Below are 57671 nucleotides of genomic sequence, written 5' to 3' on the forward strand. Positions count from 1 at the left end.
TGGATGTATTCCTTTACTTTTTCTACTTTTAGGTTGATAAAATACTTTTCAAGTGTTATCCCTTCTGATTTACTAAACGTTTTACTCAATGTAGAATAACTTTTGCCTATTTCATTCTCAAGTTTACCAAGAATTTCATCTGTATCATTTTTTTCAATGTGTTGAATAAGATTAATTTTTATTTTTTCAACCAATGCCTTTGTAGAATCCTTAATTACTTCAAATCCTAAAGCATTCAACTGTGTTTCTAGCCGAGCATAATCATTACTAGACTGTTCTTTAACAACAATTTTACCCAATTGTATAGATTCCAATTCATAGCCTTCATCATCCAACAGATTTATAATCGTCATTTTACAGCGATTACAGACCATATTTTTTATATGAAGAATCTGATTCATCTCTTTTTAATTCAATTTTTTAAATGAAGTATGTGAATGAATAATCTTCCAATCTCCATCTATTTTTTTTAAAATTGAAGTTGCTACGCCTTTACTTTCAATGGTTCGTTCTTTTGTTCCTTTAGCTTCATCTGCCTTTAAAACTATTGTATACAAATAATTTTCAGTTGTATATGCATAGGGCAAACTTATATTTACATCAATCTCATAATCTGAAAATGTAAAACTTTTAAAATGCCCAAGTTCTGGACCTAAATGACCATCTATATAATCTTTATAAGTTCCTTCTACTTTACCTTGCTCAAAAACTGTGGCATCTTGCGTAAAGAGTTGAAAAGTGCCTTCGGTTGTTAAGTTTTGAATGGCATCTTTATAAGACTTCATAATTTTCAACACTTCCTCTTTTTCATTTGTGTTGTCAACAACGACCTCTTTTTGAGTTTCGATAGTTGTATCTTGTTGTTTACTTTCTTTACAACTCACAATTAAAATCGTGAGTAATAAGACAAATATGGGTGGTTTCATAATCGAATATTTTGATGTTTGACTTTTAATTATTTAAATTTTCTTTTAAATCTGACATATACTTTATGAGTAATTTCTTTTCGCTTTCAGACAATTTTGCGTTTCCGTGAATTAATGTATAGGAATCCAAAGGCATTTCGCCATTTTCAATTTGATTAATGATGGATTTTAGTTTACTGTTTTTCCTTCTATTTGAATAATCATCCCATTCATTAAAATTTAATTCTGCCTTACCTTCTTTGATATGGTCTTCAAGAAACCAGGCTACCGGTTGCACCTTATTGTACCAAGGATATATTGTATTGTTACTGTGGCAATCATAGCAAGAGACTCGCAATTTGTTCTTGATATCATTTGGGACATCATTTATCAACATAAAGTCGGTTTTTGGAACAACTTCACTTTGATTGCGTGTTGTGGGTATAAATTGAATACCCACAAACGCCACCAACAATACTATTGCTATGATTTTTACAATTCTCATTTAGTTAATTTCTCTTTGCACTTTACCACATTTCAACATTTGGTCACCGAAATAAGGGTTTCTAATTTCTTCGTTCATACTTAACCAAGCACCACCTTTATTGTTATCATACATTGGGCAGAATTGCTCATAAAGCTTCATCCCTGTTCCCGTAATGGCAACCATATCTATAACATCTTTACTCAATACTTTGAAATGCTCACGCTGATGCTTGATGTCACTTTCTGAAATATGCTCTGCGTGTTCCGTAGCATCTTCGATAATGTCATTCAATTCTGATTTTTCACTTTCAGAATATTTTGATGCATCAAAAGATTTAAGAGATTTAACCAATGTGCCTCCCAATTCCTTTGCCTTATCATTATCATCGCCTACGAGGGCATCTTTTAAGTTGAAATAATCTTTTAAAATTGCTTCTGCTCTTGTGTCTTGATTGTCTATCATTGCCATATCGTCCTTGTCATCTACAGATTCTTGATTTACCTGATTATTATCATTTGTAACAGATTCATTTTTATTTCCATCTTTACAGGAAATTGTTAGCATCATTGTGGCAGCAAGTGCCATTGTACCTATTATTCTTTGTACTGTTTTCATAAATTTCGGTTTTAAAGATTATTATGTATTAATTATTATTTAAAATCTGGCTAAAAGTCCACCACCCCAACCATATCGGTTGTTATAATTACCTTGAATTGAAAAATTTCGAGATAAGATGTACGACGCTCCAACTAACCATTGAGTTTCACCTTCATAAGATTTGTTGTTTTCTAACTCATTAACCCATCCAAAATCTGCTCTGTACTCGTATTCTCCTTCGAGAAAAATTCTAGGAAAAATCAATAGTTCTCTGTCCAAACGTATTCTTGGGCGCAGTTGATTATCCATACTCACATCCACATTAAATCTGTAAGGCGTGAAATATTTAACTCCAACCAATCCCACAGTATTGAATGTATCATAAGAATCTGGTGTTGAAGTTTCAGTATTTACGCCTGCATACACGCGTACCCAATCATTGAGATATCTGTTATAATTTACTTCTATCTCGGCATTTTGGTTATAATCAAACTCGGCACGTAGTCCAAATTCGTTACGAATGTTGCTCGACATCAATAAAAGTTCATTAAAGTTTGAACCTACACGTGCAGCTCCCCAAGAGTAATAATGGTCAGTTTCATCAATTAGTTTTTGAACTGGATAAGGTTTCATCCTTTCATCTCGTGGTGTATCATAGCTAAATACTCTTGCCATACCACCCATCATATGATATAGTACGTGACAATGAAAGAACCAATCACCATATTCTTCGTTATAAAATTCGATGACCACTTTTTGCATCGGTGGTACGTTAACCGTGTGCTTTAATGGTGAACGCTCTCCATTTTCATTAATCACCCTAAAATAATGACCGTGCAAGTGCATTGGGTGGTGCATCATTGTCAGATTATTTAGGGTAATCCTTGTAACCTCTCCACCTTTGATTTTAATCTTATCTGTTTCAGAAAGTGGTACGCCATTCAAACTCCAAACATAACGTTGCATATTACCTGTTAGGTTAAGTAAAAGGTCGGATACAGGTATGTCTGCCTTATAAGTCGTGTTTTCTTTTGCCTTTAAAAAATCATAGTTGAAATAGGTTTTACGTGTATCATAATTAAATGAAGCGGTGTCCTTTTGCATCGTAGACATCTTATGATTCATTGGCGTCGCATCCTTTTTCATTTCCATATTCATTTCATTCTCCATCTTCATCTGTCCGTCTTTCATATCCATATTCATCTTCATTCCATATTTCTGCATTAGGGCTTTGGGGGTATTTCTATTTTTATTTCCCACTAAAGCAGGTGCACCCATCTTCATATCCATTTTTGCCATTTGCTTCATCATAGCCACTTTATCTGGTCTGTCTATTACAGTTGCTGGATACAATTTTCCGCTACCCAAGTGAATGGACGTATTACCAGAACCATCTTGGGCTGTTGCGGTAATTTCTAATGTACCTTCTGGAATGGTTACAATCACATCATAGGTTTCGGCAATTGCAAAAAGAAATCGGTTTTTATATTCTGGTATTACATCCACACCATCACTCGCAACTATCATCGGGTTACCACCACCAAAATCCACCCAATAATAAGATGAAGCAGATGCGTTGATAAAACGTAGTCGTACTTTTTCACCTGTTTTAAACTTTGGATATTCTGCAAGTTTTTTACCATTGGCTAAAAACGCAGGATAGTAGATGTCTGCAATATCAGCGCCTTCCATTCTATCGCGCCAAAATTTGAATTGTGCGCCTAATGCACCTTCTTTTATAACTCTGCTTAATGGTACTGCTGTCCCTTTTTTAACCTGATACCATTCGTTTCCTCGTTTAAGGTTTCGCAGTACATTCATTGGTTTTTCATTTGTCCAATCAGAAAGAACTATAACTAAATCCTTATCATATTCTAACGTCTTTTCTTTAGGATGAATAACTATTGAGCCATAAACTCCTTTTTGCTCTTGCAACATCGTATGGGAATGATACCAATATGTACCAGATTGGTTGATAGGTATTCTATATTGAAATGTAGTATTTGGTTTTATAGGTGGTGTTGTCAAATAAGGAACACCATCATAAAAATTAGGAAGTATTAAACCGTGCCAATGTACAGAGGTTTCTTCATCCATTTTATTGGTTACATTAATAATAGCAAGGTCGCCTTCATTAAATTCTAGCGTAGGACCTGGAATTCCACCATTAATGGTCATTCCGTTTGCGGTTACACCTGCAAGGGTTATTTCATTTTCTTCTATAGTAAGGTTATACTCTTTTATGTTTCGACCTTCTTCTTTTCTATCTTCACCATTTGTCCCAACTTGGGCAAATGCCATTGAAGTTAGGAACAAGAGAAATATTGTGTTAAATGTTTTCATTGTTTATTGAATTAAATAATTAATAATTGTACTTTGCACATAGTAGGTCTTCACAGATTCTATTTGGTTCATTTGAAACTTTAGTTGTAGTTCTTGAATATCCAAAACATCATTAAAATCAATCGTTCCTGTTTCATAGCTTTTGATTAAAATGTCTTCTGCATCTTTGGCTTGCTGTAGGTTTTTGGTTTGGGTAGCATAACTTATTCTTGCAGAAATGCGTTCGTTATTCGCTTTGTCTAAAAGCGTTTCCAATGCATTTAAACGTTCCTGTTTTTGAGCAGTAATTTCCTGCTGTTGCAAATCATTTTGTTTGGTTTGGGATTTATATTTCTTATTGAAAATTGGGATAGATACCGAAACCATTGGCATTACAATATCCTTTCCGTTATCGCTGAAATCCATATTTGGTCTTTCAGCAACATTGATATAATCTAATCCAAAACCAATCATTGGACTGCTTTCTTTTTGATTCAATAATTCTGATTGCTCTATGGATTGATAGAGTTTATCAAATTTTAGTAATTCAGGATGTAATACTAATTTTTCAAAAGTAATATCAAAGTCTTCTGAAGGTATCATTAAACTATCTACCACATTCACGGTAACATCATTATCTCTATTCAATAGATTATTGAAGTTAGTTTGTTCTGCTAAAAACTGTTGTTGCAATACATCTTTTAATTGTTGCATTTCGTTCTGACGCATTTGCAATCGCAACACATCTACTGCGGATGCTTTACCAACCTCTACAGAAGTTAATGCCAACGTTTCATAAGTTTCTAATAGTTTGATGTTTTCAGTTAAAACCTCTTGCTTTGCTTTGTTAGCGTATAGATTATAATAGGATTGTGATACCGAAGCCATTAGTTTTCTCTTTGCGATGACAATGTCTTCGTATTTAGCATCTGCCAATGAACTCACGTAATTTTCTCTCGAAGTAATAGTCCCAAACCACGGTAACATTTGTTTAGCAGATACTTTAAAGCGTTGTGCACCTGTTCGTGTTTCTGGCTCACTCACAAAATAACCAACACCAAATTCGGTATTAGGAATGGTGTTGACCTCGTTTACCTTTTCGGAAGCTCTTTTGTATTGTAACTCAAACTTTTGAATTTCTGGATTGTTTGTTAAGGCTTCATCGATAAGTATTTCTAATTGTTGAGCGTTCGCAAAAAGACTCAAGAAACAAGAGCCAAGAGCCAAGACGATTTTTATTTGTATTGATTTATATTTCATTTTGATGTTCTTTTAAGTTGAACTTCTGCTTTCCAGCTATACAATACTGGTACAACAAACAAAGTGATTAAGGCTATAAGCATTCCACCAAAACTTGGTATTGCCATAGGTATCATTATATCGCTTCCTCGACCTGTAGAGGTTAATACTGGTAATAATGCCAAAATTGTAGTAGCTGTAGTCATTAAACAGGGTCTGATTCGTTTTTCACCTGCTTCAACAACTGATGCTCTAATTTCCTTTTTATTCTCTGGTGTGTTTCTATCGAATGTTTGGGTTAAATAAGTTGCCATTACTACACCATCATCGGTTGCAATTCCGAAGAGTGCAATAAACCCAACCCAAACTGCAACACTTAAATTAATTGGATGCATTTGGAATAAGTCTCGTAGATTTTCACCAAAGAAATTGAAGTTTAAAAACCATCCTTGACCATAAAGCCATATCATTACAAAACCACCTGCAAATGCTACTGCAATTCCTGTAAATACCATTAAGGAAGTACCAACCGAACGGAACTGGAAATACAAAATCAAGAAAATAATCGCCAATGCTAAAGGCACAACAACCGATAAGGTTTTTTCTGCTCGCAACTGATTTTCGTAAGTTCCTGTAAATTGGTAGTTAATACCTTTTGGTACTACTAATTCTCCACTATCTATCTTTTCTTGAATTAAGGCTTGTGCATTTTCAACTACATTGACTTCTGCATAACCATCTATTTTATCGAACAATACATAGCCAACTAAAAAGGTATCTTCACTTTTAATGACTTGTGGCCCTTGTTCGTATCGAATGGATGCCAATTCGCTTAAAGGCACAGGACTCCCTTTTTCAACTGGTACGTAAATTTGTTTTAAATCGGTTGGGTTTGCTCGTAACTCTCTCGGATAGCGTACACGCACACCATAACGTTCACGACCTTCAACGGTTTGGGTTAATACCATTCCACCAACTGCAACTTTTAATACATTTTGTACATCATCAATGGATATTCCATAACGTGCAATTTTTTCTCTATCAATATCAATGAGCAGGTAAGGCTTACCAACAATACGGTCTGCAAAAACAGCTTCATCTTTTACACCTTCAGCTTGTTTTAAAATGTCTTCCAATTGGACACCAAATGCTTCAATCTGCTTTAAATCTTGACCTTTTACTTTGATTCCCATTGGCGCACGCATTCCTGTTTGCAGCATTACCAATCGGGTTTCAATAGGTTGTAGTTTTGGTGCAGAAGTGACACCAGGTAGTTTGGTAACTTTTACAATTTCATTCCAAATATCGTCTGGTGATTCTATTCCTGGTCGCCAGTTACGGTAGAACTCACCATTGTTATCTTTTATCAATTCAGACCTTTTCACCCTGCTTAAAGTGACATTTTCGGAATTATTTGGGTTTGCAATAAATCGACCATCTTTTAACTCAAATAAACCATCATCATTCACTTTATAGCGTTGGCGTTCTCTGTTTTCATTCAACATATATTCTGGTTTGTACTGAATGATATTTTCGTACATTGATAAAGGTGCTGGGTCTAAAGCTGATTCTGTTCTACCTGCTTTACCAACTACGGTTTCAATCTCTGGAATACTGGCTACTGCCATATCCAATTGTTGTAAAACCCTTTTATTTTCTTCTACACCAGAATGAGGCATTGAGGTTGGCATTAGTAAAAATGAGCCTTCATTTAATGATGGCATAAACTCTTTCCCTGTATTTTTCATAATGAAAAAACCTGCAATAACAATTGCAGTTGGGACTGACAAAAAGAGCAACTTATTATCTAAACACCACTTTAAAATACGTGTATAGTATTTTATGAATAAAGAGAAAACACCTAATAAACCAAAGCAAATAACACTAACGAAAATGAGATTCCAGAAAATACTTTTATCAACGCCTAATGGTCTCCAATATTCGGCTAACAAGAATACTATTGCTGATGCTGAAATAATAATATTAATAAGGTTAGCTTGTTTGTCTGTTATCTTATTTTGAAGATTGAGAAGTGCTGTAATTCCAAAAGCTATTAATATCAACCCTAACCAATACCCATAGATAATTGCAGCGATACCTAACGCTATTAAAACACCATTTAAAACATATTTCAAAGTGTTTTTAATGCTTTTCTTTCGGAATAAGAATGCAGCAAACGGTGGAATCAAAAATAACGCTACAATAATGGATGCTGTTAATGCAAAAGTTTTTGTGAATGCTAATGGTCTAAACAGCTTTCCTTCCGATCCAATCATCGTGAATACTGGAATGAAACTAATAATAGTGGTCATTACTGCGGTAACGATTGCACCAGATACTTCAGCGGTTGCGTTGTAAACTACGGTATTAATGGATTGTGTTCCATCATCTTCTTCTAAATGCCGAATGATATTTTCTGAAAGTATGACACCAACATCGACCATCGTTCCAATAGCAATAGCAATACCTGATAAAGCGACTATATTGGCATCGACACCAAAGAGCTTCATCGCTATAAATACCATTAAAACTGCTACTGGCAGTAGTCCAGAAATTAATACTGAAGCTCGAAGATTAAACACCATAATGATTATGACCAGAATGGTTATAAGTATTTCTAAAGTCAATGCCTCATTGAGTGTACCTAAAGTTTCTTGTATTAGTTCTGTTCTGTCATAAAAAGGAACTATGGTAACTTGTGATGTTCTTCCATCCGCTAATACTTTTGAAGGTAGACCTGCACTTAATTCATTAATTTTCTCCTTTACGTTATTGATAACTTCCATTGGGTTTGCACCATAACGAGCCACCACAACAGCACCAACAACTTCAGCACCTTCTTTATCCAATAAACCACGTCTTGTTGCTGGACCTAATGAGACTTTTCCAATATCCTTTATCTTAATTGAAGCGTAATCTTCGGAAGTGACTACTGCATTTTCGATGTCTGAAATGGATTTTATGTAACCTAAACCACGTACTAAATATTCAGCTTGGTTAATTTCCAAAGTCTGTGCACCAATTTCTTTGTTACTTTTTTTAACCGCTTTTACAACGTGATGCAATCCAATATTATATTGACGCATCAGTTCTGGATTAACATCCACTTGGTATTCTTGAACATATCCACCTATCGAAGCAACTTCCGAAACGCCACTTGCAGAGGATAAGGCATATTTTACGTAGTAATCTTGAATACTGCGTAACTCTTGTAAATCCCAACCACCCGTTACGTTTCCGTTTTCGTCACGACCTTCAAGAGTGTACCAAAATATTTGTCCTAAACCTGTCGCATCTGGACCCAAAGCAGGATTAACACCTTCAGGTAATAAACCACTTGGTAAGGAATTTAGTTTTTCGAGAATACGGCTTCTACTCCAGTAAAATTCTATGTCTTCCTCAAAAATGATATAGATACTTGAAAAGCCGAACATAGAGGAACTACGAATGGTTTTTACTCCTGGAATACCGAGTAGTGATGTTGTAAGTGGATAGGTAATTTGATCTTCTATATCTTGTGGAGAACGACCATCCCATTTGGTGAATACAATTTGTTGATTTTCACCTATATCAGGTATGGCGTCAACAGCAACAGGATTACTAGGTAAGAAACCTGTGTCCCAATTAAAAGGTGCATTTACTGTTCCCCAAGCCACAAAAAGGGCGAGTAGCAGAACTGCAACAAGTTTATTTTCTATTAAAAATTTGATACTTTTGTTTAGCATTGGCTTTGATAATTAAACAATTAGATAATAGTGTTTAGAAAACACCGAATACAGAAAGGTATCCTTACAACATTGCAGTCATAGGATAAAAAAAGTCTATTGTTTAAAAATCAAATTAAATAGGTCTCGTCAAGCTTGTAGATGTGCCTTATGACCAGTGGCGGTTTATATTCTTCATAAGCAGATAAATTATTGTCTAAGCCTTCAAAGAGATTAATGTAAGTGTAAACAAATGAAACTAGAAATAATTGTTGCTCAAACGTAATTTTATCAACGTGTAATTGTAGTTCGTCTTGACCTTCAATTACTAATTGTTCATCATCACAACAATTTTTCTTGGTAATAGAACATGCTTCACTTGAAGGCTTTTCCATTTCCATTCCACAACCTTTTGCTTTGTGAAATATTGCAGTTTCCACTAAAATTTCTCCACAATAATGCATATTAATTGTGAATGACATCGTAGAAAATAACACTACAAAAGTCATTGCCAAAGACATTATATTATGGAAAAAGTTCTTCATAAGTGTAGCAAGTTACAAAATTTTAGCAAATTTTAGTTTTTTAAAGCAGTTTAATTTAGTAGATGATCTATTTCCAATTCATTCGTTGTAGTCTGACTGCATTAAATATTGCTAATAAAGCTACACCAACATCTGCAAAAACTGCTTCCCACATGGTAGCTAAACCACCTGCACCCAATATAAGTACGATTACTTTTATACCAAATGCTAAAACAATATTTTGCAATACTATTCGTCTTGTGGAACAACTAATTTTTATAGCAGTGATAACCTTTGAGGGTTGATCTGTTTGAATAATTACATCTGCGGTTTCAATAGCAACATCACTTCCTAGACCGCCCATTGCTATACCAACATTACTAGTGGCTAAAACAGGTGCATCATTAATACCATTACCAATAAAGGCAACTTTATTTTCTGGATTTTGTTTTAAGGTTTCTACTTCGTTCAATTTATCTTCTGGTAATAAACCGCCTTTTGCTTTTTCAACATTTAATTCTTTTGCAATTTGTTGTGTTATGGAATCTTTATCGCCTGAAAGCATTATAATGTTTTTAATGCCTACTTTGTGTAGTGATGTAATAGTGTCTTTTGCATCTTCTTTTAATTCATCTGCTATGACTACATAACCTGCAAATTGGTTATCGATTGCGACTAATACTATCGATTCTACAATAGATTCCGTTTCCGTTGGAACATCAATACTATTGGTAGTCATTAAGGCTTTGTTACCTACTAAAACTGTTTTTCCATTTACAATGCCTTTTAATCCTTTACCTGCAATTTCTGAAACTTCGGTAGCTTCAAAACCTTTTCCTTCTGCTTTATACTCTAAAATTGCTTTGGCAATTGGATGCCTTGATTGCCCTTCCATCGCCATTAAATATTGCATAAATTCGGTTTCTTTCCAATCAATTGCTTTTACTTCTTTAATTTTGAAAACTCCTTTGGTAACCGTTCCTGTTTTGTCCATTACCAATGTATTTATCTTGGTCATTGCATCTAAAAACGAAGCGCCTTTAAATAAAATACCGTTTTTTGAAGCTGCACCCAATCCACCAAAATAACCTAATGGAATTGAAATCACTAACGCACAAGGACAGGAAATTACCAAGAAAATTAATGCTCTGTATAACCAATCTCTAAACACATAATCTTCTACCAAAAAGTAAGGTATAAAAGTAACACCAATAGCTAAGAATACAACGATTGGTGTGTAGATACGAGCAAACTGTCTAATAAATAATTCTGTTTTCGACTTACGAGCTGTTGCATTTTGCACTAAGTCTAATATTCTGGTAATAGAACTATCTTCAAATTTGTTGGTTACCTCAACTTCAATAACGCTTTCCAAATTAATACTACCTGCGTAAACCTTTGCTTCTTTCTGAATGCTATCTGGTTTGCTTTCGCCTGTTAACGCTGCGGTGTTTAGAGATGCTTTTTCGGATAATAATATACCATCTAAGGGAATTTTCTCCCCAACCCTTACTTGAATTTTTTCACCTATACTAACGCTTTCAGGGAAAATGCTTTTATAGTCACCGTTTCGAAAAACATTTACTTCTTTCGGACGAACGTCTAGCAATGCTTTAATATTTCCTTTTGCTCTATTCACTGCTGCACCTTGAAATAATTCGCCTACTGCATAAAATAGCATCACAGCAACACCTTCGGGATATTCGCCAATAATGAATGCACCTATTGTGGCAATAGACATTAAAAAGAATTCTGTAAATACGTCGCCTTCACTAGGTTTGAAAACTTTTTTGCAGTTGTCACATTCGTAGAAGAATTGACAAGCGTTTGTAAGCATTTCTTCTATTTTTTTATGTCCGCAGTTTGGGCAAGTGATTTCCGATTTTAATATAGTTTACATTAATTTTATCTTTTTTCAGTTACATTATAACCTCTTGGGTTTATTGCTTTCTCAATTTCTAATTCATTAGTTTTAGTTTCGTCAAACTCAATGATTGCGTTACCATTTTCGTATGATGTTTTTGAGTTTACAATTCCATTGAGTTTATTTACTTCGTGGTTAACGTGTACTTCACAACTGGCACAGGTCATTCCACTTATTTTATATTCTGTTGTTTTGATATTGGATTTATCCACAATATCAATTTGTTTCTCTGAATTTGGATAAAAGATACTTGAATAGTAAGGAAATGTCAACATCACTATTGCGAATACTGTTAAAACTCCTAAATAACGTGAGTTCGATATAAGCATTATCGAATTCTTTGTAATCTATCAATATTTATATTAGGTTTAGTTGGGTAAAAAGCATATGCGATAAGTCCAGAAATAAGATTTGTTATAAAGTTGTCAAAACTTCTGTGTCTGGTATGTTCTATTTGGCACTGGTTTTTAAGGATATCGTTAACGCTCTCTACAACAGCTCTTTTTCTCAATAGTATCTTATCATAAATATGATGAGGGCATTTTTCATATTCTTTTTAATTTTGGTTACTAGATGTATACCGTCCACGAATAGTTTTTCAAATAAATCCTTACCAATATAGCCTCTGTCTGCGAATATTTTGCCAAAAACCTTATCGTGAAAAGTCTTGTTTTTAAGAGGTTGTCTGTCATCTACATTACCCTGTGTTATTAAAAAGTCTATAATCTCACCTCGTTCATTAATGATGATATGTAGTTTAAATCCAAAGAACCAGCCCATTGTACCACGTCCTTTTGCAGCTATGCCCTTGAACACTTTATTTTGTTTTTCTCGTTTATAATGGCAAGCTCTTATTACGGTAGAATCCAGAAATGAGATTCCCGAACATTTGCCCAAACAGCAAGTCTGCAGGAATACGACCATGGGCAGAATGGATTTACTCTGTAACTCAACAAACCTATTGTATGATACTGTTTCTGGAAACTCAGATTGCATGTGTTTCTGCACGTAGTGAACGTAAAAATGTTTTAGGCAACGGTAACCTTTAAGATGAAAAAAAACCATAATGGATATGACTTCGCTATCGCTTAATTTGCATTTTCGCTTACGTTTTTTCAAGGAAGAGTCACTTTCAAGGGAGTTGTCATCCAATATTTGCTTTATTTCCTTGCAAAAATCATCAACGGTACAGAAAATTTCAGTAATTTTATCATTAGAAATCATAAGTAGAAATTTGTTTAAATATTTAAATGTCAGATACTTAAATATAATGAATTTCTACTTTTTTATTGCACAAAAAACTAACTTTCTTACGTCGAACTTACGTTAATTAAAAAGTTTTATTCCATGAAAATAAAATTCAATAAAAGAGAAACTCGATTTAGATTCGATAAAATCAGAAATAAACCCCATCATAAACACAAAAGAAATTTTAAAGCATCCAGCTACTAAAATTATCATTACAGGAATTGTTGTTTACGGATTTTTAAGAGTTTCAAAATATTATGTAAGTGCCTTTAGCGGATTAGTGAAAGCTGTACGGGATGCGAAAAACAGCTTTAACAGGTAACTTGTATTTTAAAAATACAATTATTATTTCTTATTTTATGTATCAATTTCTTGAACTTAATTTTCTTAAAGATTCGCACGGCAACATCTTTTATTTAAAAAATAAATTGAAGTTGCTTTTTTTAAAAAAAATTGTGCCTTTTTAGAAAAAAAAGATAAAAATTAAAGAAAAAATTCATTTTTCACAAAAAGTCAAAGTGGATTGACTTTTATAATAAAAAGTAAAACCACTTTGACTTTTTATTTATTAATTATTTATATATCAGTGTTTTAGTTATTTTTAAAAATAAACCGAAAAAATAAAAGCAAAAAATAAACATTAAAAAAAACATTTTTTCAAAAAAAATATTGTTAAAAATAATTTATTCACATTTTTCTAAATGTTTCATCAAAAAGTGAAATATATTATTAAGCTATAAACTTTAGTGTAGAAAATTAGATGTATTCTTCCAAAAAAAATGATGTTATGATTTACTAATTTTCCTTGAAATCTAGTCTTTCAAAAATGCGTGCCAGTTTTCACTCTACTTAAAGTATTACTTTAAGGTTTTCTTTACTCTATTTTGAATACACTCGACATTGAACCTGTTTGAAAAGATGTATTGAAAATTTTGAAGCATCCAATTACATAAATGATTTTTTATAGGTGTAAATATTTATGGATTCGTTTATGCCTCCAGAAATTTTATGAATGCCTATGCTGAACATAATTTTTAAACAGTAATACGATCAAAAAAGCTTCAATCATTACAATTGAAGCTTTCGGGTAAAAGAATAATTCTAGTTTTACGATAATTTAGGGTTTCTAGGTAATTATTCTGTTTATCTATAGTAAATGTAGAATCCAATAATGGTAATTAGTACTACAAAACAAGCACATGAGCAAAACCCAATTATAAACCATCTGAAACGTTCTAATTTTTTTAAAGACATTATTTGTTTAAATTTGTTAAAGTAGCAAGGCGATGAGTATTAAGCCTCTCGTATATCGCCTTGCACTAAACAACAAAGTTCAATGAAAACTTCGTTAATAATACGTCAAGAGTAACTAGCACTAAAGTTGTATAAGTGCTTTTTAGTAGATACTTAAATTGAAAAAATGATATTATTCTTGACGTATTAATTTTAGTTTTTATTCGTCATTAAAACGAGTCACATATTTTTTTATGTAAGGGAACAACCAAAAAATTGATATGCAAAATGTTATTATTCCTAACATATAAAAAACTGTTTCTACTATTCCAAGTATATAATCCATCATCATATCTTTTAAAGTTTATATGAGATTTTTAATAATAATATTCTAGGTTGAATGAACGTTCTTTCGTCTGATACTACGATGTTACTAAATGAGTTTCGTTGTCTAAAGTCTACACCAAATAAATTTGACGCTGATATTTCAAAACCCCACGCGCTGTTATCTTTTTGGTAGAATAAAGAACTGTTAGCTACATCAAAAGTATTTGTATTGTTCAAAGTCGTATTTTGAAATTCTTCACGTTTGTAATCAACTTTGAAAATAAAGTCATTCAGAAAATCATAACTAAGATTGATATTGAATACATCATTTTCAAACTTTGCATTTGTATTCGCTTTATAACTTGAAAATGTTTTATTGTAACCAATACTAATATTTGGGTAGTCTTTAAATCGCGTACTTATTCCGCCACTAATGGTATAATTGTTTGAGGTATTTTCTATCAATTCATCATTTACGGACGTAAAGAAATTAGAAAATGAAAGATTTGTTTTTGCTGATAGTTTTATCTTTCCATACCCTTTTTTCAGCGAACCTCTAACATTTACAGATTCATCAACCGCATCCAGTAGTATTGGCGTTAAAATATTATCAATTCCTTGTATCACATTTGCCGTTTTCAAATTTCGGGTACTCTTACGATAATTAACAGACAAATTATATTGTATGTTTTTAAACATACTAAAACGATAATAACTAATACGTGCGTTGTGATATAATTCATTTTCAAGCGTCTCGTCTCCTCTGTATATGTTATTGAAGTTTGTAAGCGTAAAACGATTTGCAAATTGCGTAATAGTAGGAAAACGTGTTTGTAAGCTATAATTGAAGCTTAATATCTTTGAACTGTTAAATTCAACTTTTGTAGTAAATTTTGGAAGCAAAACTCCCTTTGATTTATTGTTACGTACTGTAAACTGCTCAATACCCCAAAAGAAATTATGATATGTTAAGCTTGGTTTTATGGTTACGATTCCGCTTTTGAATTTATAATCGACACCAAAATAAATATCATTGAAATTTACCCTTGATTGATTCCCGAAATTACTATCTGTAAAATCGTTTATTGTACCATCTTGCAACCGTTGGAAATCAAAAGTAGAATAGTTATCATTTACCACATTTGCACCCGTAGTGAAATATAAATGGTTCAATTTATTTAAAACGTAGTAGTATTTCCCAACAACTTTAAAAGATTGTGTTTTGCGGAGTTTATTACTGTTGATGTCTAAAATAGTTTCATCTTCAATCGGAAGTAAACCGTTTAAAAATGATTGATCAGTTTGCCAATTGGTTTTAGGTTGTGATCTATTGAAGTTATAATTTAAAATAACACTAATTGTATTTTTTTGATTGAATTGTTTGTGAAGTTCTACACTTTCACGGAATGAAAAATCGTCAATACGTTCGTTTTGATTGATCGAAGAATTTATAAAATTTGATTCCGTTAAAATATTTCCCTGTATTGTATTTTTTGATGCTTTTATGTTTGTTTCAAAAAGTAACTCCGTGTTTTCATCTGGAGCGTAACTAAACGCAAATTTCCCAATTCCAAACTTATTTGTGTTGTCAAATTCATTTCTTCTATTTTCAATAAGATTGTCACTCGCTATATAGTTATTAGTAGTTGTAGTTAGTGTTTGAAGCTTGTCGTTTGATAAAATACTATATCCTGTTAAAGATAATTTTTCGTTGAAATCATGGGAAATATTTAATGCGTTAAATTGATTGGTATTTTCTATAAAGTTTTGATTATCCAAAAATCTTGTAAAGTCATTATCAAATAATGACAAATAGGATTCGGTATCAGAAAAGAGTTTGCTAATTCCACCATTGAAATCTAAGTAGTCTTTGAATGTAAACGACTTCTTTCCTGTATTGTTAAAGTCCGTTATCATGTTTAGTGATGTTTTAGGACTGTAATAGTAAATCTTAGGATTCAAAATATAACGTTCTTTAATACCCGTAGCGGTTTCGATATCTCCAAAAACAAACTTTTTTTTGTCCTCTTTCAGCTTGACATTCATAACCATTTCATCACTATCTTCTAAGCCTTTTAAAAAGGCAACATCTGAATAATTGTCAAGCACTTCAATTTTATCAACTACATCAGCAGGAATATTGTTCACTGCAAGCTTACTATCGCCTGTAAAAAATTGTTTATTCTCAACAAGTACACGAGAAACCTTTTTACCTTTTATAGTTACATTTCCCTGTTTGTCAACTTCAACAGTTGGCAAGTTCTTTAAAATGTCTCTCAACTTGCGTTCGTCTCCTGTTTTAAAAGCGTCCACTTTAAAAGACATTGTATCTTTTTTTATAACCACAGGCGGTGTATAATTTAGTGTTACTTCTCCTAAAGACTCGGTATCTTTTTTTAATGAAACAGCTATCGTTTTAGATTCAGCAGCTTTGTAAGTGATCTCCTGTGGAACATAGCCAAGATAGCTAATAGTTATTTTATACGTTTCATCCTTTTCAAGCTTCAACTCAAAATATCCTTTATCGTTGGATATTGAAAACTTCATTGCACTATCGCCTTGCGGTTCTGCTATGATGTTCGCATTTGACAATAATATATTAGTAGTATCTTCCTTTATTGTTCCCGACAATTTTATATTCTGACACAAAACATTCTGAAAGAATCCTAAAAGTATTATCAAATAAACAATTGAATACTTTTTAAACATTAATTAGTTTTTTTTATCTGATATTATAATACCATTCATTTTTTCAATTTGTCTTTTGTATTCCTCTTCTGTGATTTTTTCACCTTTTAGAATAGGAATTTCAACTTCATCTTCACTTAAAAAATTTATTTTATAGACATAAAAAGTGAAATGTGAATCTTGCAGTTCTAATATTAAACCTGGTAAATTATTAAAGTCTTTAATTCCAAAATTTACAGGAATTTGGGGTGCATACCAAGCAACAATATTGAATGTAAATTTTTTAGCAGGATTAATGATTGTTTTTGTTTTATATGCCTTGTAACATTTGTATTTACCAATCATTTTACTCTCTTTGGTAAGTGTCCAATCCGATGAAGAGAGAGTATTTGAGGTAACTAAAAATCGTTCTCCAAAAGAGTCCGTTTGTCTAAAAACAGTCTTATTTTGAAGATCCGTTAAATAATTGCCACCTCCAACAACAATTTTTGCGTGGCTGTGTCCCATAGGAGACACATCATTTTCTAAAACTTCATCTATATAAAAATATGATTTTTTACCCTTAAACTTTAAATTAAATGTTATGCCTTTGGATTGTCGCATAAGTTCATCGTTAAGCTTATCAAATTCATTTTTTTTCTTTGTTGAATCTCTTTGATTTTGAATAAACTTATATACTATGTGACCAGCAACATTTTCATTAGATTGGGAATAGAGAACAGAATTAAATAAGCAACAAATAATAAGTAACAAATATATTTTTTTCATCATAGTTATTTTTAATACAAGGCTACCATTAAAGGTAGCCTTTTCATTTTGTTTAATTAGCATCCAATATTTCTTGCATTGTGTAACCTTCACATAATGCGTAAGCTGCATTCATGTGAAATGTAGCTGCTTCAATTGAATACCCTGCATTAAGTGATTGGTGCATGACGATATACGCTCTATCTTCACACTCCTCAGAAGTTTCAACTTCAATAATTTCTTCTTCTAATAATGAAGCACTAAAACTCATCGTAGAAAACATCAATAATAGCACCAAAGATGCTGAAAATAATTTTTTCATTTTGTAAATAATTAAATTAATTGCCTACTCTTTGAAATGGTTTTCGGCATTCCCATAAATTACTGCAACACAATTTTTTGAGAATTAGGAGGAATTTCACTATTTACAACCATAAAACTATAACTATGAAAAAAAATGAAAATTGCATTTAGGTAAGAGTATTCTTCCCCTTTTTTGGAGGGGATTATTCCCTTTTTTAAAATTATAATAAGTAAACACAATCTTTAAATTTTAGTATCTTGCTAGGCTAATACTAATTAAATATTTATGAAATTTTAAGACTGTGAATGAACAACTCTTTAGGTATTAACATGAAAAGCAAAGAATGTACCCATCACAGCCTTATAAATATATAAATACCTATACAAATATAGATATTTATCTCAATAATTACAAAATATGGAGCGATTTTACTCTAAAATAAAATCAAGAATACTTAAACACATTGAGGATAAAGGAATTAGCAAGCGTCAATTTTATATTGAAACTGGTATTTCAAATGGTGTTTTAGATAAAAAAACAGGCTTAACTGAATTGAATATCGAAAAATATCTCAATACTTACGAAGAAATCAATCCTACTTGGCTTCTTACAGGTAAGGGAAATATGTATACTGATAATAGAAATGAAACTAATGATATTGAACAGGTAAGTGATTTTAGCTTATCTTTATTAAACGCATTGGTAAATGATGAAAAAATCAGAAAAGCTTTGAAATTGATAATAGGCAAAGAGATAAACGACTTTATTACAACCAAATCCTTAGATAAATTAAACAACACAGATGCTTCGGAAAGTTTAGAAAAAAATGAAATTAAAAATACAGAAGATAAAAGTTAAAGTTTACTTTTTCTTGTTTTTTAAAATTGAGGAAGCCAAACGTGCAATTTTTTTAACTTCTTCATAGTTGGTTTCTTTGGTAGTCAATCTTTTTATCTCCACCTCAATAAACCATTGAAGCGTTTCAGACTCTTTGAATTCAGATTCTAACTTTTTGAGAAGCTCATTTTTGATATTTTCCAGTTCATCATCGTTCATTACAAGACAGAAATTTAATCTTTATTAATTTCATTAACAATTTCTTGAATAGTGACATTTATATCTTCTCCTGTTATATCAATTAAAGCTTTGTAAGTTATTGTTTCTTCTTTCGCTGGCATTATTGAAGCTATATCGCTAATTCTTTTAGAATCATCTTGTAATACTTTAATATTTCTAGCGATGTTGGATAGCCTTACTGCATTTTTTGTTGTTCTTTTAATGAAAAGTATAAATAAATAGCTTATCAAAAGTGATAGAATGATAATTGATGTGTAATAGTAAAATTCATCAAAATCATTTCTTGCCCATAACGACCAAGTAATATAATAAATTGATATTGACATCAGCATAAATGAAATAAATATCATTATTTTTCTAAACAAGGCTATATGGATAAATAATGATGAGAAATAGGTAGCAACGCTACTTATAAATAAAGTAATTGGGACACCAATTGCGTAGAAAAACATTCGTGCATTGTAGTAACCGAAAACTTCAACTTCTGATTTTTTATCTAAAAAAATGTGAATGAAAGGTGCTGTGAAACCAATTACAGCACCAATCAAAATGATTAAAACTAATAATTTACTACCTGTCGTCTGGATGTTGAATATCTTTTTTGTCAATGGCTTCAATTGTGTTGTTATCTTCTTCGTTTAAAGCTTCGGGATTACAACTTGTCAAATTCATAAATAAAAGTCCTAATACTAATAATGATAATTTTTTCATGTTAATACTTTTTAGATTAATTATTACTTACTTGTAAAGTAATAATAATCGCGAAGTATTTATAATCTCAAATCATTAAATTTCAGTATTTTAAAACTATTATTTCACTAATTTTTAAGTCAAATAATCACCAATTACAAAGTTAGAATTAAGACATTCTAAAGAATATAGTAAAACCGTAAAATATCTATGGTTTAAGTCTTGAAGTGGATTGTGTAAAATAAAAATAATTTCCTTACGGTTTTCCTTAATTGGATGAGATTATTGATATGCGCACTAAAATTCAATTATGATTGCTAAGAGAAAAATAATAACTTTAAACTTTATTGAAAACAATTATGAGCGATCAAGAACTTTTTTTGAATAGCAAGGAAACCATGAAAGAATTAAAAATTTCTTCATGTGAATTAATGCACCTACGTCAAGATGGAAAAATTAAATTTGTTAAAAAAGGAAACGCATTTCTTTATGATAAAAAAGACATCATAAAGGAAAACAATAAGAAATAAAATCTCACAAGAACACTAGGATTAAATTTTCATTTTACTTTTTTTTGGTACATTTGTTTTCAACTAATAGTAGACTATGCACCAATTAAATTTGAACGCCCTTTTTTTAAGTATTTTTAATTCAAAAGACGAATCCGAACTGCATTCATTCATTGAAAAAAATGAAGATCTATTTAAAAACGAAAACTGGAAGCCCCTTGGGGATATCGACAGCAATTATGGAGTTGTAAAAAATCAACAATCTAATCCTGTTGCTGCTTTAATAGAAAAGACTACGAACTCAATTGATGCTATTTTAACAAAAAGATGTTTAGAATTAGGTATTAATCCTAAATCTGATAAAGCTCCAAAATCAATGGAGGAAGCAATAACTAAATTCTATCCCAAAAATAATTGGGACATACAATCTTTTAGAAAAAAGCAAGCTGAAGAAATTCAGATTATTGCTGATGGAAATGGTCCAAAAAATAAAAAAAATCAATACCCAACTTCCGTAATTATTTATGATAATGGAGAAGGTCAGCATCCTCAAGATTTTGAAACTACGTTTCTCTCTTTATTAAGAGGAAATAAGAACGATGTCCATTTTGTTCAAGGAAAGTATAATATGGGTGGCAGTGGCGCGATAGTCTTCTGTGGCAAAAAAAGGTATCAGTTGATTGCTTCCAAAAGATATGATAATAAAGGGGATTTCGGGTTTACACTTATAAGGGAGCATCCAAAAACAGAAAGTGATCGCTCAAAAGAAACTTGGTATGAATATCTTCTGATTGATGGAAAAATACCCTCTTTCCCTATTGATAATTTAGATTTAGGTTTAGAAAATAGAAAATTTGAAACGGGAACTATTATCAAAATGTATTCTTATCAGTTTCCTAAAGGATATTCTGGCTTTGCCCAAGATTTAAACCAAAGTGTTAATGAATTTTTATTTAGTCCTGCATTACCGATGCTGACAAAGGATACTGAAAAAAGATATCCTAATAATAAAGTGCTATCTAAGGATTTATTTGGTTTGAAAAGACGTCTTACAGAAGAAAAGGATATTTACATTTCTGATAGTTTTTCTGAAAATTACAAGGACGAGTTGTTTGACAGAATGAAAGTTTCTTGTTACGTTTTTAAAACTAAAGTCAGAGAATATGATTTAAAGAAGTCTAAAGAGGTAATACAGAAAAGATATTTCAAGAATAATATGCGAGTGATGTTTTCAATGAACGGTCAGGTTCATGGTTTTTATACTTCAGAATTTATTTCTCGTTCGTTAAAATTTAATCTTCTTAAAAATCATTTATTGATTCATGTCGATTGTACAAATATGAAATATGAGTTTCGTAAGGAACTTTTTATGGCTTCTCGTGATAGATTAAAAGATGGAGATGAAACACAACAATTAAGACATTATCTAGCTGCAAAACTGAGTTCAAAAGATGGACGTTTAAATGAAATTCAAAAGTTAAGGAAGCAAGCTGTTGATATTGATACATCTTCTAACACAAATCAACTACTTAAAAATTTCACAAGAAGTTTACCGTTTAACTCTGATTTGATGAAGCTTTTAGGAGATACTTTTAAATTAGACGCTCAAAAAGAAAAAAAGAACCCTAATAAGTCTAAGAAACCCAATCAACAGAAAGAAGACATTTCATTTAATCCACAGCGATATCCAACACAATTTAAAATTAATTCAAAAGTTAAAGGAGATACCGAAGTTGCTAAAATCCCAATAAACGGAGAAAAAACGATTAGATTCAGTACAGATTGTGAAGATGAATATTTTGATAGAACTGATGATCCTGGAGAATTGAAAATAGCAATTTTAAGTGTTAAACCAAATGAGGCAGAAGGCGGAAATGATATTGGAGAACCGAAAGAAATAAGTGAGTATTTTAATGTGAATAAAAGCAGTCCCAATAAAGGTACAATTCGAATTAATCTAAATCCAAAGGATGACTTAAAAGTTGGAGATTCAGTACAAATTAAAACCACTTTAACTTCTCCAAATGGTGATTTTGATGAGATATTTTGGGTTAAGATTTCTGATCCTGAAAAGAAGAAAGAAGCAATATCAAAAGATGAAGATGACAATGAGCCTTTAGGATTGCCTAGTTTAGTATTTGCTTATCAAAATAAAGAAGAAAAAGGAGATGATGTAGTCTCATGGGAAGATGTTGAGGCAGCGACAAGCATTACAATGGATTATGCTACTGTAATGATTCCTGAAGCTGAAGGAGCTAATTTGAACCGAATTTTTGTAAACATGGATAGTACCGTTCTTAAAAACTTTAAATCTAAACACAAAAACCCGAATGAGGAACAAATAGAACTTTCAAATAGAAAATATTATACCGCTGTGTATTTTCACACTTTATTTTTATATACAATTACAAAAAATAAAGGCTACGAAGTAACACAGAAAAAAGAAGGGCAGGAAAAATTTGAAGAAGTAGACTTAGCTGACTATCTTAAAGACTTATTTGACAATTACTATTCCACATTTATTCTTAATTATGGTGGAATGGAAGAAATGATGCAAGGTTTGGCAGATTAAATAAAAAATGATATAAAATTTATGATTACAAGCGCGTTTCAACTTGGGGAAGAAATATTAAGCAAAACTTTACCCTATAAGCTACATCAAGATTTATGGAGGAAATATGACTTTTCTCCTTTAGATTTGAATTATGAAAACTGGACAACAATTAAGTATCTTAATAATGATTGTTCAAGTTTTAGTGATGAAATTAATACAGTACCCAATAATTGTGGTGGATTGTATCTTTTTACAATAAAATGTTCTGTTATAAATAAACTTACTGAATATCCTGTATACATTGGTAGAGCGCAATATACCGCTAATCAAAACTTGCGAAAGAGATGTAGAGAGTATTTTACTAAATATCTAAGAAGTGATGAACGACCCTTAATCACTAAAATGTTGAAGTATTGGGGAAATGAGTTATATTTGAGTTTTATCACGATTGACGAAAATATTGAAATAGTTGACTTAGAAAAGAAGATTATTAATTCTTTGTTACTTCCTTTTAATAGTGAAATACCTGATGTAGAAATAAGGCAAGCAGTTGCGGCTTTTTAAATTGATGAAATGAAAATACCAGCACTAAGATCAAAAATTGGAGAACTTACATATTATGTAACCACACTTACATTTAATCAGATTAGAGACTTTGTTTCTCCAATTGATGACCAACTTCATACTTCTGAAACATTAAGAGATTTAATTCAAAGAAGTATAACTGAGAATTACGTAAGTATTAAGAACTACATATTGAATCAACCAAATATGTTTTTCAGTTCTCTAGTATTAGCAGTTTATGATAATTATCCTAATTGGGAAGAAATAAAAGTAAGTTACGAGGAAGATGAATATAATAGTATAGGGCTTCTTAGTTTCCCTGGACTACATAAAATATTTCCTGTTGATGGGCAACATAGAGTAGAAGGAATCAAAGCCGCATTAGAAGAAAACCCTGAATTAGGAATAAATAAAATTAGTGTTATTTTTATTGGACATGATAATAACAATAAAGAAAAGACAAGACGACTATTTACAACTCTAAATAGATATGCAAAACCAGTTTCTTTGAGAGACATAATAGCTTTAGATGAAGATGATACCGTTGCTATTATCACAAGAAGTCTCTTAGAGAATTTTGAATTATTCAAAGGTCGTAGAATTGTAGATATAAAAAACAAAGCTATACCAAGAACAAATACTGATGCGATAACTTCAATTATTACATTATACCAAGCAAATATTTTACTTGCGAAATTTTATTTCCAACAAAAGTTTGATAAGAAGCCAACAAAGAAAAATTTCAATGAAGAGTTTCTGAAGTTTCGACCTCAAGTTGAAGTAATAAGAGATTTTAAATCCTATATAGTTAATTTTTGGACTTCTTTTGAGAATAAACTTTCTGTCGTGCAAGAATACACTAATACAGATACTAATATGGCAATGAATTATAGGAATAATACTGGTGGAAATTTAATTTTCAGACCTGTTGGACTATTACCTTTAATAAGTGCAATATTAGTTATAAAAGAAAGAGAAAATAATCTAGAACTCGAAGAAATTATTGAAAAATTTGATTCAATTGATTTTACATTGAATAACACTCCTTGGCGTGGTATAATGTGGAATCATATCGAGAATAAAATGATAATGAACAATTCAGTAATCACTAGACTTTTATTAATTTACTTATATGATAAAGAATTACTAACCGAAAATGAATTAGTAAAAGTTCAAGAAGGCTATGCTTCAAAATTAAATATTAGTGAAGATACTGTTTATGATACGCTAGACGCTATATGAAACAAGCTGTACAAGCGCCATCTTCTGCATCAATCAATTTATCTAACAATAGCTTAGAGTCTTTTGATTTTTCTTTATTTGCACGCTTTAGGTTACTTAATTTTATTTCTCTTATTCTTTCAGGTTGAATTAATTCTTTTAAAGATTCGTTGGCAACCCACGTAAACATTTCTTTTTCATTTTCATATTTCATTGCTTCTTTAAATTTTTCAGGATGTTGCTCGTACAACCATATCCACTCAATTTTTTGCTGGAAAAAGCAAAAGTAACAACCTGATCGACTTCTTGCATATTCCCCAATTTGTCCATCTATTTCGTATTCAACTTTATTGTAATAGGCAGGAACTCCAACGCCGCTTTCTCTTAAAATTCTAAAAATATCGTCTCTGACGAGATTGTCTTCATTTTCTAATAACGGATAGTCTTCCTCAATAGAAAGGGGATATTTGGTCGTTTTTAGATATTTAAAAATTGATTTATTGTATTCAATAATTCCAAATGGTAGTAACGCATCAAGTTTATCTCTAATAATTCGCTCTGCTTCTAGTCTGTAATTTCTATCAAACGAAATAGGTTTAGAGAATATATCATTTATCTTATCAAGTTTATTCCCATTAAAATATTCTCCAAAATATTCAAGCATTTGCTCTTGGTTTTTTGGGTCAAAAATCTTTCTTAAAACATCTTGACTCCAAATATTTTTTCTGAAAGGAAAAATTGATTGAATATTGGATTCTTTAGATATATAACCTTCTCTTTGTTCATCGCCTCTTATTCCAACATAAGAAACCGTTGGTTTTCCTTTTACAAATTTTTCAAAAGGTTTCAATTTCATTAAAGCCGTACACCATCTTGATTGCGGAGAAGGAAGATATCCTCGAAAAGACTTGAAATGAAAATCAAAAGGATCTTCTCCTGTACTTAGGATCTTTTTGTCTTCTAAACGATTGATTTTAATGCCTAAATAACTTTCAAGATTATCTATTAATTGATAGGTTTCATCAAGTTCTTTTCCTGTATCAGTAAAATAATATTTAAAATCAAAACTCGGGTAGTTATCTTTTAGATAAATTGCTAAAGCCGCACTATCTTTTCCTCCCGAAATTCCCATTACATGTTGTAGCTTACTCATCCAATTCTCTTTTTAATAGTTCACTCAATACTGCAATTCTTAGTTGCTTATCATCCGTTAGATTGTCTGACAAAGAAGCTATATTCTTTTCTATCTCTTGTTTCTGCTTTTTGGAAACTCTAACTAAATGATTTTTTAAACCACTTGAAGTAGATGTGAAATCAATTTTATATATATCTTCAGTGGCTTCATCAAAGTTAAGGTTTTTTATTTCACAAAGGTTGTCTAATTCTTTAACAATAAAATTAAGTTTCTCTTTTAATAAAATCTCATCTTTATCTGAAATTTTATTGAAAGGCTTTGAGATTAATGAGAAACAAATAGAATTTAACCAACTATCTCTATCGTCTAATTCAGAATTTACACGAAGCAAAAATGTTTTTTGCGATGGTAATACTTGATGTTCTTTGATGGATGCAAATCTTTTTTGCAGCAATGTTTTATACTTTGGAAAGCGAGCCTTATATCCTAAAATTTCACCCGTAATGTATTTTTCAAATCTAGTTAGAAGTTCTGCATAGGAATCTTTAACTTCTATGATCGTTTTTTGAAATTTCAGAATGTATTCATCAAAAAGTTTTTCATTAACGACTAATTCTTTTACATCATATCCTATTGCTTGAGGAAATTGCTCAAAAAAGACTTTCTCAGGATCTTTAGCGTTTGCAATAGCTTCCTTTAGACTTAATGCTTCCTTAGAAAGCTTCTTGGTGTTTTGAGAATACGGCTCAAGACTTTTATAGAGCACTAAAAATGGTTTTATACTTTCTACAAATGATTCATTAGATAGTTTGTCTTCTGAGTTTTGATTTAGATATCTTCTATATTTATTAAAAAGTGTCAATCTTAAATCGCTTAATTCAAAAGACTTGATCGAATATTCAAAAGGATTTCTTGTAATTAAATACAAGTTAGACTCATCTAAATATGGAATATATCCACTATCTACGTTATAAAGTGCATAGTCTCCTCTTTTTGTGAATAGAAACGTAGGAATAAGAAAATCTATGACACCTTGTTTTAGTTTATAAGGTTTAGATTTTAATGTATTTATTAGTTCCGTTATTTGTTTTGGTTCGTTTTTAGCATTCAAAAGAAATGTTTCACACTTATCCCAAACTTTATTGAAATTTTCATCACTCGAATTTGGTTTGGTTAGCACATAGCCTTGATCTTGTTTTCTATGAATCCCCGTATTCTTTATTAGACTCCAGTATATTGTTTTGTCAGCAGGAAATTTACTTTCAGGATATCCTAAATCTTTTTCCTGCCAATGATTAACTAATCTGAAAAAATACTGTTTGCGAGCTGAATTAATTGAACCTGAAACTTTATGTTTATTTATCAACTCCATGTTGATACTTGGAGTGTTTTGATAGATTTTGAAGCATATTTCAGATAGAAATTTATTGAATGTATGCTTATTACTAAATTCAACTTTTTCTCCATTAAAGAACCAATCAATTTTATCAGAATACAAAGAATCTAATACATAATGATTCAACAATGCTTTCTGACTTTTTCGAATACTTTTCAACTCTTTAATTGCAAATTTATCATCAGTATCAACTTCACTCAACACTTTTTCAGTTTTCGCAATGTCTATCAATGTTTTTTTGATTGTAGCAGTATTTCTGTATAAACCGTATAATATTACTTCCTCATTTTCTTTAGTGAAAGAAATTAGCTCATCATCAGTTAAATTCTCATTAAAGATTAGATTTATAAAACCATCAATTTCGTTGATTGGATTGTCTTTTATAGGTAATTCGCTAATTCTAAATTGAAATAATCTTGGAGTTCCTGTTTTATATAAAAATTCTTTAGCTACTAGAACTGAAAAACTAAATGCTTCACTTAATTTGCTAACAACATCTATTTCCGTATTCACTCGATTAGATACATTTAACATCTCTTGTTCAATATCTAAATCAGTTCCACCGTATAGTTTATAGGAATTATTGAATGTGTTGTATCTAATGATTTTTAAACTCACTAATTGCTTTAATGATGTTTTTACTTTTTTAACACCATACTTTACTGAAAAATAGTTTCCAAATAATTTTTCATCTAAAGAAGCGCCTTTGCTAGAGAATAAATTGAGTAACCCAATACTTTTAATTAAATCTAAAGCTATATTTTGATCTGTATCTACTTTTGCTTCTGCTTTCTCAATAGATTCTTTAATTAATGCCCAAGAGGCATAATCAGGATTCAATTTGCTAACAAGTGTAGCATATAGGTTTACTAACAAATAGTCATAAACTTTAGTCAAATCAAATAATTCATCCGACTTTAATTCTTCTAAGCCTAAATGATCCGTGGTTTGTAAGAATGAAAATAAAGATCGTTCATTCTGACCATAACGCTGAAGCGAAAGTGTCAATACAATTGCTGAAAATAAATCTAACGGATATAGTTTGTTGACAATATCTTCTAAATAAGAATTTGTGATTTTAAAGCAATTATGATTTTCATTAATCTGAATTAATTTATTGAGATACTTTTCATTCCTTTTTTTACTCCCATAAATTGAAGCAAAATATTCAGAAGCCATATATAGCAATTGCTCAACAGGCTCATTAAATGTAATTTCTTTTAATCTTCCTTTTACTTTTGCCCATTCATTTTTTTGAACATCTGTTAAGTTATAGGAATATGAATCTATTGCTTGATGTACCGTTGTTAAAAGAATAATATTTCTGTCAGGATCATTTACAAATTCTGCCAATTGCTGAATGAAATACATTTCTCTTTCAGGATTATTTTTTGAAGCGAACTCTAAAAATTTTCCAAATTCATCAATACATATTAATAAAATTCCTTTCTTTTTCTTGATTACTTCATACTCTTGATATAAAGCGTCAAATATTTTCTGATTCCCCTTAAGATTATTCTTTAGAGAAAAATGAGATTCAAAATAACTTATTAGAGAATTATACTCTCCGACAATATTTATAGTTTTTACAAATTTTATATCACTTTGCGGGAAGTCGAAATAGTTAGTCGTATCATTTTTTGATAAACTTTTATTAAATGCCCAAAGAAAAGAAGATTTTCCTGTTCCATAAGAACCAATAATGCTAAAAGAATGTGTGCCATTATTGAACTCATCAAGAATCAATCTAGCAACTGAATTCGTATTCCTTGTCGGTATATAATTTACTTCTCTATTCTCATCTCTAATAATATTAGTAGAAGATATATATTGATTTTTACTCATAGCATTTTTCTAATATTTTTAAAGAATTAGGTTTATTACCTTTAAACTGTAATTCTTTAACGCCTGCATCATTTGTGTATAAGATACTTGAATATTTTTCAGAAATTTGAATTAATTTCTTTTCCAATTGTTCTTGGGTAAAAGCAAAAATATTACCTACACTATTGAAATCATTGAATAATTGTTTAAAACTTATGGATTGCCCATAGTTTTGATTTTCTAATATCACAAACAAAACTAAATCCAATGGAATACTATTTTCAGTAGCATTTTGAATGTAAAATTTTAAGCTAGTATCTTTTTTAATTTCGTGAACTAAGGATAAATCAGATAGTAATCCATAAAAACTATCTTCAATATTTTTGATATCTTTTGAATAATAGGTTCTTAGAAAGATTGAAAAATCTTTACCTAATGTATTTTTATTTATTTTAGAATTTTCACTCAACATGTACGAAACAAAGTTGTCTTTATCAAATTCAGGTTTTATCTTTCTAAAATGATTGAAGATAATGGAGTAAATGGATGAATACTCTTGTGACACTAATAAATAATGAAGTAACCATAATGTTGTTTCATTTTCTAGATACTTATCTTTTCCACTTTCTTCATTAAATATGAAGTCAGCTATTTCCGTGTTTTTCTCATTTTCTAAATCAATTACGTTAAATGCTTTTAACCAAAAACGAATTGAGTTTACCATGTTTCTACCAACTCCTAAATCAATACAAGCTTCATCTGTAAATTTTCCATTGTTATTCACAAAGTCAAATCCTTTTTTCAACCACAAATTTTTGCAGTGGAATGTTTCATGTCCAGAAAATATCAATTTTGAATTCACAGCTTAAATTTATTAAAAATTACAGTCAATTATCCTAAATATAAAGTTTTGGCTAAAGTATGAAAAAACCTAGTTATTGTGATTGTTAAACTATATTAAGTGTGTCGTTATTTTAATATTGATAATATTTAGTTACAGCTGAAGACAATTTAGATTCTAATGTATATCCTTCAAATTGGCACACACTATTTTTAGAATGTCTTATTTCATATTCTTTCTGACTATCTTCATCATTCTCGTATTCTAGCAATAGAAATTTAATTGAACTTTTATGTGATTCAATCGTGTTGTCTTCAAAGTCATAAAAAGTACTATCCTTTTTTTGGTTGTTAAAAAAAGAAACAAAATCATTCTGTTTCACTACGTTTAAAGTTGGTCTATTTTTATGTGTCAGAAACTCTTCGACGCTATTATTCAATTTATGAGTTTGAAATATTTTATATCCTAAAAATCTTTTGCTCTTTTGCGAAACTCCTTTATCTATTCTTTTATTTATATCAAAAAAATCTTGTGTTAGATCGCTATAATAGTATTCAAAATCAATTGTTTCTAAATTCTGAATTTTAGTTTTATTTCTTAAAAATTCATTTCCGATGTGTGTAACTTTATAAATTATTTCATCATTCTGAATACTTTCAGTCATCAATTCATTTTTTAATAAATAATGAAATTGCATGATCGCAAAATCAGTATCCTTAATTCCTAAAAAATCACAGATCGCTTTGTGTGATGAAACATCATTATTAATTAATTCTAAAATAATTTTACTGAATCGATCAATTTCAACATTTTTTTCAACAACAATTTTCTGTTTGCACTGCCAAAACGGAATAAACATTTCTTTGATAGTCTTTAACGCGAAATCCTCTGTTGTTTTATGATCTTTAAACTTATTAAATATTTTCTCTTGAAATTTCTTATCCATTTAAAGCTTCTTTTAATGAGTTATAAATCAATCCTTGTTCCTCTATTTCTTTGATAATATTTTTAAGCTTGAAATCATTGAATCTATCATCTTTATATAACATAGCTCTTTTCAAAATATATTCACTATCTCCAACAATGATTAACAAGCGTTTTGCTCTTGAAAGCGCTACATTTATTCTACGATAATCTTGAAGGAAACCTAATATACTTTTATTACTGTCACTTCTCACAATATCATAAATAATTATGTCTCGCTCCGATCCCTGAAATTTATCTACTGTATTTATTTCAATTAATGATTTAGAATTATTATCCTTTTTGATATTGAAGTTTGAATATTTCTCATGTTTTATTTGATTCCTTAATAAATTAACTTGCCCTCTGTAACCTGCAATAACACCAATATTGAAAGGTTTATCCTTATCTAAGTTTCCGTGATAAAGTTCATTCAATTTTTGAAGAGTTTCTTCAATAACTCTTGCGTTACAATAATTTTTCCTATCGAACTTATTTCCATTATCGTTTGGTTTATTTTTATTTGAAGTAGCTATAAATATTATGGAATTGGGAACTTCTATTGCTTTTTGATTTTCTATTATTTGAACTAAAGGTTTCTTTAAGTTTAACCCATGTGACTTATCATCATCATAGGTATTTAAGATATCAATTTCTACATTAGGATTCTTTAGTTTTTTATCATAAAAATGATTTGAAATTAAATTTCCTATATGTCTTGGCATTCGATATTGAATATCTAACATCTTTATGTATGGTTCCAAGCTTGGATTTTGTTCAAATGAAGTAATCAATTTTTCAAATAAACTTTTCCCAAATGTCTTTTCAAAGTCTAATCCATTATCATCAAGCTGTTTTTTAACTTTATCTTTTATTAATTCTTCTCTCGTGATTACAGGTGGTAATTGTTTGTGATCACCAATCATAATAATATTGCGCCCCATACTTATTGGTACAAGTGTTTCCGCAGGTGAAGCTTTACTAGCTTCATCCATGATAACATAATCAAATTTTAAATTGATTTTTCGGTACTTTGAACTTGCGATATGAATACAAGTCGCTCCAAAAACATTCATGGACATTGCATACGCTGTTCCTAAATCTATGGTTGTACTTCCATTATTTAACACTGATTTCCCTTCTGTTGTTGCATTAGAAATAAAAGCAAACCATTCTTTTTGTAGTTGTAATAATTTTAGATTAGTTGTTCCTAGTTCTTTTTTGAAAATATTTTCAATAGATTTCTTTGTATTTACATCTTTGAATAGCTTCTTAATATAGCTTGGACTAGTTCTCAATCTTTTGAAAAATTCGTTCAAGACTTCCTTTTCATTGCTTTTTTGTATTCTGCTGTAAAATGAATAAAATTTGATTAGTGCTTTATTTTTTGATCTTGCTCCAATTTTGCTATTCAGGTTCTCAATAGATTTTGATTGTGTTTGCTGAATCCAATGGTTCAACTTGTTTTCAAACAAATGTGCTTTGACATCTTGCTGTATACTATCATTTTCTACAACTTCATTACTTGCCAATCGCATAAATAAAATTTCTTTGGGAAGTCTTTCCAATACATTGTCAACTGCTAAATTTGATTGGGAAGTAATTAATATTTTACAATTAGAATTTTTAGCTACCAATTGCTCTACTAATTCTACAATAACAGTCGTTTTTCCTGCTCCTGGAGGTCCTTGTATAAGGAATACTGGTTTTCTATGTAAAGCTTCTAAAACGGCTTCCTTTTGACTTTCATCATTTTTTAATTTATCCGATTTAAGATTTTCTTCAAAATCATCATAATCAAAATCAATACGATTGAATGTTGGAGTTTTTTCGGGAGTTGTCAAAATTCCGATAATCTCTGGATTTTCAATAGTTCTTTCTTTGAATTGCTTACAAGCTTCAAGTTGTTTCTTGTATTGACTTATTTCTTGTGTTACATCTTGTATAAGTTTTCCTTTAGCTGGAATTTCTTCAAGATCAACTTTCGTGTCTTTTAAAATTAATGATTGATCTGATGAATCAAAGTCGAGAATTGTTCCAATCTCAGAATCGTCGATATATAAAACAACTTTCTCCTTTTTGAGTTTTCTAATTTCATCCCAATCAATAAAATCTTCCGTTAAGTTAAATCGTATATTTTGTTGATTATCTCTCGTTTCAACTCTTTCAACATAGTTTGCTTTAAAAGCTTTTTCTTCTATGAACTTTTTTTCTTCTTTAGGAAGTGCTTGCCACTCTTCTAAAGTATTTGTGTGACTTTTATATTGACTAGCCAATTTATTTTTCTCATCATATTTATCTTGAAAGAATTCAAAACAATCAAAACTTGTGTAATCTAATGCGAAACTGAAATTTGCAATTGAACCAATCTTTATTGTTTTTTCATAACGATCATTTATATAAGGAATAAATAGATAGTTCTGCGGATCAACATAATAACGTCCTGAATAATTTTCTGTACTAAACTGCCCCATAATTTGACCTTGTTTAGATTTTTCAGTTTCAATAGTCCAATAACAGACTTCATTCATTTCTTTTATTATTGGCTCAAAGTCATCATCTGAAACATTTGATTTGATTTTGATAGTATTTCTTGTATCTGAAATATTTAATGACTCTTTAATTTCATTTATATCATCTATAAGTTCTGAATATTTCTTGTACCGATCTATTCGTTCTTTCGCTAAACTCTTGGGAATTATATTGGCTTTGTTAGCTAAATACTCTTGATATAGAGTCGCTATCGCGAAGATATCGTCTTGTATTTTCGGTTTTTGATTCGCTATAATTTCGGGAGATAAAAAACCTTCGTCAAGTGCGTGGTAAAGCTTGAAAATTTCAAATAATCCAATGTATTTTATGAGTACTTCATCATTATTATTTAATAATACCGTTTCATCATTCAATACAAACCCGTATCTGTTTTTACTTTTGAGAAGATTTAATGTCTTTACAAGATTTAAAAAATTCCTTTTGTTGAAATCTTCTATTTGGAAAAAGTCTTCTTGACTATTCTCATAAACGATATAGTATTTGTTGTTTACTTTATCAAATCCTGTTTCAATGACTTTCTGAACTCCAAATATATTTTCATTGATAAATGGATTTATTTCATTTTTAAATATTCGATCTATCGTTTTTTTATATTCAGATTTCAATTGTATTGTGAAGATTTCAAATTCTGAACCAGAGTTATCTTCCGTAAGCCACAGTTTTAGGTTTTCTCCATAAGAAGTTATTTGGTCAATTATTTCGTAATCATTGATTTTTTGCATTAATAGTGACTGTTATTTTTATTGATTGCTGTTATATTTGAAATAGCCTATAAAGAAAAAAATAATTCTTTATTAAATCTTACGGTTTTCCTTATTGAATTAGTGTAGAAAGAGATAGTAACGTTACAATGATTTGGAAATCTTAAACCAAATTTAAAGAATAACTATTTAGAGGAAAGCTAACTACTTAGAGATATAATTTTAGTTTTCTAAAAAGAATTAGAATGATTTTGTTTAAATTTGAAAAGTATTTTTTAATAAAATAAGAATACACAAACGAATACGATTACCTGTTCGTAATTAACTCCATGAATTGTAAATAACTATAAATCAGCTGAATGGTTTTTTAGAGTTTTCAGAGGAAAAGCGGATAGCCTGACCACACTAAAAAAATGCACACTATTTAGGTGTGCATTTTTTTAGTGTGGGAACGCCCAAATTATTAGGCTTCTAAAGTTTCTCCGGCTGATCCTGCAAAGAAGGCTTCTAATTCTTTTAGGGTTGCTTCTGATTTTTGAATGTCTTTTACAACTTCACCTTTGTTTAGTACTACAATTCGATCCGAAACTTCCGTGACGTGCATTAAATCGTGACTGGAAACCAAAACCGTTACATGTTTGTCTTCTGCAAGTTTTTTGATGATTCCTTTTAAACGAATTTGCGTTGTAGGATCTAGGTTTGCAAAAGGTTCATCTAAGATGATAACTTCAGGATCGCCAATGAAAGAAGCAACAATTCCTGCCTTTTTTTGGTTTCCTTTACTTAAGTCACGCAAGTATTTTTTCTGGTTTAGAATTTCTCCGTGGAAAAAGTCTTCAAATTGTGCTAACAACGCATCAACATCCGATTTATTTTTTCCTCTGAGTTCTCCAATGAAGTAGAAATATTCTTCTGCAGTTAGGTATCCAATTAGGAAACTTTCGTCTATAAATGATGATGTAAATGGTTTCCAGGCTTCACTTTCGTGCACTCTTATGTTTTTATTACTGATGTATCCGCTTGAAGGTTCAATTAGGTCCAATAACAAGCTGAATAAGGTTGTTTTTCCAGCTCCATTGTTTCCGACCAATCCGAAACTTTGTCCTTTTGGAATGTCTAATGAGTTTATTTTGAGTACGGTATTTTCTCCGTATGTTTTTGATATATTTTGTATTGAAATCATTGTCGTTGTTTTAGTAGATTATTTTTTTTCGCCGAAAGCTGCAATGGTTTTGTATTTTCCTTTTTGATATACTTGTTCAATTTTGTTTAGGAAAAAGTTTCTGAATAATAGTCCAATTATTCCGCTTACTCCTAAGCAAATAATTCCTGTTGTTAATCCAAAAAAGAAGTAAGGAATGTAGAGTAATAATACAGGTAATAACATTTTTGGTAATGCAATTAGTAATTGCGTAGGATTGAATCCTTGTGTGTTGCTGAATGCTTTTGCTTTGGCATTTAATTCGACAGGAACTCTGTTGAGTGCGCCACCAAATAGTGTTACAAACGAGTTGATTCCGATGTTGAAAGATGCGCCTGCGGCAATCATTCCAAAAATATCCCAACCAAAGTAAATGTATGGCGTACTAAGTATGAATGAAACTAATACTGCTAAGACCATTAGGTACCATTTTGATTCTAAGTATTGTCGGTATGGAATATTTTGACTCATCATCATTTTGTAATATTCACTATCCCAAGAAGGCACCATTTGCCCAAACGAGAATAGAAATCCTGCCGTTATGAATAGTGATGCAAATGCTAACATTGCTGGCATTTCGCGATATACATCTTGTGTGAAAAATATTAATCCGTAAAACAGAAACATGCATGACATGAATAGTACTTGTTTTGGTCGTTTATTTCTCCAAATCATTCGTACATCATTTTTTAAGAATGTTGCCAATGTTCCAAAACGATCTAACCAAGAAAGATCAGATGTTTTTACTTCTTTTACTTCTTTAGAAATGGCGCCGTCTAAATAGAAACGTTTGTATAGATAGTTATAGTTTAAATAGTATAGAGAACATGCCAACGCAATTGGAATGATTGCTAAGTACGGATGATTGTATAGTCCGTTGAACAGCATTCCGAAGAATTCAGATATTGCATAGATTTGGAAATATTCCAAAGCGACAAAAGCAGCTAACAATGCTACGGTGATGTAAAATACCGTATTGCTTTTGTTTACTAAAATGTTTAAAAAATTTAGTGCTTGTGTAATGGCTACTATAGAAATAAACCACAGAATTACATTCAGTGCCGAATATCCATTAAATAGCAATACAATACTAAATGGTATAAATATGAATAGTGGTAAGATGTTGAAAAAGGAAACCGTTGTTTTTCCAAGTAAGAAGTGAATGATGGTTTTCTTTTTGATTGGAATTATCATTAATGGTTTAATGTTCATTACAGGCATTTGCTGCATGAAGTATCGAAATAATAAATCTATTAGAAACCAATAAATGATGAAGTTGTTCACTACTATGATTGGATCGATATCTGGAACTGTTTTTTTTACAATAAAAAAGAGTCCAATTCCTAATACCAAAGCACAACCTCCAAAGTATAAAGCGGCTAGTACTAATAGTATTTTGATGGCGATTCCTTTTTGAAAAGCGGAAGATCTTACAAATTCTTTCCACTGTAAGCTTAGAAATTTTTTGACCATTTTGTTTTTTTTGGATTGGGTTTACATGTAGTTAGTGTCAATTTTTCAAATTTGTTACACCTTAATCAACAAGTTCGTATTCTGGATAGGTTTCACGCAGCAGTTCTTCTGCTTTTTGCGGCAATACATTGGTACTAATATATGTGAATAAGGAAATAAATACTAGAAAAATTGCTATGAGTAATTGCATTACAATATAATCCGTTTTTATAATATCCGAAAAGTGTATCAAGTGGTAAAAGTTTAGTACATAAAAACCGCTATGACCAGTTTTGTGGATCATTTCTTCTAATTTCCATCGTTTCCCTGTTTCTATTCGTCTTTTTTTATAGCTGGAATCGTTGTTGTACACTTGAAAGAAAAAAGAAAAACACACCATGATAAATAAAATTCCAGCAATCCATGTGCTGACAGCGCTGTACCGAATCATGCAGAATAATGCTAATATAGCACAAAGCGTTCCTATTATTTTTGGCAACTTGATGTATTCTCGCATGAAACGAAATATAAATTTTATGTATCTTTTTGACATGCTTTCACTATACTTTTCGATGATATCATTGAATCCGAAAATTCCAAATTCTTTGAATTCTAAATTGAGCGCATCATCAAAAGAAAGTTGTGGATTGTGTTCCCAACGTTTTTCAATTCCGTTTGCCAAATGATCGACCAATTCGGTTTGCAAATCGTAATATTCTACGTAGTGTTCACGTGTGAATTTGTATAGTTCTGCTATGTGTGTTGCTGTGAGTTTCATGTTCTTTGTGCAATTCAGTTTTAGGAGTTAATTTGATATTAAGTCATAGTATTTTTTATATTCTTTACAGACATTATCATATCTAATAAAACTTGCTTTGATAAGTGGAAATAATAGAATAAGCATCCATGCAAATAGTTGAAATTCCATCTTTTCATCATAATAACTTTTGTAAATATTAGGCACTAGACTGAAAATATTTATCCACATAAAAACACCAACCATAGACATATTAATGTGTAATGATTTTTTAGGAATTTGCCCTTTTATTGATTTATAGATGATTGATATAAACGGATAAAAAAGATAGACAAACCCAACGGTTAACGCCCATTTTTCAGAATATTTTGAAATCACAAAAATTGACAGAATCATGAGGGCAAATTCTATATAAAATTGCACCGATGTAAATAAGTTTATAAATTGTTTCCAGTATGCTTTCGCATGCTTTTTACTTATTTGTTTTTGCTTTTCGCGTTGTAGTTTTTCAAAACCTTCACCTGTTGCATACTTTGTAGATTTAATCCATTTTGTATTATCTTTGTTTAAGATATATCCTTGGCGAATTTCATTTCCAAAAGAGATCGTAATTGCTTCCAACGCGGCTTCAAAACTCATGGATTCATGCGTCATTTTTTCTTCTACGCCCGTAGCAACATGATCCAATATTTCTAAGCGAACATCCCAAAATTGGACGCCACTTTTTCGCAAGTAATCATCAATGTATTGTATTCGTTGTTGCGTTAATTTCATAGATTTTTTGCTCTGGTTTTATACCGAAATTAGCTCTTTGTACTTTTTGTATTGAGTGTATATTTTTTTGTGAATTGATAAACTAGCTTTTATGATAGGATAAAACAGCAACATTGGTAATAGAAACCAAAATATATTCTTGGATTCCAACCCAGGAGTTGTAAAGATAAATGCAAATGTATGGATACTGATTCCAAAAAATACTGATATTACCTTTGAGCTCATTTCTCCACGCAACGAATCTTGTGCAAATTTTTTGTGCTTTTTTGTAGTCATGAGTGTTTTAAAAATTTCTATGGTTAACCATATTCCTGCCGCAACTAAACCCCATTTTGTATCGTATTGAAAAACTACGTATGTCATGAGTATAAAACATAGGTATTCAGTATAAAAACGTAACGAAAAGAAGTTTTCTTTTAGTTTTTTTATTAATAACTGTACATATTGCTTTCGGTTTTGTCTACGTTTTTCTTCTTCTAATTCTTTAAAACCTTTGTTGTTTGAAAATATTCCAGAAAAAAGTACTACTGTTTTATCTCTATTTAATAAATGACGTTCTTGAATATCATTTCCAAAAGCAACTGTTACTTCCATTAATGCTTCATCAAAAGAAAGTTCGGTTGTCGCTATTTTTTCTTCAATGGCTTCAATAAAGTGATCCAAAAGCTCAATACGAACGTCCCAATAGCTTACACCACTTCGTTGTAAATATTCATCAATGGTTTGTATTTCGTCTTTTGTAAGTTTCATGTTTTCTATTGTGTTCCGTTGTTTCGGTTTTGGATTTATTTGTACTTTTTTATTTAAAATTCAACATTTACCATTTATAATTGACTTTGTTGATTTGTTGATTTCGACTGCGCTCAATGTGACAGTTGTTTGTAAAACAACCTATTTCTCAATACTCAATACTAGTATCTAATTACTTTTTCAATTATTCTATACTCCATTTGGCATTTACCAACGTGTGCATGTTTCGGATGTAATCTTCTAATTCTTTCAATTTGCTCACCGTTTCTTTGCTTCCTTTTTCGGTAAGCTTGTAATATTTGCGCAAGCGATTGTCTACTTTGGCAACTTCAACATCAAGCAATTCTTCCGCTTCAAGTTTGTGTAATGCTGGATATAACGCACCTTCCGTAATGTTGAGTTCTCCATTGGTGATTTCTTTTACCTTTTGCGTAATTTCATATCCATACATTTTTCCGTTCTCTTCCAAGAGTTTTAAAATGATTGTATGCAGGCTTCCTTTGTAGAGTTTTGAGTTTCCCATGGTTTTATTTCTTATTCAAATATATACATAATTTTCTTATGCATAAGTTTTTTAGGTATAATTTGTTGTCAATTCCCTTTAAAAGCCTTGTTTGTTTGTTTATTTTTGCAGAATTATTCGCAAATTGCGATCATTTTTATTAAAATAGATTACACAATGTCAGATTTTCGTCAGTTAGAAGTACGTCATATTCATAGAGAAACACCAAGCGCTGTAAGTGTTGAATTTACCATTCCAGCCGCTTTAGAACCTGAGTTTTCTTTTAAATCAGGACAATATATTACGATTAAAAAAACCTTTGATGGTGAAGAAATTCGCAGAGCATATTCATTGTGTTCTACGCCAAAAGAGAATAGCGTAAAAGTTGCCATTAAAGAAGTAACTGATGGAACGTTTTCTACATATGCCAACCGAGAGTTAACCGTAGGAACTGTTTTGGAAGTGCATCCGCCAGAAGGAAAGTTTTTATATACACCTTCTTCTCATAAAGGAGCTTTGGCTTTGTTTGCCGCTGGTAGTGGAATTACACCAGTTATGAGCATTTTGAAAACTGCTTTGGATTATGGAAATACAGTTGCGCTTTTGTACGGAAATAAGTCTATAGCAGAAACTATTTTTTATGATGAATTGATTGCTTTGACAGAAAAGTATCCTAATTTTTATTTGAAATTTGCATTTAGTCAAACACGTGAAGAGAACGCCTTGGCAGGACGAATTGATGGTGCTTCCGTGAATTATGTTGTTAAGAATCAAATGAAAGACGTTGATTTTAGTCAGTATTATATTTGCGGACCAGAAGAAATGATTCATACGGTTTCAGATACTTTGAAAAGTAATGGTGTTGCTGAAGATACAATTCACTTTGAGTTGTTTACGTCTTCTGCTGAAACCAACGAAGCCGCTGAAGCTGTAACTGGAAAGACAAAAATTTCTATTTTGGTTGATGATGAGGATTTTACATTTGAAATGGACGCAAGCGAAACTATTTTGGATGCCGCTTTGAAGCAAAAAATTGACGCACCGTATTCATGTCAAGGAGGAATTTGCAGCAGTTGTATTTGCAGAGTTACTGAAGGAAAGGCAATTATGGAGAAGAACCAGATTTTAACCGATAGTGAGTTGGAAGAAGGAATGATTTTAGCCTGTCAGGCACATCCAACTACCGCTACGATTGCAGTTGATTTTGATGATATTTAGGCGATGTTAGATGTTAGATGTTAGATGTTAGATGTTAGATGTTAGATGTTAGATGTTAGATGTTAGATGTTAGATGTTAGATGTTAGATGTTAGATGTTAGATGTTAGATGTTAGATGTTAGATGGAATTTAAAAACTAAAACGTCACTTCGAGTGATTTTTGAAAAAAATTGTATCGAGAAGTACTATGAAATAAAAAATAAGCTTGAGATACGAGTAGTAGACAGTGAGGTTTTCTGTCATATTGAGCGCAGTCGAAATAGACAGAAAAGTGTATCAAGAAATGCGCTACAATTCTAAACAATCATAGGAACTCACTAGATTGAATCTTGCAGCATAATTATTTATCAACCACTTCCACAATTTTATCAAAAACTGTTTTTGGTGTAATGGTTTCCATGACGTTTTCGTATCCTTCAGGGTATTTATTTCCGTAGATTGATGTTGGCAATAACGGATATTTTTTGTTGTCGGCTAGTAATGCATTTTCTTTTGGTTGCCCAAATGGATAAAATCCTGCGTATGGATGTGTTATTCCCCAAATGGTGATTACTTTTCGACCAAACATTGCCGCTAAGTGTGCATTTCCAGAATCCATAGAAAGCATAACATCTAAGTTAGAAATAAGCGTTAATTCTTCTTGAAACGTGAATAATCCGGCACAATTGATAACGTTTTTATATGTATTGCTAAGTGTCATTAATTGCTTTTTATCCGAAGGTCCACCAAATAGAATTATTTTGTATTGATTGGTTTCGCTTAGCTTCGCTATAACTTTTTTCATCAATTCAAAAGGATACGTTTTACCTTGAAAAGCGGCAAAAGGTGCAATTCCAATCCATTTTTTTTGATCTTGCCCCGTAAATACTGTTATTTTTTTGGTTAATTCTCGTTGTGCTAATACATCTTCTTTAGTTAATGTTACACTATATCCAATTTCTTTGAAAACATCCGCATAACGCTCGTGTGTAGTCTTTAGTTGTTTAAACTGCTTGTCTTTTGTACGAGTTAGTGCTTTTTTGTCTGCTCTTCCTTTGTCTATTTTACAAACTTTGAAACCACCTATTTTGAAATAGATTCCTAAAAGTTTAGATCGCAATACATTGTGCAAATCTGCAACAACATCAATTTGTAATATTTTTAATTCTTTGTAGAGTTTGTAAAGACCTAAAGCGCCTTTGTGCTTTCCTTTTACATCCGCGGTATAAAAAGATACATTTGGAATGTTTTCAAATATAGGTTTTAGAAACGCTCTGGATACAATCGTTATTTTTATAGTTGGGTTTTCGCGAATGATTGCTTTGATAACTGGTACAGTCATAGCAACGTCTCCCATTGCCGAGAGACGTATGACTAGAATGTGTTTCGAAGATGTTGAAGTCATCATGTGATGCTTTGTTTCTTTGAGACGTATGTTATTTGTTTTTGTTGTAAAGTACTGGATTTAGATCATCGTCGTTGTACATTTTCATCTGTTTGTAGACTTTCATGTATTTGTCACCATTTTCGACGTCAGCAATTAGTTGATCAATTGCTGTAGAAAGATCAACACGTTGTTCTAGTAAGATGTTTAATTTTGTTTGGCATTTTGCTCTGTGTGCATCAGAAGCATCTGTACGTTCCGCTTCTTCTTGCATGTGGTATATTTTTAAGGCAAGAATTGATAATCTGTCTAATGCCCAAGCTGGACTTTCAGAGTTGATTGTAGCATTTTCTTTTACACTTACATCATTATATTTTTGAAGAAAGTAACTGTCAATATACTCAACAGTATCTGTTCTGTCTTGGTTTGAAGCATCAATGTCACGCTTTAGTTTTAATGCGGCAACAGGATCAATGTTTGGATCTCTAATTATATCTTCATAATGCCACTGAACTGTATCAATCCAATTTTTTCTGTACAATAGATGCTCTATTTTATCTTTTGCATATGGGTTTTCAAACGGTTGATTAACATCATCAACAACGTGATATTTTTCAATGCTTTCTTGGAATATTTTATTTGCCAGATTACTAAACATAATTCGTGTATTTTGATGCAAATATACGCTAATATTTGATTTAGCACATGAAATATGAATGATGCATCTTATAGCAAGTGTTACACGTTAAAATTAAGCAAGTGCTACGGATTAGATAGCAATTGAGTGTTAGTAAATGCTACCAATAATATCATTACGAGAAATTCTTCATCTCGGAATAATCTGTAATTTAACGTGAGTTCGATATAACTTTTACAAAATTAAAATTTAAGGATTATTGAGAATTTTAATATAATAATATGATTTTCAAATATTTACTTTCGTTTTCTTTGTTTGCACAAAGAATACTGAATCAAGTTCAGCACAGGCTTCAACAAAACAAAGTGCGCTTTTAGCTCATACATTCTTATTTTCAATTTTGGTATTCATGAATATAAACATTTCCAGAGGTATTTTTAGTTTTTCTTTTTGTGAAAAACTAAAACCGCACGAATTTTTCTATTTCAAATTAATGAGTTCATGAATTTTTGATTTCCAAGGTTTCAAAAATTTTTAACGAAAAAATCCTGCTATCCAGCAGCATTAGTTCAACTTGCAATTTTAAGTGCGTCTTGAAGACTTCTTATGAATTCAGATTTTCAAGAAAAATAGGATTTCTAAACAAATTCTAGTTTCAAAGAAAAAATCCTGCTATCCAGCAGCATTAGTTCAACTTGCAATTTTAAGTGCGTCTTGCAGACTTCTTATGAATTCAGCTTATTAATAAAAATAGGATTTTCAAACAAATTCTAGTTTCAAAGAAAAAATCCTGCTATCCAGCAGCATTAGTTCAACTTGCAATTTTAAGTGCGTCTTGCAGACTTCTTATAAATTCAGCTTATTAATAAAAATAGGACTTTCAAACAAATTCTAGTTTCGAAGAAAAAATCCTGCTATCTAGCAGGATTAGTTCAACTTGCAATTTTAAGTGCGTCTTGCAGACTTCTTATGAATTCAGATTTTCAAGAAAAATAGGATTTCTAAACAAATTCTAGTTTCGAAGAAAAAATCCTGCTATCCAGCAGGGTTAGTTCAACTTGCAATTTTAAGTGCGTCTTGCAGACTTCTTATGAATTCAGCTTATTAATAAAAATAGGACTTTCAAACAAATTCTAGTTTCGAAGAAAAAATCCTGCTATCTAGCAGGATTAGTTCAACTTGCAATTTTAAGTGCGTCTTGCAGACTTCTTAAAATTGAGTTTCACTAACAAAAAAAGCCGCTTTACAGCGGCTTTTCTTTGAGGTTGGGGATTGCAGTTTGTTATCTTTTTACAAATTTCTTACTTGCAACTTTATTTCTTGACCCGAATTTTACATAGTACATTCCTGGTCGTAATCTTTGTACGTCTACTTTCAACTCTCCTCCAAATGAGGTAGCTGTAGTATTCATTACTTTGTATCCTCTGTCATTGTATATTTCAACAGTAACATCTCCACTAAACTCATCTGCATTGATAGCAATTTCTCTTACAGTTGGGTTTGGATATAATCTTAATCTTGAAGATACATCTACTGGCGCTGCAGTAGCTGCTTGAATGTTTTCTCCATTAGTGATTAATCCTGTGTTTGTTGCTACTCCATTTCTTGGTGTTCCGATAAAGTCAATTTCGTCAATACCGAAGTTTACACCATAAGTATCACCTGTTATTGTTGTTGGATATACTCCATCAGGATTTGCAGTTCCTGTATCTGGATCGTATGTTGCTGTGTATGTTAATAGTGGTGGATTTCCAGCTGGAATTACAACTCTAATAAATACTAGTTCATCATCTGGTACATCACTTATAGAATAGTTAGGATTTGCAAAATCAAATAATCCGTTAGATGTAACTGTAAAGGCAATTAATGCATCTAAGTTAGCATCAAATGTTCCAGACCCGTCAGTATCAATATAGATTTCTACTGCTAAACCGTCTATTGATCCTTCTCCTGGATCAGCAACACCGTTTCTGTTATCATCATCAAATACAACACCTGTTACTAGGAATAGGTTTGACGTGATGTTAATTCCGAAGTTTGCATTTGTAATGTTATTGTTTACACTTGAAATAGCTATTGATCCTGGTGTAGTGTATGTTCCGTTTGATGGTAATACAGGTTGTACAATAACATTTAATACATTTACTCCTGTGAATGTGTAAGCTCCTGTAGAAGATGTTGGTACTGTAGCGATTGGAAGATCTAGTAAATCAATAACTCCATTTCCATTTAAGTCAGTATAAAGTGTTACGTTCACATTGCTTAATACTAACTCTGATGAATCTTTAATTTGGTTTGCATTGTCATCATCCCAAACTAATCCGCTAATACTGTAAAGAATTACTAGTTCTCTATTAATTCCAAAGTTAACAGTTGTTGATACACCTGAACTTAACCCTACACTTACTGGTGTTGTAGGCGTGTATTGGAACGTTGCTGTTCTTGGTGGAACTGTTGCTTGTATTACTACAAATATATCAGTTAAACCTACGAACTGGTAGTTTCCATCTCTGTCACTTACAGTTTGTAATAATAAAGGCTCACCTCTATCAACTCTTCCATTTTGGTTTAAGTCATTGTATAAACTAACTGTAATGTTAGATATTCCTCCTTCAGAATCTTTAAGACCATTTTCGTTATCATCATCAAATACATTTCCTGCAATTGAATAGGTAGCGGTTTGCTGGTTGATACCAAAGTCAACACCAGTTACATCTGTATTTACTGAGTTTGTTATTATTACATCTGCAGTTGTTAATGCATATACGAAACTACTTGTATTTGCTGGTACAGTTACTTGAACTAGTGTAGAAGCTACAGTTACATTTGTGAAACTGTATGTTCCGTCACTTGCACTTGTAGTTGATCCAATTGCTGTATCACCTGCTCCAACTCTTCCGTCGTTATTGTTATCAGCATATAATGTAATTGTTACACTTCTTAAGAAGCCTTCACCTGCATCAATTGCTCCGTTTGTATTGTCGTCATCAAATACAGTTCCAGAAATATTGTAGTTGATTGTTAATTCACGGTTGATACCGAAGTTAACTCCTGTTACATTAGTGTTTGTAGAACCTGTTACTAATACATCTGCAGTTGTTAATACATATGTGAATGATGCATTATCTGCTGGTACAGTTACCTCAACTAATGTGTTACGTTCTGTCACAGCAGTAAAGCTGTATGTTCCGTCACTTGCACTTGTTGTTGTTCCAATTACTGTATCACCTGCTCCAACTCTTCCGTTGTCATCAGTATCAGCATATAATGTAAGTGTTACACTTCTTAAGAAGCCTTCACCTGCATCGATTGTTCCGTTTGTATTATCGTCATCAAATACAGTTCCAGTAATGTTATAGTTGATTACTTGAGCTTTGTCAATTCCAAAATTAACTCCAGTTACGTCTGTAATAACTGATGTAGTATCTTGTGATCCAGGAGTTGTAAGCACATATGTAAATGTTCCCGTGTTTGTTGGCACTGTTACAGCAACTATAGTGTTTTCTACTGTTACATTTAAGAAGCTATAGTTTCCACTCATTGAGTTTGTTACAGTTGTTCCGATTACAGTATCTCCAGCATCAATAACACCATCGTTATTGTTGTCAGTATATAATGTAAGTGTTACAGCTCCTATAGATCCTTCTCCCATTCCTTTTATACCGTCTCCGTTGTTATCATCAAATACAGTTCCTGAGATATTGTAGTTAACTACTTTGATTTCGTTAATTCCAAAATCTAATCCAGTTACATCATTAATTGTAGACGTAGCTGCTTGCGTGTTAGATGTTGTTAACACATATGTGAATGTAGCTGTGTTTCCTGGAGTAGTAACTACTGCAAGCACATTTTCATTTGTAATGTTTGAGAAGCTATATGTTCCATTTACTCCAGTTGAAGTTGATACTAATGTTGTATCCGCAACATCTAAAACACCATCTGCATTGTTATCAGCATATAATGTAATGTTGATTCCGTCTAAAAGACCTTCTCCAGCATCTAGTGTTCCGTTTTCGTTATCATCATCAAATACAGTTCCTGAAATGTTATAGTCAATAACTTGTACTTCGTTGATTCCAAAGTTGATTCCTGTTACATCTGTTGTTGTTGAGCTAGTGTTTAACTCTCCTGCAGTTGTTAATGTGTATGTAAATACTCCATTGTTTGTTGGTACTGTTACTGCTACTACTGTGTTTTCTACAGTAACGCCTGGGAAGCTATATGTTCCGTCTACTGCGGATACAGCACTAGAGATTACTGTATCTCCTGCATCAACAATTCCGTTTGCGTTTGCATCAGCATATAATGTTACTGTGATGGCATCTAAGTCATCTTCTCCAGCATCTTGTGCTCCACTTTCGTCATTATCATCGTATACATTTCCTGAGATATTGTAATCAATAACTTGTACTTTATTGATTCCGAAATCTAATCCGTTTACGTCTGTAGTTGTTGAGCTAGCTGCTAACGTTCCTGCAGTTGTTAATGTGTATGTGAAGTCTCCTGTATCAGTTGGTACTGTTACAGCTACTAATGTGTTTTCTGTAGTAACGTTTGAGAAACTATATGTTCCAGCAACGCCTGTGTTTGTTGAAGATATTACTGTATCTCCACCATCTAAAGCACCATCGTTGTTGTTATCTGCATATAATGTTACAGTTACTGCATCTAAACCAGCTTCTGTATCGTTTACTCCGTTTGCATTGTCATCATCAAATACAGTTCCTGAAATGTTGTAGTCAATAACTTGTACTTCGTTGATTCCAAAGTTGATTCCTGTTACATCTGTTGTTGTTGAGCTAGTGTTTAACTCTCCTGCAGTTGTTAATGTGTATGTAAATACTCCATTGTTTGTTGGTACTGTTACTGCTACTACTGTGTTTTCTACAGTAACGCTTGGGAAGCTATATGTTCCGTCTACTGCAGATACAGCACTAGAGATTACTGTATCTCCTGCATCAACAATTCCGTTTGCATTTGCATCAGCATATAATGTTACTGTGATAGCATCTAAGTCATCTTCTCCAGCATCTTGTGCTCCACTTTCGTCATTATCATCGTATACATTTCCTGAGATATTGTAATCAATAACTTGTACTTTATTGATTCCGAAGTCTAGTCCGTTTACGTCTGTAGTTGTTGAGCTAGCTGCTAACGTTCCTGCAGTTGTTAATGTGTATGTGAAGTCTCCTGTATCAGTTGGTACTGTTACAGCTACTAATGTGTTTTCTGTAGTAACGTTTGAGAAACTATATGTTCCAGCAACGCCTGTGTTTGTTGAAGATATTACTGTATCTCCACCATCTAAAGCACCATCGTTGTTGTTATCTGCATATAATGTTACAGTTACTGCATCTAAACCAGCTTCTGTATCGTTTACTCCGTTTGCATTGTCATCATCAAATACAGTTCCTGAAACGTTGTAGTCAATAACTTGTACTTGGTTGATTCCAAAATCAACTCCTGTTACATTCGTATTGATTGAATCAATAGCTTGTGTTCCTGGCGTTGTTAATGTGTATGTAAAGTTTCCAGTATTTGTTGGTACTGTTACCGCAACAAGTGTGTTTTGAATACATACATGAATAAAGCTGTATGATCCGTCTGTTCCAGAAGTTGTAGTCGTAATTACTGAATCTCCGTTATCTAAAACGCCATCAGCATTGTTATCAGCATATAATGTTACTGTAACATTGTCTAATCCTGCTTCACCGTTTTCTAAAGTTGCATTTTCGTTGTCGTCATCATAAACAGTTCCGAAAATATCATAGTTTACTAAGATTTGCTCTTCGTTAATTCCAAACTTAACTGTTACATCGTTTGTTGATCCTGTTACAGATACAATTTCAGAAGTTGTTGATGTATATGTTGTTGTGTTTGTATCATTTGGAACAGTTACTTGTACTAAAGTGTTTGCTACTTGAACGTTATTGAAAACATAGTTTCCTGTAGCATCTGTATTTTGACTTCCAATTACAGTATCTCCAGCATCTAAAACACCATCTGCATTGTTATCAGCATATAATGTTACTGTAATACCATCTAATTTAGTTTCTCCTTGTCCACCGTTAAAGTTTCCGTTTTCGTTGTTATCATCAAAAACAAAACCTTCAATCTTATAAGATACAGGAGGCGTTAATCTAATATAATCAGAAGCATCTGTAATTTTACCAACATCATAACTGTTTAATCCAGTAATTTCATTTAGTGACCCTAATTGAATGCTGTTGTATGTTCTTAAATTTGATGGAGCCGTATAACTTTGCACAAAACTTTTTGTTGTACAAGATGTATGTGGGCATCCATAGTAATAGGAAGTATTACACTGTCTTTTGTTTTTTAATAATTGAAGTGCGCTGTGCTTATCTTTTGCCATTTGAGCGTATACATCTTCATTGTTAGCCCAGTCATATCTCTTGCTATTGAAGTTGTAAGCTTGTACTTGATAAGAAGTAGCCGCGTATAATTGACCGTTGTCATCAACTGCGATATCTCCAAGTTCTCCTCTGTATAAGAAACTAGAATATCCCCAATTGTCATATACTGGTGTTCCGTTAGATACAGAAGATGTCTGTCCTGAAGCATCAGATAATCCATTAAAAGAGATTTCTAATAAGTACATTCTGTTGTTGTAACTACTGTTGTAGTAGTTATAAGAACTGTGCTCAGCATTTGAGGTTCCTCTTTGCTGTAACGTGTCATCAGCTGTAGCATCAGCAGGTAAGTCTTCTTCAGGAATGTAGTCACTAAGTAACTCACTTTCTGTATTTCCCGCTAGATCGTCAATAATTTCGAAATCTGCAGCAGTTTCTCCATTTCCGCTTCTTCCTCCATTGTCAGTTTCGTCAGATTCCGCAGTAGATGAGTTTCGTACAACTGGTCCATAAACAAGCGTTAAGTTAGACGCTGTTCCCGCCGATCTCAGATTGTTTGGCAATTCATCTTTCGGGTTTGTATTTCCAGAACTGTTACCTCTATGGTAGTAACAATTTGTAGGATATTCCATTGCGAAATATAATTTCCCGTTGTAGAAAGTTGCGCCACCAGAAGCTAGACCTCTAGAAGAATTTGCATGACCTGTATACGTAAAGTAATGTCTAACAGATCCAAAATTTTTGTGTGTATTTGTGTACACATTGTAACCATATATCGTCCAGTTGTATCTAGAGATATGGTTAGAAACGTAAAAAATCCATCCTGTAGTGTTATCACTAGCGATGGAGTTAATTTCGTTTACATAAGGTGATGTTGCCAACAACGTAGCTTGGTACGTGTTCATGTCGAGCGTGTAAATTCTTTTTCCTGCTGAAATGATAACGGAGTTATCACCAGTAGTCATAATTTCATTCTCGACAACATTTTCGCTTGAGGGCATTGAGTTCGCGAAAACATTTGTCAGTCCTAATAAGGCGGTTAGGACCAAAAGAGTAATTTTAGTCTTCATTGATTTGCTGTTTAGTTACTATTTATATATGACCATTTTATATAAATAGGAAAAATTAATAATAAGTTTGGGGTGAGCGGCTTAATTCTCGAACACAAAAATATTTGGAATAATTCTAAAAAACAGACAACGGGTTTTCTTTTAGATAAAACGTCATTAAAATCGAGAAAAAGCATGATAAGAAATATTTTTCCTACGACTTTGTAAGCAAAAACCGTATTCATTTTACGGTTTACCAGTTTATTTCAGATAAAAATTAAATCCAAAACTAACAATCATTAGTAAAACTAGTAAAATATTGCTTACCCTTTTGTTTTCTATATTTTCAAGAACATTTGCCGTAGAAATGGCTAATGGAAATAGGAGTAATAACTCAGTATTGTCAGTATCGTTTTTAGCAAATAAAACATACGTAATACCTATAAAAAACAGCATATTAGTTAATAAAAAAGAATTTCTTTTTTGAGAAGAATACGTTTTAATTTTTAGAAAAAAGATTACAATACTGACGCAAAATAGTAAAGTTATTAGCAAATGCAACCCTATTCGCTTGTAATTCTCTAATGGATACTCAATTTTTATGTCAAATTGGAAAAGCGGATTTGTCAGTATATGTTGGTCTGTAAAATATACATAAGACAGATATATAGTTATGATACTAAAAAATCCAACAAACGGCACTAACCAATTTCTATAATCACTAGACACATAAACCAAGATAGCTATGTATATAATAAAAAGGTACACAACAATCCAAGAATCAAATAGCAATGCTATTGTGATGTACATAGAAGCATCAAATAGTTTCTGCTTCACACTGTGTAAAGATCGTAAACTTATAATTCTTCTAAACGCAAGTAGTAAAAATACATGGATACAAACGATAAGTAAGTGTTCAAATATTGTTGGAAAAAAACCTATAAAAAGTGTGACAATTAGTAGTGCATAATCGTTTTGTTGTGTGAGATCGTTCTTCTTTACGATAAAATCTACCATAAATAAAGAAAATAGTACTAGAAATACGATCGGAACTTGTAAAGTTAACATGTCCAAACTAAACTCCTTACCACCTGAAAATAAGTAGATTACAAAGTATATTAAGACGATTCCCGAACAGAGAATAAAATTTATTGGTTTAGATTTCCCAAAAACGCTTGTTATCATTTTAGGTTTTTATATTTTTGTAGTGTAAATATAATACGATTTATCCATGAAAAACTTTTTTGAAGGAATTGCTAGCTTTTCTGAAAACACACTTTTAGCTCCATTTGAATCTTTACGTGCACTGGAATTAGAAAGTTGGGCAACTGCAAATACACTGAATTGGATTTTTATGTTAATTGGAGCTGCAGCTATGACATACTGGGTTTTACAATTAAAGAAATTCAACGATAATAACGAGGAACGTAAAGACGTATCGGCACATTCTTATTTATAAGTCAAAACCGATATCTTTTCTATAATACATCTTATCAAAATGTAACTTGTGTATGTTTTGATAAGATTTTTTTATGGCTTCTTCGTACGTATTTGCCTGTGACGTAATTGCAATCACTCTTCCTCCATTGGTGACTACGTTTCCATCAACAAGTTTTGTTCCTGCATGAAATACAATAGAATCTTCAATAGTTTCTATGCCTGTTATTTCTTTTCCTTTTTCATATGCTTCCGGATATCCGCCAGAAACAACCATTATGGTCGTTGCCGCTTCTTCCTTTATTTGTAATGAAACTTCATCTAGTTTTTGATTTCCCACTGCTTTGAATAATTCAACCAAGTCGTTTTCCAATCTAGGAATAACAACTTCCGTTTCCGGATCGCCCATTCGCACGTTGTATTCTATCACAAACGGATCGTTTCCAACTTTGATCAATCCAATAAAAACAAATCCTTTGTATGGCAAGTTGTCTTTTTGAAAACCGTCAATCGTTGGTTGTATGATGCGAGTTTCTATTTTTTCCATAAATTCCGCATCTGCAAACGGAACTGGCGATATTGCGCCCATTCCACCTGTATTTAATCCAGTATCACCTTCGCCAATACGTTTGTAATCTTTGGCTGTGGGAAGCGTTACATAGTTTTTTCCATCTGTAAGTACAAAACAACTCAATTCAATTCCGTCTAAAAATTCTTCAATGACAACTTTGGTACTTGCTTCACCAAATTTTGCATCTACTAACATTTCTCTAAGCGAATTTTGCGCTTCTGCTAAGTCTTTTATGATTAATACACCTTTTCCAGCCGCCAAACCATCTGCTTTTAGTACATATGGCGATTTTAACGTTGTTAAAAATTCGCAACCAGCTTCTACCGTTTCTTTGCTAAAACTTTCATATGCCGCCGTTGGAATGTTGTGACGCATCATAAATTTTTTGGCAAATTCTTTACTTCCTTCTAACTCTGCCGCTTCTTTTTGCGGGCCAATTACATGAATACCTTTCAGTACTTCATCGTTCAAGAAATAATCGTGAATTCCGTTTACCAATGGATCTTCTGGACCAACAACTACAATGTCTATATTGTTTTCTTTTGAAAATGCGCCAATTGCGTCAAAATCGTTTACGCTCATTGCTACATTTTTAGCAATGGAGGCTGTTCCTGCATTTCCTGGTGCAACGAAAAGATTGTTTAGTAATGGACTTTGCGCTAGTTTCCATGTTAATGTATGTTCTCTTCCGCCTGATCCTAAAACAAGAATGTTCATAGTTGTGTTGTTTGTTGTGGTTTTATAAAGAAATGTTCTATTAAAAATCGAAGTAAATATAAACTCGATTTGAAAGCCCCAAATTTAAGCGCCTTTCTGTAAATAGTATAATTGTATTTTAATAAATTTAGTTTATTGGACGAAATTGAATTTTCGCGTACCCGATATTTTGCCAACGGTTCTGCAATACTGTACGCAAATCCTACTTTTTTAATTAATAGTAGCCACAATGCCCAATCTTGGCGTTTGCGAATATTTGGCATGTATACTTTGCCCAATGTTTCCGCATTGTAAATTCCCGTAAGGTTGCCAACATAGTTGCTTTTGAGCATTTTAGAGAAATTTACTTTTGGCAACGCTTTTACCATTTTTCCCAATGATTTTCCTGCTTCATCCATTAATTCATAGCTTGAAAAACATACTTGAATGTTTTCCTTTTGCATAAAAGCAATTTGTTTGGAAAGCTTTTCAGGCATCCATAAATCATCTGCATCTAAAAATGCAATATACCTTCCAGAAGCTTTTTCTATAGCGGTATTTCGCGCTACAGCGGCACCTGAATTCGTTTCTAATACAGAAAACTTAATTCTATTGTCTAATTCAGTATATTTTTTAAGAATTTCTACCGTTTTATCTGAAGATGCATCATCTACAATAACCAATTCCCAGTTTGCATACGTTTGCGCGCGCACTGACTGTATTGTTGCTGCAACAAACAATTCGGCATTATAGGTTGGTGTAATGACAGAAACTAACGGTTGCTGCATAATTAGTATGCCTTTTTTTCTCCTTTGAGAATGTTAACGATTGTTTCAAAGATAATTTTAATGTCTAAGAATAACGACCAATTTTCAATATAAAAAATATCATATTTAATACGATTGATAATGTCTTCATCGTTTCTAATTTCGCCTCTATATCCTTTTACTTGTGCCAATCCTGAGATACCTGGTTTTACACTGTGGCGAAATACAAAGTTATATTTATCAATCTTTTTAGCATATGCTTTTGTATATGGAATCATGTGTGGTCTTGGTCCAACTACAGACATATCGCCTTTTAGTACATTGAAAAATTGTGGCAATTCGTCAATACTCGTTTTACGGATGAAACGACCAATTTTTGTCACCCGCGAATCTTCTTTTTTTACATGCTCATAATCTGAACCTTTGGTATTGTGCGTCAACGAACGAAACTTGTAACAGGTAAATTCCTTGTAATTGATTCCATTACGAATGTGCTTGTAAAAAATTGGTCCTCTAGATTCTAGCTTTATGAGTATTGCCATGAGTGGAATAAACCACCAAAGAAGAAAAATGATGATTAACAACGAAAATACAATGTCAAATGCACGTTTAATACCTCGATTTAAATTGTTGTTAAGTGCCACTTCCTGAATGGAAAGTACAGGCAAGTAATTATAGTAATCCGTTTTGAGGCGTTTTGAAAATAGCTTTTTTGTATTTGGTATAAATTTAATGTTGATTCTGTTCATACTTGCGTATTTTACATAATCATTTACATCTTTTTCGGTAAGTTCGTCAATAGCGCAATATATTTCGTCAATTCCTTCTTCTTCTTCAATATATTTAAAACTGTCTTCTATTGTTCCTGTAATTCCTTCTTCTTTTTTATTACTGAATAATGCTAGTAATTTGTATCCAAGTTCTTTGTTGTTTCTGAATAATCGTTCTAATTCTTGCGCGCCCGAATTTCCTCCAATAATGATAACACGTCGAATGTTTCCATCTAAAACTGCTCTGAATTTTTTTAAACCATAATACCCAATTATTTTGACCAAACCAATAATTCCAAAGCTTGTCATTAGGTATTTAAATGTTACAAATGCCTGAACATCAATACTTCTAAAGATTCCAATAAACGCGTATATAATTAATGTATACGCCAATAATTGTTTAATGAGTAAGGATAAAATATGCAGAACCGACGTGAATCGGTATACATTATAAAATTTTAAAAAGAAGGTTGATAATGGCCAAAAAACAATCGTATATAAGATGAAAAGTAAGTGTTTATTGTTCCAAAATGACGAATCGAAAAAGTATAAGTTTTGATCGTTAAAATCGAAAAATAAAAACACAAAGATATTAATGACACACAAATCAAAGACCACAAAAAAGGGTCTTAATAGCCACGAATATCTTCCTCTAATATGCATGCTTTACATTCTTGTATAGGTTGAAAAATCTTTATGCTCTTTTTTGAAAAGCTCTTTTTCTGGTAGTGCTTTGAAGTGATCGTAGGTTTTTTTCATTCCTTCACTACGATTTACTTTTGGTTCCCAATCTAAGATTTCTTTTGCTTTACGAATGTCTGGTTTTCGTTGTAACGGATCGTCTACAGGTAATTCTTTGTAGATTACTTTTTGGGTTGTTCCCGTAAGTTTTATGATTTCTTCTGCAAAATCACCAATGGTTATTTCATGCGGATTTCCAATATTAATTGGCTCTACATAATCGCTCATTAATAGCCTAAAAATTCCTTCTACTTGATCGGTTATGTAACAAAATGAACGTGTTTGTGTTCCGTCTCCAAAAACGGTTAAATCTTCTCCACGCAACGCCTGACCAATAAATGCAGGAATTACACGTCCATCATTCAATCGCATTCGTGGTCCGTAGGTATTAAATATACGAACAATGCGAGTTTCCAAACCGTGAAACCTATGATACGCCATGGTGATGGATTCTTGAAAACGTTTTGCTTCGTCATACACACCACGTGGGCCAATAGTGTTTACGTTTCCGTAATATTCTTCATGTTGCGGATGCACTAACGGATCTCCATACACTTCCGATGTAGAAGCTATTAAAATACGTGCATTTTTTTCTTTGGCTAAGCCTAATAAATTGTGTGTTCCTAACGATCCTACTTTTAAGGTTTGAATCGGAATTTTAAGATAATCTATTGGACTTGCTGGCGATGCAAAGTGTAAAATATAATCTAATTTTTCAGGTACGTGTACAAATTTTGTTACATCGTGATGGTAAAACTGAAATTCTTTTAGATGGAATAAATGTTCTATGTTACGAATGTCACCCGTAATCAAATTGTCCATTCCTATAACGTGATATCCTTCGTTTATGAAGCGATCACATAAGTGTGAACCAATAAATCCGGCTGCGCCCGTAATTAGAATTCGTTTCATTGTGTTGTTGGTTGTTTTGGAATTATATAACTTCTTTTCGACCAATAGAAAAATAGGTGAATCCTTCTTTTTCCATGTCTGCTACGTCATATAAGTTTCTTCCGTCAAAAATAATTGGTTGATTTAAATGCGCTCTTAATTTACTAAAATTTGGTGTTCTAAAGATGCTCCATTCTGTACAAATAATCAACGCGTCAGTGTTTGCAATTGCGCCGTACATACTGTCTGCATATTCCAGTTTGTCACCAAGTTTTGCTTTTACATTGTCCATTGCTTCTGGATCAAATGCTTTTATTTTTGCGCCTCTGGCTAATAATTCATCAATAATATATAATGATGGAGCTTCACGAATATCGTCCGTTTCTGGCTTAAATGCCAATCCCCATAAGGCAATTGTTTTTCCTGATAAGTCGTCCCCTAAATGTGAAACTACTTTCGGAATTAACGCCGTTTTTTGCTTGTCATTTACATTGATAACTGCATCTAGTATTTGGAAATTGTAATTGTTGTCTTTTCCCGATTTGTGCAAGGCTTTTACATCTTTTGGAAAGCACGAACCTCCATATCCAATTCCTGGAAATAGGAAACGTTTTCCAATACGAGAATCTGTTCCCATACCAATGCGCACTTTATCAACGTCTGCGCCTACTTTTTCACAAAAGTTTGCAATCTCGTTCATAAATGTAATTTTAGCCGCTAGGAATGAGTTGGAAGCATATTTTGTTAGTTCTGCAGACTTTTCATCCATGATGAGTATTGGATTCCCTGAGCGTACAAAAGGTTTATATAAACGCTGCATTAATGCTGTTGCTCTTTCTGAGCTTGAACCAATGACAATACGTTCGGGTTTCATAAAATCGTCCACTGCAAAACCTTCTCGTAAGAATTCTGGATTTGAAACTACGTCAAAATCCACTGTTGCATGTTCTGCTATGACTGCGGTTACTTTTTCGGCAGTACCAACAGGCACTGTACTTTTATCTACAATAACACGGTATGTTGTCATTAGTTTACCAATGTTTTTTGCAACACCTAGTACATATGATAAATCAGCAGATCCGTCTTCGTCTTCTGGCGTTGGCAATGCTAAAAATATAATTTGTCCGTGTGCTAATCCTTCTTCAAGTGAAGTGGTAAATTTTAAACGGCCTGCGTTTATGTTTCGTTCAAAAAGTATGTCTAAATGTGGTTCGTATATCGGAACTTCTCCGTTTTGCATACGTTCCACTTTATGTTTGTCAATATCTACACAAAGTACGTCATTTCCTGTTTCAGCTAGGCACGTTCCCGTCACTAGTCCTACATATCCTGTTCCTACAACAGTTATTTTCATCTATTTCTTTTTTATGTTGCAATTTAATAGTGCTTTTTAGAGAAGTCACCATTACAATTTGATATTTTATTGTATTCTTTTGCTCCTTTT

At 31.9% G+C, this 57671-nt stretch carries 43 protein-coding genes and 2 pseudogenes (2 of these 45 only partly in view); 7 read left to right on the forward strand and 38 right to left on the reverse strand.

Annotated features, from left to right (window positions below):
• The 14 genes and pseudogenes from ACQ654_RS13400 to ACQ654_RS13465 form a co-directional block, all read right to left on the reverse strand.
• Nucleotides 1-401, reverse strand: partial view of a helix-turn-helix domain-containing protein gene (locus ACQ654_RS13400; RefSeq protein WP_430410844.1) — the 5' portion only. 157 nt of this gene lie to the left of the window's left edge; 401 of the gene's 558 nt are visible here — the first part of the coding sequence; its start codon is at nucleotides 399-401; the stop codon falls past the left edge of the window.
• Nucleotides 402-407: 6 nt separating this feature from the next.
• A complete protein-coding gene (locus tag ACQ654_RS13405) occupies nucleotides 408-926 on the reverse strand; it encodes a YybH family protein (protein WP_430410845.1) in 519 nt (172 codons plus the stop codon).
• Nucleotides 927-951: 25 nt separating this feature from the next.
• Nucleotides 952-1410 (reverse strand): heme-binding domain-containing protein, encoded by a 459-nt coding sequence (locus ACQ654_RS13410; RefSeq protein WP_430410846.1) that lies wholly within the window; start codon nucleotides 1408-1410, stop codon nucleotides 952-954.
• Nucleotides 1411-2007, reverse strand: a complete 597-nt coding sequence (locus tag ACQ654_RS13415) for a DUF3347 domain-containing protein (protein WP_430410847.1) — start codon at nucleotides 2005-2007, stop codon at nucleotides 1411-1413.
• 39 nt (nucleotides 2008-2046) lie between these two features.
• A complete protein-coding gene (locus tag ACQ654_RS13420; RefSeq protein ID WP_430410848.1) occupies nucleotides 2047-4332 on the reverse strand; it encodes a multicopper oxidase domain-containing protein in 2286 nt (761 codons plus the stop codon).
• A 3-nt stretch (nucleotides 4333-4335) separates the two neighbouring features.
• Complete coding sequence (locus ACQ654_RS13425; protein WP_115839038.1) at nucleotides 4336-5571, reverse strand: TolC family protein; 1236 nt, start codon at nucleotides 5569-5571, stop codon at nucleotides 4336-4338.
• The gene (locus ACQ654_RS13430; protein WP_430410849.1) at nucleotides 5568-9275 is read right to left on the reverse strand and encodes an efflux RND transporter permease subunit; all 3708 of its coding nucleotides are present in this window, start codon (nucleotides 9273-9275) and stop codon (nucleotides 5568-5570) included. The genes ACQ654_RS13425 and ACQ654_RS13430 overlap by 4 nt, the downstream gene beginning before the upstream one ends.
• A gap of 110 nt (nucleotides 9276-9385) precedes the next feature.
• A complete protein-coding gene (locus tag ACQ654_RS13435) occupies nucleotides 9386-9799 on the reverse strand; it encodes an HYC_CC_PP family protein (protein ID WP_430410850.1) in 414 nt (137 codons plus the stop codon).
• 67 nt (nucleotides 9800-9866) lie between these two features.
• A complete protein-coding gene (locus ACQ654_RS13440) occupies nucleotides 9867-11669 on the reverse strand; it encodes a heavy metal translocating P-type ATPase (RefSeq protein ID WP_430413027.1) in 1803 nt (600 codons plus the stop codon).
• Nucleotides 11670-11683: 14 nt separating this feature from the next.
• Nucleotides 11684-12007 (reverse strand): annotated as a pseudogene (locus ACQ654_RS13445) (cation transporter); the annotation flags it as partial.
• 23 nt (nucleotides 12008-12030) lie between these two features.
• Nucleotides 12031-12926: pseudogene (locus ACQ654_RS13450) on the reverse strand (IS982 family transposase).
• Nucleotides 12927-14540: 1614 nt separating this feature from the next.
• Nucleotides 14541-17141, reverse strand: a complete 2601-nt coding sequence (locus tag ACQ654_RS13455) for a carboxypeptidase-like regulatory domain-containing protein (protein ID WP_430410851.1) — start codon at nucleotides 17139-17141, stop codon at nucleotides 14541-14543.
• Between the two features lie 81 nt (nucleotides 17142-17222).
• Complete coding sequence (locus ACQ654_RS13460; protein ID WP_430410852.1) at nucleotides 17223-17966, reverse strand: GLPGLI family protein; 744 nt, start codon at nucleotides 17964-17966, stop codon at nucleotides 17223-17225.
• A gap of 52 nt (nucleotides 17967-18018) precedes the next feature.
• Nucleotides 18019-18267, reverse strand: a complete 249-nt coding sequence (locus tag ACQ654_RS13465; RefSeq protein WP_298418097.1) for a hypothetical protein — start codon at nucleotides 18265-18267, stop codon at nucleotides 18019-18021.
• 399 nt (nucleotides 18268-18666) lie between these two features.
• On the opposite strand from ACQ654_RS13465, the gene ACQ654_RS13470 reads away from it, so the two are divergent.
• A complete protein-coding gene (locus tag ACQ654_RS13470; RefSeq protein ID WP_430410853.1) occupies nucleotides 18667-19107 on the forward strand; it encodes a hypothetical protein in 441 nt (146 codons plus the stop codon).
• 3 nt (nucleotides 19108-19110) lie between these two features.
• Here the strand turns inward: ACQ654_RS13470 and ACQ654_RS13475 are convergent, their stop codons facing one another.
• The 3 genes from ACQ654_RS13475 to ACQ654_RS13485 are packed head-to-tail and all read right to left on the reverse strand — an operon-like array spanning nucleotide 19111 to nucleotide 20037.
• Nucleotides 19111-19305: a hypothetical protein gene (locus tag ACQ654_RS13475; protein WP_430410854.1), complete on the reverse strand. Its 195-nt coding sequence runs from the start codon at nucleotides 19303-19305 to the stop codon at nucleotides 19111-19113.
• Nucleotides 19306-19319: 14 nt separating this feature from the next.
• Nucleotides 19320-19934 carry a hypothetical protein gene (locus tag ACQ654_RS13480; protein ID WP_430410855.1) on the reverse strand — a complete coding sequence of 205 codons (615 nt, stop codon included), beginning with the start codon at nucleotides 19932-19934 and terminating at the stop codon, nucleotides 19320-19322.
• On the reverse strand, nucleotides 19897-20037 hold the full coding sequence (locus ACQ654_RS13485; protein WP_430410856.1) for a hypothetical protein: 141 nt from the start codon (nucleotides 20035-20037) through the stop codon (nucleotides 19897-19899). Before ACQ654_RS13485 ends, ACQ654_RS13480 begins: the two co-directional genes overlap by 38 nt.
• A gap of 338 nt (nucleotides 20038-20375) precedes the next feature.
• Here ACQ654_RS13485 and ACQ654_RS13490 point away from each other — a divergent pair, with 338 nt between their 5' ends.
• The 4 genes from ACQ654_RS13490 to ACQ654_RS13505 all read left to right on the forward strand — a co-directional run bounded on the left by ACQ654_RS13490 (nucleotide 20376) and on the right by ACQ654_RS13505 (nucleotide 24885).
• Entirely contained in the window at nucleotides 20376-20546 is a 171-nt protein-coding gene (locus tag ACQ654_RS13490) for a hypothetical protein (protein ID WP_430410857.1), read from the forward strand.
• 76 nt (nucleotides 20547-20622) lie between these two features.
• On the forward strand, nucleotides 20623-23097 hold the full coding sequence (locus tag ACQ654_RS13495; protein ID WP_430410858.1) for a hypothetical protein: 2475 nt from the start codon (nucleotides 20623-20625) through the stop codon (nucleotides 23095-23097).
• A gap of 21 nt (nucleotides 23098-23118) precedes the next feature.
• Nucleotides 23119-23643, forward strand: a complete 525-nt coding sequence (locus ACQ654_RS13500) for a hypothetical protein (protein ID WP_430410859.1) — start codon at nucleotides 23119-23121, stop codon at nucleotides 23641-23643.
• A gap of 9 nt (nucleotides 23644-23652) precedes the next feature.
• On the forward strand, nucleotides 23653-24885 hold the full coding sequence (locus tag ACQ654_RS13505; RefSeq protein ID WP_430410860.1) for a DNA sulfur modification protein DndB: 1233 nt from the start codon (nucleotides 23653-23655) through the stop codon (nucleotides 24883-24885).
• On the opposite strand, the gene ACQ654_RS13510 is transcribed toward ACQ654_RS13505, so the two are convergent.
• The 11 genes from ACQ654_RS13510 to ACQ654_RS13560 all read right to left on the reverse strand — a co-directional run bounded on the left by ACQ654_RS13510 (nucleotide 24878) and on the right by ACQ654_RS13560 (nucleotide 39734).
• The gene (locus tag ACQ654_RS13510) at nucleotides 24878-26017 is read right to left on the reverse strand and encodes a phosphoadenosine phosphosulfate reductase family protein (protein ID WP_430410861.1); all 1140 of its coding nucleotides are present in this window, start codon (nucleotides 26015-26017) and stop codon (nucleotides 24878-24880) included. The genes ACQ654_RS13505 and ACQ654_RS13510 overlap by 8 nt on opposite strands.
• A complete protein-coding gene (locus ACQ654_RS13515) occupies nucleotides 26010-29240 on the reverse strand; it encodes a hypothetical protein (RefSeq protein WP_430410862.1) in 3231 nt (1076 codons plus the stop codon). The genes ACQ654_RS13510 and ACQ654_RS13515 overlap by 8 nt, the downstream gene beginning before the upstream one ends.
• Nucleotides 29233-30024 carry a DUF4007 family protein gene (locus ACQ654_RS13520; protein WP_430410864.1) on the reverse strand — a complete coding sequence of 264 codons (792 nt, stop codon included), beginning with the start codon at nucleotides 30022-30024 and terminating at the stop codon, nucleotides 29233-29235. The genes ACQ654_RS13515 and ACQ654_RS13520 overlap by 8 nt, the downstream gene beginning before the upstream one ends.
• Nucleotides 30025-30193: 169 nt before the next feature.
• The gene (locus tag ACQ654_RS13525) at nucleotides 30194-31006 is read right to left on the reverse strand and encodes a hypothetical protein (RefSeq protein WP_430410865.1); all 813 of its coding nucleotides are present in this window, start codon (nucleotides 31004-31006) and stop codon (nucleotides 30194-30196) included.
• Nucleotides 30999-34298 (reverse strand): AAA domain-containing protein, encoded by a 3300-nt coding sequence (locus ACQ654_RS13530; RefSeq protein ID WP_430410866.1) that lies wholly within the window; start codon nucleotides 34296-34298, stop codon nucleotides 30999-31001. Before ACQ654_RS13530 ends, ACQ654_RS13525 begins: the two co-directional genes overlap by 8 nt.
• 442 nt (nucleotides 34299-34740) lie before the next feature.
• Nucleotides 34741-35460, reverse strand: a complete 720-nt coding sequence (locus ACQ654_RS13535) for an ABC transporter ATP-binding protein (RefSeq protein WP_430410867.1) — start codon at nucleotides 35458-35460, stop codon at nucleotides 34741-34743.
• 18 nt (nucleotides 35461-35478) lie between these two features.
• Complete coding sequence (locus ACQ654_RS13540) at nucleotides 35479-36951, reverse strand: DUF5687 family protein (protein WP_430410868.1); 1473 nt, start codon at nucleotides 36949-36951, stop codon at nucleotides 35479-35481.
• 61 nt (nucleotides 36952-37012) lie between these two features.
• On the reverse strand, nucleotides 37013-37708 hold the full coding sequence (locus ACQ654_RS13545; RefSeq protein WP_430410869.1) for a hypothetical protein: 696 nt from the start codon (nucleotides 37706-37708) through the stop codon (nucleotides 37013-37015).
• Between the two features lie 27 nt (nucleotides 37709-37735).
• On the reverse strand, nucleotides 37736-38461 hold the full coding sequence (locus tag ACQ654_RS13550; RefSeq protein WP_430410870.1) for a hypothetical protein: 726 nt from the start codon (nucleotides 38459-38461) through the stop codon (nucleotides 37736-37738).
• Nucleotides 38462-38479: 18 nt separating this feature from the next.
• Complete coding sequence (locus tag ACQ654_RS13555) at nucleotides 38480-39211, reverse strand: hypothetical protein (RefSeq protein WP_430410871.1); 732 nt, start codon at nucleotides 39209-39211, stop codon at nucleotides 38480-38482.
• Nucleotides 39212-39395: 184 nt separating this feature from the next.
• Nucleotides 39396-39734: a PadR family transcriptional regulator gene (locus tag ACQ654_RS13560; RefSeq protein WP_430410872.1), complete on the reverse strand. Its 339-nt coding sequence runs from the start codon at nucleotides 39732-39734 to the stop codon at nucleotides 39396-39398.
• Nucleotides 39735-39890: 156 nt separating this feature from the next.
• Here ACQ654_RS13560 and ACQ654_RS13565 point away from each other — a divergent pair, with 156 nt between their 5' ends.
• Nucleotides 39891-40931, forward strand: coding sequence for a 2Fe-2S iron-sulfur cluster-binding protein (locus ACQ654_RS13565; protein WP_430410873.1), 1041 nt, complete (start codon nucleotides 39891-39893; stop codon nucleotides 40929-40931).
• A gap of 340 nt (nucleotides 40932-41271) precedes the next feature.
• Here the strand turns inward: ACQ654_RS13565 and ACQ654_RS13570 are convergent, their stop codons facing one another.
• From ACQ654_RS13570 to ACQ654_RS13585, 4 genes are all read right to left on the reverse strand, one after another.
• A complete protein-coding gene (locus ACQ654_RS13570) occupies nucleotides 41272-42318 on the reverse strand; it encodes a glycosyltransferase family 9 protein (protein ID WP_430410874.1) in 1047 nt (348 codons plus the stop codon).
• A 28-nt stretch (nucleotides 42319-42346) separates the two neighbouring features.
• A complete protein-coding gene (locus ACQ654_RS13575; RefSeq protein WP_430410875.1) occupies nucleotides 42347-42952 on the reverse strand; it encodes a DUF4254 domain-containing protein in 606 nt (201 codons plus the stop codon).
• A gap of 1261 nt (nucleotides 42953-44213) precedes the next feature.
• Nucleotides 44214-50375 carry a T9SS type A sorting domain-containing protein gene (locus ACQ654_RS13580; RefSeq protein WP_430410876.1) on the reverse strand — a complete coding sequence of 2054 codons (6162 nt, stop codon included), beginning with the start codon at nucleotides 50373-50375 and terminating at the stop codon, nucleotides 44214-44216.
• Between the two features lie 240 nt (nucleotides 50376-50615).
• Nucleotides 50616-51539, reverse strand: a complete 924-nt coding sequence (locus ACQ654_RS13585; protein WP_430410877.1) for a DUF6427 family protein — start codon at nucleotides 51537-51539, stop codon at nucleotides 50616-50618.
• 46 nt (nucleotides 51540-51585) lie between these two features.
• On the opposite strand from ACQ654_RS13585, the gene ACQ654_RS13590 reads away from it, so the two are divergent.
• Nucleotides 51586-51813, forward strand: a complete 228-nt coding sequence (locus ACQ654_RS13590; RefSeq protein ID WP_430410878.1) for a DUF6341 family protein — start codon at nucleotides 51586-51588, stop codon at nucleotides 51811-51813.
• Here ACQ654_RS13590 and purD read toward each other — a convergent pair.
• From purD to ACQ654_RS13620, 6 genes are all read right to left on the reverse strand, one after another.
• Nucleotides 51808-53079 (reverse strand): phosphoribosylamine--glycine ligase, encoded by a 1272-nt coding sequence (gene purD, locus ACQ654_RS13595; protein WP_430410879.1) that lies wholly within the window; start codon nucleotides 53077-53079, stop codon nucleotides 51808-51810. The two genes, ACQ654_RS13590 and purD, sit on opposite strands and share 6 nt — an antisense overlap.
• On the reverse strand, nucleotides 53076-53846 hold the full coding sequence (locus tag ACQ654_RS13600; RefSeq protein ID WP_430410880.1) for a glycosyltransferase family 2 protein: 771 nt from the start codon (nucleotides 53844-53846) through the stop codon (nucleotides 53076-53078). Before ACQ654_RS13600 ends, purD begins: the two co-directional genes overlap by 4 nt.
• Before the next feature lie 2 nt (nucleotides 53847-53848).
• Nucleotides 53849-55258, reverse strand: coding sequence for an exopolysaccharide biosynthesis polyprenyl glycosylphosphotransferase (locus tag ACQ654_RS13605; protein ID WP_430410881.1), 1410 nt, complete (start codon nucleotides 55256-55258; stop codon nucleotides 53849-53851).
• A gap of 3 nt (nucleotides 55259-55261) precedes the next feature.
• On the reverse strand, nucleotides 55262-56248 hold the full coding sequence (locus ACQ654_RS13610) for a UDP-glucuronic acid decarboxylase family protein (RefSeq protein WP_430410882.1): 987 nt from the start codon (nucleotides 56246-56248) through the stop codon (nucleotides 55262-55264).
• Nucleotides 56249-56270: 22 nt separating this feature from the next.
• Complete coding sequence (locus ACQ654_RS13615; RefSeq protein WP_430410883.1) at nucleotides 56271-57581, reverse strand: UDP-glucose dehydrogenase family protein; 1311 nt, start codon at nucleotides 57579-57581, stop codon at nucleotides 56271-56273.
• 89 nt (nucleotides 57582-57670) lie between these two features.
• Nucleotide 57671 carries a 1-nt sliver of a polysaccharide biosynthesis protein gene (locus ACQ654_RS13620; RefSeq protein ID WP_430410884.1) on the reverse strand. The gene runs 2036 nt beyond the window's last position, so a 1-nt sliver of its 2037-nt coding sequence is all that appears in the window; the start codon falls outside the window, past its right edge; its stop codon straddles the right edge of the window (only 1 of its three bases is visible, at nucleotide 57671).

This window comes from Kordia sp., assembly GCF_965283645.1.
In the GTDB taxonomy this organism is placed as follows: Bacteria; Bacteroidota; Bacteroidia; order Flavobacteriales; family Flavobacteriaceae; genus Kordia.

Excerpts from the sequence above, each read along its gene's own strand:
- ACQ654_RS13590 (WP_430410878.1), top strand. The coding sequence starts at position 51,586 with ATGAAAAACTTTTTTGAAGGAATTGCTAGCTTTTCTGAAAACACACTT.
- ACQ654_RS13565 (WP_430410873.1), top strand. The coding sequence starts at position 39,891 with ATGTCAGATTTTCGTCAGTTAGAAGTACGTCATATTCATAGAGAAACA.
- ACQ654_RS13510 (WP_430410861.1), bottom strand. The coding sequence starts at position 26,017 with ATGAGTAAGCTACAACATGTAATGGGAATTTCGGGAGGAAAAGATAGT.
- ACQ654_RS13610 (WP_430410882.1), bottom strand. The coding sequence starts at position 56,248 with ATGAAACGAATTCTAATTACGGGCGCAGCCGGATTTATTGGTTCACAC.
- ACQ654_RS13475 (WP_430410854.1), bottom strand. The coding sequence starts at position 19,305 with ATGAACGATGATGAACTGGAAAATATCAAAAATGAGCTTCTCAAAAAG.
- ACQ654_RS13485 (WP_430410856.1), bottom strand. The coding sequence starts at position 20,037 with ATGAAAAAATTATCATTATTAGTATTAGGACTTTTATTTATGAATTTG.
- ACQ654_RS13525 (WP_430410865.1), bottom strand. The coding sequence starts at position 31,006 with ATGGATAAGAAATTTCAAGAGAAAATATTTAATAAGTTTAAAGATCAT.
- ACQ654_RS13505 (WP_430410860.1), top strand. The coding sequence starts at position 23,653 with ATGAAAATACCAGCACTAAGATCAAAAATTGGAGAACTTACATATTAT.
- ACQ654_RS13545 (WP_430410869.1), bottom strand. The coding sequence starts at position 37,708 with ATGAAACTCACAGCAACACACATAGCAGAACTATACAAATTCACACGT.
- ACQ654_RS13430 (WP_430410849.1), bottom strand. The coding sequence starts at position 9,275 with ATGCTAAACAAAAGTATCAAATTTTTAATAGAAAATAAACTTGTTGCA.
- ACQ654_RS13435 (WP_430410850.1), bottom strand. The coding sequence starts at position 9,799 with ATGAAGAACTTTTTCCATAATATAATGTCTTTGGCAATGACTTTTGTA.
- ACQ654_RS13550 (WP_430410870.1), bottom strand. The coding sequence starts at position 38,461 with ATGAAATTAACGCAACAACGAATACAATACATTGATGATTACTTGCGA.
- ACQ654_RS13535 (WP_430410867.1), bottom strand. The coding sequence starts at position 35,460 with ATGATTTCAATACAAAATATATCAAAAACATACGGAGAAAATACCGTA.
- ACQ654_RS13575 (WP_430410875.1), bottom strand. The coding sequence starts at position 42,952 with ATGTTTAGTAATCTGGCAAATAAAATATTCCAAGAAAGCATTGAAAAA.
- purD (WP_430410879.1), bottom strand. The coding sequence starts at position 53,079 with ATGAACATTCTTGTTTTAGGATCAGGCGGAAGAGAACATACATTAACA.
- ACQ654_RS13555 (WP_430410871.1), bottom strand. The coding sequence starts at position 39,211 with ATGAAACTTACAAAAGACGAAATACAAACCATTGATGAATATTTACAA.
- ACQ654_RS13420 (WP_430410848.1), bottom strand. The coding sequence starts at position 4,332 with ATGAAAACATTTAACACAATATTTCTCTTGTTCCTAACTTCAATGGCA.
- ACQ654_RS13580 (WP_430410876.1), bottom strand. The coding sequence starts at position 50,375 with ATGAAGACTAAAATTACTCTTTTGGTCCTAACCGCCTTATTAGGACTG.
- ACQ654_RS13500 (WP_430410859.1), top strand. The coding sequence starts at position 23,119 with ATGATTACAAGCGCGTTTCAACTTGGGGAAGAAATATTAAGCAAAACT.
- ACQ654_RS13605 (WP_430410881.1), bottom strand. The coding sequence starts at position 55,258 with ATGCATATTAGAGGAAGATATTCGTGGCTATTAAGACCCTTTTTTGTG.
- ACQ654_RS13460 (WP_430410852.1), bottom strand. The coding sequence starts at position 17,966 with ATGAAAAAAATATATTTGTTACTTATTATTTGTTGCTTATTTAATTCT.
- ACQ654_RS13425 (WP_115839038.1), bottom strand. The coding sequence starts at position 5,571 with ATGAAATATAAATCAATACAAATAAAAATCGTCTTGGCTCTTGGCTCT.
- ACQ654_RS13470 (WP_430410853.1), top strand. The coding sequence starts at position 18,667 with ATGGAGCGATTTTACTCTAAAATAAAATCAAGAATACTTAAACACATT.
- ACQ654_RS13615 (WP_430410883.1), bottom strand. The coding sequence starts at position 57,581 with ATGAAAATAACTGTTGTAGGAACAGGATATGTAGGACTAGTGACGGGA.
- ACQ654_RS13570 (WP_430410874.1), bottom strand. The coding sequence starts at position 42,318 with ATGATGACTTCAACATCTTCGAAACACATTCTAGTCATACGTCTCTCG.
- ACQ654_RS13515 (WP_430410862.1), bottom strand. The coding sequence starts at position 29,240 with ATGAGTAAAAATCAATATATATCTTCTACTAATATTATTAGAGATGAG.
- ACQ654_RS13540 (WP_430410868.1), bottom strand. The coding sequence starts at position 36,951 with ATGGTCAAAAAATTTCTAAGCTTACAGTGGAAAGAATTTGTAAGATCT.
- ACQ654_RS13560 (WP_430410872.1), bottom strand. The coding sequence starts at position 39,734 with ATGGGAAACTCAAAACTCTACAAAGGAAGCCTGCATACAATCATTTTA.
- ACQ654_RS13585 (WP_430410877.1), bottom strand. The coding sequence starts at position 51,539 with ATGATAACAAGCGTTTTTGGGAAATCTAAACCAATAAATTTTATTCTC.
- ACQ654_RS13495 (WP_430410858.1), top strand. The coding sequence starts at position 20,623 with ATGCACCAATTAAATTTGAACGCCCTTTTTTTAAGTATTTTTAATTCA.
- ACQ654_RS13410 (WP_430410846.1), bottom strand. The coding sequence starts at position 1,410 with ATGAGAATTGTAAAAATCATAGCAATAGTATTGTTGGTGGCGTTTGTG.
- ACQ654_RS13405 (WP_430410845.1), bottom strand. The coding sequence starts at position 926 with ATGAAACCACCCATATTTGTCTTATTACTCACGATTTTAATTGTGAGT.
- ACQ654_RS13600 (WP_430410880.1), bottom strand. The coding sequence starts at position 53,846 with ATGCAGCAACCGTTAGTTTCTGTCATTACACCAACCTATAATGCCGAA.
- ACQ654_RS13530 (WP_430410866.1), bottom strand. The coding sequence starts at position 34,298 with ATGCAAAAAATCAATGATTACGAAATAATTGACCAAATAACTTCTTAT.
- ACQ654_RS13490 (WP_430410857.1), top strand. The coding sequence starts at position 20,376 with ATGAGCGATCAAGAACTTTTTTTGAATAGCAAGGAAACCATGAAAGAA.
- ACQ654_RS13465 (WP_298418097.1), bottom strand. The coding sequence starts at position 18,267 with ATGAAAAAATTATTTTCAGCATCTTTGGTGCTATTATTGATGTTTTCT.
- ACQ654_RS13415 (WP_430410847.1), bottom strand. The coding sequence starts at position 2,007 with ATGAAAACAGTACAAAGAATAATAGGTACAATGGCACTTGCTGCCACA.